At 73.3% G+C, this 56673-nt stretch carries 49 protein-coding genes and 1 pseudogene (2 of these 50 cut by a window edge); 23 read left to right on the forward strand and 27 right to left on the reverse strand.

The genetic code is table 11. From position 1 onward, the window contains the following. The 3 genes from dapF to miaA form a co-directional block, all read right to left on the reverse strand. Window positions 1–95 carry the 5' end (the start) of a diaminopimelate epimerase gene (gene dapF, locus ACZ518_RS22325; protein ID WP_469114742.1) on the reverse strand. Its footprint begins 781 nt before the window's first position, so the window shows 95 of its 876 coding nt (coding positions 1–95); its start codon is at window positions 93–95; the stop codon falls past the left edge of the window. A 93-nt stretch (window positions 96–188) separates the two neighbouring features. Further along, a complete protein-coding gene (locus tag ACZ518_RS22330; protein ID WP_469114743.1) occupies window positions 189–713 on the reverse strand; it encodes a hypothetical protein in 525 nt (174 codons plus the stop codon). 168 nt (window positions 714–881) lie between these two features. Further along, window positions 882–1820: a tRNA (adenosine(37)-N6)-dimethylallyltransferase MiaA gene (gene miaA, locus ACZ518_RS22335; protein WP_469114744.1), complete on the reverse strand. Its 939-nt coding sequence runs from the start codon at window positions 1818–1820 to the stop codon at window positions 882–884. A gap of 175 nt (window positions 1821–1995) precedes the next feature. On the opposite strand from miaA, the gene ACZ518_RS22340 reads away from it, so the two are divergent. Then, window positions 1996–2247, forward strand: a complete 252-nt coding sequence (locus tag ACZ518_RS22340; RefSeq protein WP_469114745.1) for a hypothetical protein — start codon at window positions 1996–1998, stop codon at window positions 2245–2247. 22 nt (window positions 2248–2269) lie between these two features. Next, on the forward strand, window positions 2270–2515 hold the full coding sequence (locus ACZ518_RS22345; RefSeq protein ID WP_007266972.1) for an antitoxin: 246 nt from the start codon (window positions 2270–2272) through the stop codon (window positions 2513–2515). A gap of 85 nt (window positions 2516–2600) precedes the next feature. On the opposite strand, the gene ACZ518_RS22350 is transcribed toward ACZ518_RS22345, so the two are convergent. Continuing rightward, window positions 2601–3314 carry a class III extradiol dioxygenase subunit B-like domain-containing protein gene (locus ACZ518_RS22350; protein ID WP_469114746.1) on the reverse strand — a complete coding sequence of 238 codons (714 nt, stop codon included), beginning with the start codon at window positions 3312–3314 and terminating at the stop codon, window positions 2601–2603. A 34-nt stretch (window positions 3315–3348) separates the two neighbouring features. Beyond that, window positions 3349–4869, reverse strand: a complete 1521-nt coding sequence (gene miaB, locus ACZ518_RS22355; protein WP_469114747.1) for a tRNA (N6-isopentenyl adenosine(37)-C2)-methylthiotransferase MiaB — start codon at window positions 4867–4869, stop codon at window positions 3349–3351. A 172-nt stretch (window positions 4870–5041) separates the two neighbouring features. Here miaB and ACZ518_RS22360 point away from each other — a divergent pair, with 172 nt between their 5' ends. Continuing rightward, window positions 5042–6037 (forward strand): TAXI family TRAP transporter solute-binding subunit, encoded by a 996-nt coding sequence (locus ACZ518_RS22360; protein ID WP_469114748.1) that lies wholly within the window; start codon window positions 5042–5044, stop codon window positions 6035–6037. Here ACZ518_RS22360 and ACZ518_RS22365 read toward each other — a convergent pair. Both ACZ518_RS22365 and ACZ518_RS22370 read right to left on the reverse strand, forming a co-directional pair. Then, window positions 6027–6950: an ROK family protein gene (locus tag ACZ518_RS22365; RefSeq protein WP_469114795.1), complete on the reverse strand. Its 924-nt coding sequence runs from the start codon at window positions 6948–6950 to the stop codon at window positions 6027–6029. The genes ACZ518_RS22360 and ACZ518_RS22365 overlap by 11 nt on opposite strands. 97 nt (window positions 6951–7047) lie before the next feature. Continuing rightward, complete coding sequence (locus ACZ518_RS22370; RefSeq protein ID WP_469114749.1) at window positions 7048–8097, reverse strand: LacI family DNA-binding transcriptional regulator; 1050 nt, start codon at window positions 8095–8097, stop codon at window positions 7048–7050. 242 nt (window positions 8098–8339) lie between these two features. Between ACZ518_RS22370 and ACZ518_RS22375 the strand changes: the two genes are divergently transcribed. Beyond that, window positions 8340–9575, forward strand: a complete 1236-nt coding sequence (locus ACZ518_RS22375; RefSeq protein WP_469114750.1) for a glycoside hydrolase 5 family protein — start codon at window positions 8340–8342, stop codon at window positions 9573–9575. 105 nt (window positions 9576–9680) lie between these two features. Beyond that, entirely contained in the window at window positions 9681–11777 is a 2097-nt protein-coding gene (locus tag ACZ518_RS22380; RefSeq protein WP_469114751.1) for an endo-beta-N-acetylglucosaminidase, read from the forward strand. 46 nt (window positions 11778–11823) lie between these two features. Here ACZ518_RS22380 and ACZ518_RS22385 read toward each other — a convergent pair whose 3' ends face one another. Continuing rightward, on the reverse strand, window positions 11824–13236 hold the full coding sequence (locus ACZ518_RS22385) for a sensor histidine kinase (protein ID WP_469114752.1): 1413 nt from the start codon (window positions 13234–13236) through the stop codon (window positions 11824–11826). A 12-nt stretch (window positions 13237–13248) separates the two neighbouring features. Next, window positions 13249–13947 carry a response regulator transcription factor gene (locus ACZ518_RS22390; protein WP_469114753.1) on the reverse strand — a complete coding sequence of 233 codons (699 nt, stop codon included), beginning with the start codon at window positions 13945–13947 and terminating at the stop codon, window positions 13249–13251. Window positions 13948–14224: 277 nt separating this feature from the next. Between ACZ518_RS22390 and ACZ518_RS22395 the strand changes: the two genes are divergently transcribed. The 8 genes from ACZ518_RS22395 to ACZ518_RS22430 all read left to right on the forward strand — a co-directional run bounded on the left by ACZ518_RS22395 (window position 14225) and on the right by ACZ518_RS22430 (window position 20494). Next, entirely contained in the window at window positions 14225–15010 is a 786-nt protein-coding gene (locus tag ACZ518_RS22395) for an amino acid ABC transporter ATP-binding protein (RefSeq protein WP_469114754.1), read from the forward strand. Window positions 15011–15108: 98 nt separating this feature from the next. Continuing rightward, window positions 15109–15963, forward strand: coding sequence for a glutamate ABC transporter substrate-binding protein (locus ACZ518_RS22400; protein WP_469114755.1), 855 nt, complete (start codon window positions 15109–15111; stop codon window positions 15961–15963). An 84-nt stretch (window positions 15964–16047) separates the two neighbouring features. Further along, on the forward strand, window positions 16048–16722 hold the full coding sequence (locus ACZ518_RS22405; protein WP_469114756.1) for an amino acid ABC transporter permease: 675 nt from the start codon (window positions 16048–16050) through the stop codon (window positions 16720–16722). Beyond that, a complete protein-coding gene (locus ACZ518_RS22410; protein ID WP_469114757.1) occupies window positions 16719–17606 on the forward strand; it encodes an amino acid ABC transporter permease in 888 nt (295 codons plus the stop codon). The genes ACZ518_RS22405 and ACZ518_RS22410 overlap by 4 nt, the downstream gene beginning before the upstream one ends. Before the next feature lie 198 nt (window positions 17607–17804). Then, window positions 17805–19376, forward strand: a complete 1572-nt coding sequence (locus ACZ518_RS22415) for an FAD-dependent oxidoreductase (RefSeq protein ID WP_469114758.1) — start codon at window positions 17805–17807, stop codon at window positions 19374–19376. Window positions 19377–19409: 33 nt separating this feature from the next. Beyond that, on the forward strand, window positions 19410–19496 hold the full coding sequence (locus tag ACZ518_RS22420; RefSeq protein ID WP_311318651.1) for a putative leader peptide: 87 nt from the start codon (window positions 19410–19412) through the stop codon (window positions 19494–19496). Window positions 19497–19574: 78 nt separating this feature from the next. Then, window positions 19575–20108, forward strand: a complete 534-nt coding sequence (locus tag ACZ518_RS22425) for a cupin domain-containing protein (RefSeq protein WP_469114759.1) — start codon at window positions 19575–19577, stop codon at window positions 20106–20108. Continuing rightward, on the forward strand, window positions 20105–20494 hold the full coding sequence (locus tag ACZ518_RS22430; RefSeq protein ID WP_469114760.1) for a rhodanese-like domain-containing protein: 390 nt from the start codon (window positions 20105–20107) through the stop codon (window positions 20492–20494). The genes ACZ518_RS22425 and ACZ518_RS22430 overlap by 4 nt, the downstream gene beginning before the upstream one ends. A 91-nt stretch (window positions 20495–20585) precedes the next feature. On the opposite strand, the gene ACZ518_RS22435 is transcribed toward ACZ518_RS22430, so the two are convergent. From ACZ518_RS22435 to recA, 3 genes and pseudogenes are all read right to left on the reverse strand, one after another. Continuing rightward, window positions 20586–23129, reverse strand: a complete 2544-nt coding sequence (locus tag ACZ518_RS22435; RefSeq protein ID WP_469114761.1) for an FtsX-like permease family protein — start codon at window positions 23127–23129, stop codon at window positions 20586–20588. 262 nt (window positions 23130–23391) lie between these two features. Continuing rightward, window positions 23392–24057, reverse strand: a pseudogene (gene recX / locus ACZ518_RS22440) (recombination regulator RecX); the annotation flags it as partial. After that, window positions 23970–25076, reverse strand: a complete 1107-nt coding sequence (gene recA / locus ACZ518_RS22445) for a recombinase RecA (protein WP_469114762.1) — start codon at window positions 25074–25076, stop codon at window positions 23970–23972. The gene recA and the pseudogene recX, both read right to left, overlap by 88 nt. Window positions 25077–25275: 199 nt before the next feature. On the opposite strand from recA, the gene ACZ518_RS22450 reads away from it, so the two are divergent. Together ACZ518_RS22450 and ACZ518_RS22455 are read left to right on the forward strand one after the other, a co-directional pair. Next, on the forward strand, window positions 25276–25452 hold the full coding sequence (locus ACZ518_RS22450) for a hypothetical protein (RefSeq protein WP_469114763.1): 177 nt from the start codon (window positions 25276–25278) through the stop codon (window positions 25450–25452). Window positions 25453–25506: 54 nt separating this feature from the next. Beyond that, window positions 25507–25827, forward strand: a complete 321-nt coding sequence (locus tag ACZ518_RS22455; protein WP_469114764.1) for a hypothetical protein — start codon at window positions 25507–25509, stop codon at window positions 25825–25827. A gap of 247 nt (window positions 25828–26074) precedes the next feature. Here ACZ518_RS22455 and ACZ518_RS22460 read toward each other — a convergent pair whose 3' ends face one another. Further along, window positions 26075–26905 (reverse strand): S1 family peptidase, encoded by an 831-nt coding sequence (locus ACZ518_RS22460; protein ID WP_469114765.1) that lies wholly within the window; start codon window positions 26903–26905, stop codon window positions 26075–26077. A gap of 297 nt (window positions 26906–27202) precedes the next feature. Between ACZ518_RS22460 and ACZ518_RS22465 the strand changes: the two genes are divergently transcribed. Continuing rightward, window positions 27203–27628, forward strand: a complete 426-nt coding sequence (locus ACZ518_RS22465) for a hypothetical protein (protein ID WP_469114766.1) — start codon at window positions 27203–27205, stop codon at window positions 27626–27628. A 58-nt stretch (window positions 27629–27686) separates the two neighbouring features. On the opposite strand, the gene ACZ518_RS22470 is transcribed toward ACZ518_RS22465, so the two are convergent. Continuing rightward, window positions 27687–28250 (reverse strand): HPP family protein, encoded by a 564-nt coding sequence (locus ACZ518_RS22470; RefSeq protein ID WP_469114767.1) that lies wholly within the window; start codon window positions 28248–28250, stop codon window positions 27687–27689. A gap of 131 nt (window positions 28251–28381) precedes the next feature. Here ACZ518_RS22470 and ACZ518_RS22475 point away from each other — a divergent pair, with 131 nt between their 5' ends. Further along, window positions 28382–29137: a Clp protease N-terminal domain-containing protein gene (locus ACZ518_RS22475; protein ID WP_469114768.1), complete on the forward strand. Its 756-nt coding sequence runs from the start codon at window positions 28382–28384 to the stop codon at window positions 29135–29137. Here ACZ518_RS22475 and ACZ518_RS22480 read toward each other — a convergent pair. Next, window positions 29091–30182 carry an AI-2E family transporter gene (locus ACZ518_RS22480; protein WP_469114796.1) on the reverse strand — a complete coding sequence of 364 codons (1092 nt, stop codon included), beginning with the start codon at window positions 30180–30182 and terminating at the stop codon, window positions 29091–29093. The genes ACZ518_RS22475 and ACZ518_RS22480 overlap by 47 nt on opposite strands. Window positions 30183–30470: 288 nt before the next feature. Further along, entirely contained in the window at window positions 30471–30665 is a 195-nt protein-coding gene (locus tag ACZ518_RS22485) for a DUF3046 domain-containing protein (RefSeq protein ID WP_469114769.1), read from the reverse strand. Window positions 30666–30746: 81 nt separating this feature from the next. Here ACZ518_RS22485 and ACZ518_RS22490 point away from each other — a divergent pair, with 81 nt between their 5' ends. After that, window positions 30747–31778 (forward strand): hypothetical protein, encoded by a 1032-nt coding sequence (locus ACZ518_RS22490; RefSeq protein ID WP_469114770.1) that lies wholly within the window; start codon window positions 30747–30749, stop codon window positions 31776–31778. Here the strand turns inward: ACZ518_RS22490 and ACZ518_RS22495 are convergent. The 3 genes from ACZ518_RS22495 to ACZ518_RS22505 all read right to left on the reverse strand — a co-directional run bounded on the left by ACZ518_RS22495 (window position 31747) and on the right by ACZ518_RS22505 (window position 33858). Next, window positions 31747–32055, reverse strand: a complete 309-nt coding sequence (locus ACZ518_RS22495; RefSeq protein WP_469114771.1) for an AzlD domain-containing protein — start codon at window positions 32053–32055, stop codon at window positions 31747–31749. The genes ACZ518_RS22490 and ACZ518_RS22495 overlap by 32 nt on opposite strands. Then, entirely contained in the window at window positions 32052–32792 is a 741-nt protein-coding gene (locus ACZ518_RS22500; RefSeq protein ID WP_469114772.1) for an AzlC family ABC transporter permease, read from the reverse strand. The genes ACZ518_RS22495 and ACZ518_RS22500 overlap by 4 nt, the downstream gene beginning before the upstream one ends. Window positions 32793–33018: 226 nt before the next feature. Beyond that, the gene (locus ACZ518_RS22505) at window positions 33019–33858 is read right to left on the reverse strand and encodes an AraC family transcriptional regulator (protein WP_469114773.1); all 840 of its coding nucleotides are present in this window, start codon (window positions 33856–33858) and stop codon (window positions 33019–33021) included. An 81-nt stretch (window positions 33859–33939) separates the two neighbouring features. Between ACZ518_RS22505 and ACZ518_RS22510 the strand changes: the two genes are divergently transcribed. The 4 genes from ACZ518_RS22510 to ACZ518_RS22525 all read left to right on the forward strand — a co-directional run bounded on the left by ACZ518_RS22510 (window position 33940) and on the right by ACZ518_RS22525 (window position 41218). Next, a complete protein-coding gene (locus ACZ518_RS22510) occupies window positions 33940–38532 on the forward strand; it encodes an ATP-dependent helicase (RefSeq protein WP_469114774.1) in 4593 nt (1530 codons plus the stop codon). 181 nt (window positions 38533–38713) lie between these two features. Then, window positions 38714–39433 carry a hypothetical protein gene (locus tag ACZ518_RS22515; protein WP_469114775.1) on the forward strand — a complete coding sequence of 240 codons (720 nt, stop codon included), beginning with the start codon at window positions 38714–38716 and terminating at the stop codon, window positions 39431–39433. A 169-nt stretch (window positions 39434–39602) separates the two neighbouring features. Further along, window positions 39603–40415, forward strand: coding sequence for an Fpg/Nei family DNA glycosylase (locus ACZ518_RS22520; RefSeq protein WP_469114776.1), 813 nt, complete (start codon window positions 39603–39605; stop codon window positions 40413–40415). A gap of 32 nt (window positions 40416–40447) precedes the next feature. Then, window positions 40448–41218 (forward strand): SDR family NAD(P)-dependent oxidoreductase, encoded by a 771-nt coding sequence (locus ACZ518_RS22525; RefSeq protein ID WP_469114777.1) that lies wholly within the window; start codon window positions 40448–40450, stop codon window positions 41216–41218. A gap of 423 nt (window positions 41219–41641) precedes the next feature. On the opposite strand, the gene ACZ518_RS22530 is transcribed toward ACZ518_RS22525, so the two are convergent. From ACZ518_RS22530 to ACZ518_RS22565, 8 genes are all read right to left on the reverse strand, one after another. Continuing rightward, the gene (locus tag ACZ518_RS22530) at window positions 41642–42022 is read right to left on the reverse strand and encodes a helix-turn-helix domain-containing protein (RefSeq protein WP_007266936.1); all 381 of its coding nucleotides are present in this window, start codon (window positions 42020–42022) and stop codon (window positions 41642–41644) included. A gap of 109 nt (window positions 42023–42131) precedes the next feature. Next, window positions 42132–42680: a CinA family protein gene (locus ACZ518_RS22535; protein WP_469114797.1), complete on the reverse strand. Its 549-nt coding sequence runs from the start codon at window positions 42678–42680 to the stop codon at window positions 42132–42134. A 17-nt stretch (window positions 42681–42697) separates the two neighbouring features. Continuing rightward, a complete protein-coding gene (gene pgsA, locus ACZ518_RS22540) occupies window positions 42698–43354 on the reverse strand; it encodes a CDP-diacylglycerol--glycerol-3-phosphate 3-phosphatidyltransferase (RefSeq protein ID WP_469114778.1) in 657 nt (218 codons plus the stop codon). Further along, window positions 43351–44853 (reverse strand): 30S ribosomal protein S12 methylthiotransferase RimO, encoded by a 1503-nt coding sequence (gene rimO, locus ACZ518_RS22545; RefSeq protein ID WP_469114779.1) that lies wholly within the window; start codon window positions 44851–44853, stop codon window positions 43351–43353. The genes pgsA and rimO overlap by 4 nt, the downstream gene beginning before the upstream one ends. Window positions 44854–44978: 125 nt before the next feature. After that, a complete protein-coding gene (locus tag ACZ518_RS22550) occupies window positions 44979–45881 on the reverse strand; it encodes a helix-turn-helix domain-containing protein (RefSeq protein ID WP_469114780.1) in 903 nt (300 codons plus the stop codon). Window positions 45882–46184: 303 nt separating this feature from the next. Beyond that, window positions 46185–48983: an FtsK/SpoIIIE family DNA translocase gene (locus ACZ518_RS22555; RefSeq protein ID WP_469114781.1), complete on the reverse strand. Its 2799-nt coding sequence runs from the start codon at window positions 48981–48983 to the stop codon at window positions 46185–46187. 168 nt (window positions 48984–49151) lie between these two features. Then, window positions 49152–49832: a response regulator gene (locus ACZ518_RS22560; RefSeq protein ID WP_469114782.1), complete on the reverse strand. Its 681-nt coding sequence runs from the start codon at window positions 49830–49832 to the stop codon at window positions 49152–49154. Between the two features lie 235 nt (window positions 49833–50067). After that, entirely contained in the window at window positions 50068–55569 is a 5502-nt protein-coding gene (locus ACZ518_RS22565; protein WP_469114783.1) for a HAMP domain-containing protein, read from the reverse strand. Between the two features lie 167 nt (window positions 55570–55736). Between ACZ518_RS22565 and ACZ518_RS22570 the strand changes: the two genes are divergently transcribed. Then, window positions 55737–56673, forward strand: partial view of a SpoIIE family protein phosphatase gene (locus tag ACZ518_RS22570; RefSeq protein ID WP_469114784.1) — the start only. Its footprint extends 1646 nt past the window's final position; 937 of the gene's 2583 nt are visible here — the first part of the coding sequence; it begins with the start codon at window positions 55737–55739; its stop codon lies off the right edge, out of view.

Consider the following 56673-nt stretch of genomic DNA (forward strand, 5'->3'; position numbering starts at 1 on the left):
GGGGGCAGCTCGATGGCGTTGTCCGGGTCCGGGACGATCACGAAGTCGTTCTCGGTCCCGTGGCCCTTGAGGAAGGAGAGGGTGGTGTGCGTCACCCGCCCATGGTACCGAGCGGGTCGGGGCCGTGGCCTGCGGGATCAGCATGCGGTCAGGCCGCTGCCGTCGGGGGGCGAGGCCGGGCGGCGCGGTCAGCGCAGCCGGGCCACCCGGTACACGGCGAGTGCTACGACGGCCAGCGCGACCAGCGCGTACAGCGCGGCCATCCGCCAGTCGGGGCGGCGGCCGCTGCCGCGCGGCGGCAGCCCTGGCCAGGTGTAGCCGACGCGGCGCGCGGCCATCATGCCCCAGCCGCCCGCGCAGGAGCTGATGAGGAAGCCGAGCATGGCGACGACGGCTCCGCCGTCCCCGAACTCGAAGGCGAGGGGGAAGGCGAACATCAGGGAGCCGGCGGCGGCCAGCATCACGATGGGGGCGATCTGCCAGATGCGCAGGCGGCGCTGCGGGCGCAGCTCGACCTCGAACTCGGGGCCGGCTGCCTCGGTTCCGGGCTCCGGGGCGTCGGGGCCGTCGGGGCTCAGCCGGGCGGGTTCGGCGGGCAGGCCGAGGCCGTCGGCGCCCGCGTCGGCACCCGCGGGGGTGCCGGTGCCGCCGGGGCCCGCCGGGGCGTCCGGCGTGCCGGGGCCGGCGGGCGTGCCGGGCTCGCTTCGGAGCATCGGGTCCGCTCCTCGCCCGGTGTCGTCCCGCCCCGTGTCACGAGGGCCGGCCTCCATAGCCACGCGCCCTCCCCACTCGGACTTCGTACGCCGCTGTTCAGAAGTTTGATGATGGCACGGACCCGGGCCCGCGACGGGCACACGGGGCTTCCCGATGCAATCACGTGATCAGGCTGTGACCGCTCGTTCGACCAACGACTGCGCGAGTCCGGGGAGTTCCCCCCGGTCGGCGGCGGCTCCGCTGAGCCAGTGCACGCGGGGGTCGCGGCGGAACCAGGAGTCCTGGCGGCGGGCGAAGCGCTTGGTGGCCCGTACGGTCTCGGCCTTGGCCTCGTCCTCGGTGCACTCCCCGGCGAGGGCGGACAGTACCTGCTGGTAGCCCAGTGCGCGGGAGGCGGTGATGCCCTCGCGCAGGCCCTGGGCCTCCAGGGCGCGGACCTCGTCGACCAGGCCGTCGTCCCACATGCGGTCCACGCGCAGCGCGATCCGCTCGTCGAGCTCGGGGCGGGCCACGTCGACGCCGATCTGGACGGTGTCGTAGACGGACTCGTGGCCGGGCAGGTTGGCGGTGAAGGGCTTGCCGGTGATCTCGATGACCTCCAGGGCCCGGACGATGCGGCGGGCGTTGCTGGGCAGGATCGCGGCGGCGGCGGCCGGGTCGGCGGCGGCGAGGCGGGCGTGCAGGGCGCCGGGGCCGCGCAGGGTGGCCTCCTCCTCCAGCCGGGCCCGCACCTCGGGGTCGGTGCCGGGGAACTCCATGGCGTCGAGGGCGCCGCGCACGTAGAGGCCGGATCCGCCGACGAGGACGGGGGTGCGGCCCTGGGCGAGCAGCTTGTCGATCTCGGCGCGGGCCAGGCGCTGGTACTCGGCGACGCTGGCGGTCTCGGTGACGTCCCAGATGTCGAGGAGGTGGTGCGGGACCCCGCCGCGCTCCTCCAGCGTCAGCTTGGCGGTCCCGATGTCCATCCCCCGGTACAGCTGCATGGAGTCGGCGTTGACGACCTCGCCGCCGAAGTGGCGGGCCAGGGCGACGCCCAGGTCGGACTTTCCGGCCGCGGTGGGACCGACGACGGCGATGACCCGCGGGGCGGGGGCTGCATTCCTCACCGACACAGTCTCGCAAACGCGGCGGCATGTACCCGATCGGGTGAGGTGACGGGGTGCGGGCGGGGTCGTTGCCCTGAAGAGGTTCCGGCCCGGCGTGCGCCTGGCGCGCATCTGGTGGAGGCCGGTCCGGCCAGGGCGGAACTTCACCCGCACGAGTAACGTTATGGGAGTAGACATGGGCGTTTTTGACCGGATTTTTCGTCGCAAGGAAGAGGTAGGGGCCGAACCGGCCGCCGCCGAGGCCGGGACGGCGGAGACGCTGGAGGCGCAGACCGAGCCGGCCGTAGGGGCCGGGGAGGTCGTGGAGGCCGGGGAAGCCGGGTCTGCGGCGGCCGGGACCCCCGCGGCGGAGGCCGTGGAGATCCCGAAGCAGCAGTCGGTGGAGGCGGCAGCGGACAGCGAGGCCGGCGAGGGCGCCCGTACGTAGTCACGCCACTGGAAGGTGCCCCATGGGGTTCATGGACAATCTGAAGGCCAAGCTCGCTCCGGCGAAGGACAAGGTCGGCGACCTCGCGCAGCAGCACGAGGGCAGGATCGGCGAGGGCCTGGACAAGGTCGCCAAGGTCGTGGACTCCAAGACCCATGGCAAGTACAGCGCCCGGATCACGACCGGCGCGGACAAGGCGAAGGACGCCCTGGGCAAGATCGCGCACAAGGACACCCCCGGCGGGCCGACGCCGCCGGCCGCCTCCTGACGCGGTACCGCGAGGGGCGCGGGATCGGCTGATCCCGCGCCCCTCCGTCATGCGTGCGTACGGGCGGGCCCGGCGCCCGCGTCCGCTACGACCAGGCGGCCACGAAGTAGCCGACCCCGTACGGGGCGTCCTCGTACAGCAGCCGGCCGTCCAGGCCCGCGCCCTCGGCGGCCCCCGCGAGCACCTGCCAGGGCGCCCGGCCGGCGGCCAGCAGCTCGGCGGCGAGCACGGGGTCCAGCGCGGCGAGCGCCCCGGTGTCGGCGGCGCCCAGGGCGCGTGCGGCGGCGGCGTCGAAGGCCGCGGCCCGTTCGTCCAGGTAGCCGGGGGCCTTCAGGGTCCGGCAGGCGCTCCCGTCGCCCAGCGCGAGCAGCGCGACCCGCCCGGCCCGCGCGGCGATCTCCCGCCCGGCCAGCAGGCAGCCCTCGGTCTCCAGCGGCTCGCCCACCGCGAGGCCCTCGACGGGTGCGGCACCCCACCGCGCGCGGCCCAGCAGCCAGGCGCCGACGGCCAGGGAGTCGGGCAGCGCCCGCTCCGCGCCGTCGCCGGGGCCGTCCCCGAGGCGGACCTCGGCGTCGACCCCGAAGCCGTGGAACCCGCCCCGGGATCCCGGCGGGTAGGCCCCGGCGCGGCCGGCTCCGGCGGCGCCGACCACGACCAGCAGGTCGGGCCGGGCGGCGGCGAGCACGGCCAGCGCGTCGGAGCAGGCGGTACGGGCGTCGTCGAGTTCGGCGGCGGCGCCCGCGGCGACCTCCGGCACGAGGAGCGGCGGGGCGGGGCAGACGGCGGCGGCTACGAGCATGATCCGCAGCCTAGCCGCCCCGGCCCCTGCGCGGTCAGTCGATCGCGCAGCCCGAGGTGGCCGCCGGCAGCGGGGCCGGGACGCCGATGGACGGGATGCCGAGCATGACGCCCGCCGGCTGCGCCGGGGCGGCGTTGCGCTTCTCCCAGGCGTCGCCGGCGCGGGTGCGGCGCACGGCCTGCGTCGGGCCCTCGGCGAGGAGGTGGTGCGGGGCCGCGTAGGTGATCTCCACGGTGACCACGTCGCCGGGGCGGACGTCCTCGTCGGGCTTGGTGAAGTGCACGAGGCGGTTGTCGGGGGCACGGCCCGACAGGCGGGCGGTGGCGCCGTCCTTGCGGCCCTCGCCCTCGGCGACCATGACCTCCAGGGTGCGGCCGACCTGCTTCTTGTTCTCCTCCCAGGAGATCTCCTCCTGGAGGGCGACCAGGCGCATGTAGCGGTCCTGGACGACCTCCTTGGGGATCTGCCCCTCCATCTCGGCGGCGGGGGTGCCGGGGCGCTTGGAGTACTGGAAGGTGAAGGCGCTGGCGAAGCGGGCCTCGCGCACGACGTGCATCGTCTGCTGGAAGTCCTCCTCCGTCTCGCCGGGGAAGCCCACGATGATGTCGGTGGAGATCGCGGCGTGCGGGATCGCGGCGCGGACCTTCTCGATGATGCCGAGGAAACGCTCCTGCCGGTACGACCGGCGCATCGCCCTGAGGATCGGGTCCGAACCCGACTGCAGCGGCATGTGCAGCTGCGGCATCACGTTCGGGGTCTCGGCCATGGCGGCGATGACGTCGTCGGTGAAGTCCTTGGGGTGCGGGGAGGTGAAGCGGACCCGCTCCAGGCCCTCGACCTGGCCGCAGGCGCGCAGCAGCTTGGAGAAGGCCTCGCGGTCCCCGAGGTCGGAGCCGTAGGCGTTGACGTTCTGGCCGAGCAGGGTGATCTCGGAGACGCCCTCGGCGACCAGGGCCTCCACCTCGGCGAGGATGTCGCCGGGACGGCGGTCCTCCTCCTTGCCGCGCAGCGCCGGGACGATGCAGAAGGTGCAGGTGTTGTTGCAGCCGACGGAGATCGAGACCCAGGCGGCGTACGCGGACTCGCGGCGGGTCGGGAGCGTGGAGGGGAACGCCTCCAGCGACTCGGCGATCTCGATCTGGGCCTCTTCCTGGACGCGGGCGCGCTCCAGGAGGACCGGCAGCTTGCCGATGTTGTGCGTGCCGAAGACCACGTCGACCCAGGGGGCCTTCTTGACGATGGTGTCGCGGTCCTTCTGGGCGAGGCAGCCGCCGACGGCGATCTGCATGCCGGGGCGCTTCGTCTTCATCGGGGCGAGCCGGCCGAGGTTGCCGTACAGCTTGTTGTCGGCGTTCTCGCGGACGGCACAGGTGTTGAAGACGACCACGTCGGCGTCGCCGTCGGACCCCTCGGGCGCGCGGACGTAGCCCGCGTCCTCCAGCAGACCGGAGAGCCGCTCGGAGTCGTGCACGTTCATCTGGCACCCGTAGGTGCGCACCTCGTAAGTTCCCTTGGGGTCCACCACTGCCGTGCTCCGGTCGCTGCTGCTGGTCATGCAACAAGGGTAGGCGGTGCCGGAGGGCCCTCCGGCCGCCGGTGCCGCCCGCCCGCCGAAAGGCGCCACGGGGCCGAATACGGGAGGGAAGAGGGACGGAACACCGGACGGGCGGGCCCAGGGGCGGGGACCGGCCGTGACAGGACGGCGGGGCGGGTGGGAGGATCCCGGCATGCCCCTCGTACCTCCCCGCATCAGCCGGCGCCGCCTCCTCCTGGGCCTGGTCGCCGTGCTGGTCGTGCTCGGGGGGCTGCTGTGGTGGCCGAGGCCCTTCTGGGAGCCCGAGCTCAAGGGCGGGCTGACCCTCAGCACGGGTGTGCGTACCGGTGTCTACCACCGCTACGGGCAGCTGCTGGAGGGAGCGCTCGCGCAGGACATGCCCGGGGTGACGGTCCGGCTGGAGCCCAGCGAGGGTTCGCAGCAGAACCTCCAGCGGGTCGCCGCCGGGCAGGCCGACTTCACGATCGCCACGGCGGACGCGGTCGCCAAGTACCGGGCCGACGGGAAGCCGGGCGCCGACCGGCTGCGGGGCTGCGCGCGGCTCTACGACGACTACGTACAGCTGGTGGTGCCGGCGGGCTCGCCGGTGCAGTCGGTCCGCGACCTGCGGGGCAAGCGGGTCGCGGTGGGCCAGGACGGTTCCGGGGTCAGGCTGGTGTCGGACCGGCTGCTGACGGCGGCCAAGCTGAACCCGCACAAGGACATCACCGCCGTCGGTATCGGCATCGACACGATGCCCGCCGAGCTGGAGGCGGGGCGGATCGACGCCTTCTTCTGGTCGGGCGGGCTCCCGACGAACGCCGTGCGCGAGCTGTCGGAGCGCTTCGACATCCGGCTCGTACAGCTGGGCGACCTGGTCGAGCAGCTCCAGGGCGGCGGCAGCCCGGCCCGGTACTACCGCCCCGCGGTGATGCCGCAGGACGCGTACGCGCGGGCCCGCAACACCTCGGCGGTGGCCACGCTCGCCGTGCCGAACCTGCTGGTGACCCGGGAGGACACCGGCGCGGAGCTGACCGAGCAGTTCACCCGGACGGTGATCCTCAGCCGGGACCGGATCGGGCACGAGGTGCACGCCGCCCAGCTGGTGGACCTGCGGACGGCGATCTACACGGACCCGCTGGACCTGCACGAGGGGGCCGGGCGGTACTACCGCTCGGTCAAGCCGTAGGCAGCAGCATCATCGCGGCGGCGGCCGCGCCGATCAGTCCGGCGTGGGTGCCGAGGGCGGCCGGGACGACCTGGAGGTCCTTGGCGAAGGACAGGGTCGCGTACGAGGCCAGGTGCCGCCGGATCGGCGCGAAGAGGGTGTCCCCGCTGGCGGCGACCCCGCCCCCGATCACCGCGATGTCGGTTTCGACGAGGGTGGCGGTGGCCGCGATGGCCGCTGCCAGGGCCCGCCCGGCCCGGTCGAAGGCGGCCAGCGCCACCGGGTCGCCGGCCGCGGCGGAGGCGGCGACGCCCGCCGCGGTGGGGTCGGGGCCGGCCCAGCCCTGGGCGAGGGCCCAGCGGGCGATGGCGGTCCCGGAGGCGACGGACTCGACGCAGCCGTGGCCCCCGCAGGCGCACCGCTCGCCGTCGAACGCGACGCTGATGTGGCCGATGTGACCGGCGTTGCCGGTGGGGCCGGGGTGGAGCTGGTTGTTCAGGATCAGGCCGCCCCCGACCCCGGTGGAGACCACCATGCACAGGGCGTTGGCGTGCCCCCGGGCGGCGCCGAGCCAGTGCTCGGCGGCCGTCATGGCCACGCCGTCGCCGGCCAGGGCGACCGGGATCCGGGCCCCGCGCGCGGCCAGCTCGGCGGCGGTCCGCTGCTGCACGGGGAACTCCCGCCAGGCCCCGATGTTGACCGGGCTCACGGTGCCGCGCGAGGTGTCCACGGGGCCGGCGCTGCCGATGCCGCACCGGACGGCCCGCGCCCACAGGGGATCCTGCGCCAGTTCGGCGATCACCTCCGCGACCGCCGCCATGATCCCGTCGGCGTCCGTCCCGCGCGGGGTGGGACGCCGGGTGACCGCGGTCATCGCGCCGTCGGGGTGGACCAGCGCCCCGGCGATCTTCGTGCCGCCGATGTCGATCGCCACGGTCGGGCCGGCGACGGCGGCCGCGGCGGTGCTGCGCGGCACGGGGAAGGCTGAGGTGGGGGTGGTCACGGAGGCGCTCCTGCGAAGAGGTCGGATTTCAGTATGCCGCCGGCGGCGGGGCCGTACTCCCGCGGGGTTCCAGCCGGGGCAGCTCGCTCTCCCTGGCCCGGGGCGGGCCTCCGGCGAGGAGCGCGAGGAGCTCCTCGGCCGCCAGCCGCCCGAAGCCGGCGGTGTCGCGGACCAGCGCGGTCAGCCGGGGGTGGGTGACCCGGCACAGGGCGGAGTCGTCCCAGGCGACGATGGAGAGCCGGTCGGGCACGGGGATGCCCAGCCCGGCGGCGACCGCGCTGCCGGCCACCGCCATCACGTCGTTGTCGTAGACGAGGGCGGTGGGCGGCTCGGGCTCGGCGAGGATCCGGCGGGTGGCGGCGGCGCCCTCGGCGTCGGAGTAGTCGGTGGGCACCGACCGGACGTGCCCCGCGGGAAGCCCGAGCCGACGGGCCTCGGCACGCAGCGAGGCGATGCGGCGGGCCGTGTGGGCGAGGCCGGGCAGGCCGGCGATGTGCGTGATCCGGCGGTGGCCGAGCCCGTGGAGGTGCTCCAGTACCCCGGCCATGGCACGGGCGTCGTCGGCCCAGACGGATGACAGCGGCGGCGGGGAGCCGGGCACCGCCGGCTCCCCCGTCCCCCCGATGAAGACGGCCGGGAGCCCGAGCCGGGCCAGGAGCTCCGGGCGCGGATCCTGCGTACGGGGGTCGACGACGAGGACGCCGTCCACGCGCCGTTCGGCCCACCAGCGGCGGTGGACGGCGCATTCGGCGTCGATGTCCTCCACCACCTGGAAGAGCAGCGCCGTCCGGCCGGCGGAGAGCACCTCCTGTACGCCGGAGACGAGCTGGAGGAAGAAGGACTCGACCCCGAGGGTGTGCGCGGGCCGGGCCAGCACCAGCCCGACGGCCCCGCAGCGTTCGCCGGACAGGACCCGGGCGGCGTGGTTGGGCTGCCAGCCCAGTTCCTCGGCGACCCGGCGGACCCGGGCGCGGGTGTCCTCGGAGACTCCCGGCCTGCCGTTGAGGGCGAAGGAGACGGCACTCTCGGACACTCCTGCCCGGCGGGCGATGTCCTTGATGGTGGGTCTGCGGGCCATGTCTGCCTCATCCCTCGGTGACGTGGACTGCGATGGGGCGGACCGTACGCGATCCGGCACCGCGGCGGGCCGGCCCGGCCCGGCCTGATCCGAAAGGGACGGCCCGGGGCAACAGCCTTCCAGACAGCAGGAGTCGGCTTCCCGGATCCGGCCGCCCGACGACAAAGGCGCTGTTGACTCCGCCCCGTACGGCCCGGCACTTTGTGGGCGTCCGGCGCGTTCCCCAAAACCCCGGGATCACCATGCACCGCACCCTGCGCTTCGGCGTCAACTACACCCCGGCACGCGGCTGGTTCCACCACTGGCTGGACTTCGACCCCGGCGAGGTCGGGGCCGACCTCGACTCGATCGCCGCCCTCGGCCTGGACCACGTACGGGTGTTCCCGCTGTGGCCGCTCTTCCAGCCCAACCGCGCGCTGGTCCGGCCGCGCGCCGTCGAGCAGCTCGTCGCCCTCGCCGACGCGGCCGCCGCGCGCGGGCTCGACGTCGCCGTGGACGGCCTCCAGGGGCACCTGTCGAGCTTCGACTTCCTGCCCGCCTGGACGCGGACCTGGCACCGGCGGAACCTCTTCACCGACCCGGAGGTCCTCGCCGGCCAGGAGGAGTACCTGCGCACCCTCGCCGCCGCCCTCTCCGGCCGGCCGAACTTCCTCGGGATGACGGTGGGCAACGAGATCAACCAGTTCTCGGGCCCCCCGCACCCCGACCCCGACCCCATCACCCCCGAGCAGGCCGGCAGCTGGCTGGAGCGGATGCTCGCCGCCTGCGAACGGGGCGCCCCGGGGCGGCTGCACGTGCACGCGGAGTACGACGCCGCCTGGTACCAGGACGGGCACCCCTTCACCCCGGCCCACGCGGCCCGGCTGGGCGCGGCCACCGCCGTGCACTCGTGGGTGTTCAACGGCACCGCGCAGCGCCACGGCCGCACCGGGACGGCGACCGAGCACCACGCCGCGTACCTGATCGAGCTGTCGAAGGCCTGGGCCGAGGACCCCGCGCGCCCGGTGTGGCTCCAGGAGGTCGGGGCACCGGCCCCGCTGATCCCCCCGGAGCACGCCGCACGGTTCACGGCCGCCACGCTCGCGGCCGCCCTGGACTGCCCCGGGCTGTGGGGGGTGACGTGGTGGTGCTCGCACGACGTGTCCCGGGAGCTCGCGGACTTCCCGGAGCTGGAGTACGGCCTCGGGCTGCTCACCAACGACGGCCGGACCAAGCCCGCCGGGACCGTCCTGGCCCGCGTCGCGGCGGAGTGGCGGGACCGCGGACACCGCCCACCCGTACGCTCCACCGCCCTCGCCCTGGACGGGTCCCGGGGCCGCTCGGTGTGCGCCCCGGGCGGCACCTTCTTCGAGGCCTGGGCCTCCCTGACGGCCCGGGGCGCCCGCCCGGCGGTGGTCCTCGCGGACCGTGCCGAGGACGCGGCCCATCTCAAGACGCGGGGCATCACAGAGGTCGTCCATGTCGAAGACGTCGGATGACGGCCCGCACCCGGCCCCACCTCACACCACCCCGCCTCTCCCCACCTCACCTCACCTCACCCCACCTCACCTCACCCCGCCCGAGCCGCACCACGAGGAGCCCCGATGCCCGATTCCTCCCCCGCCCCCTTACCTCCGGCCAGACGCACCGTCCTGGCCGCCGGAGCCGCCGGTGCCGCCGGAGCCGCTCTCCCCGCCCTCCCCACCCCCGCGGCAGCCGCACCCGCCCCCACACCCCCGCCCGGCGGCCTCGCCCCCTACGCCTCCTACTGGTTCCCCGGCTCCCTCCCCCACGGCACCCCCGCCCCCGGCGTCGTCTGGCGCTCGCTCGGCGACTGGACCCCGGAGTCGGACCCGGACCTCGCCCACAACACCTCGACCGTGCCCCTCGCCCCGCGCTTCACCCCCGTTCCCGCGCACCGCGGCGCCCGCGCCGACCAGGCGCGGATCTCGGCGCTCGTCTCGTTCGGGCCGACCTCCCGCAACCCCTCCCAGGGCTCGGCGACCGCCGACCACTACGCCCTGACGCACTGGGCGTACCTCGACGAGCTGGTCTTCTGGGGCGGCTCCGCCGGCGAGGGCATCGTGCTCGCCCCCAACGCGCCGGTCGTCGACGCCGCCCACCGCAACGGGGTCCGGGTGCTGGGCAACGTCTTCCTGCCGCCCGTCCCCTACGGCGGCGACCTCCAGTGGACGCGCGACCTGGTGCGGCGGGAGCCCGACGGCCGGTTCCCGGTCGCGGAGCAGCTGGTCCGGGTGGCGGTGGCGCACGGCTTCGACGGCTGGTTCGTCAACGCCGAGACGGACGGCGGGGACAGCGCCCTCGCCACCCGCATGCGGGAGTTCCTGCGGGCGCTGCGGGCGGCGGGCGCGCCCCACGGGCTGCGCATCACCTGGTACGACGCGATGAACAGCACCGGCAGGGTCGGCTGGCAGGGCGCCCTCAACGCGCTCAACCAGGAGTTCTTCGAGGACCGTTCGGGGCGGGTCGCGGACACGGTGTTCGTGGACTTCCGCTGGACGGCGCGCACCCTCGCCGACTCCGGCGCCCTCGCCGGCCGGCTCGGCCGCAGCCGCCACGAACTGTGGGCGGCGGTGGACGTGGAGTCCAACGGCTGGGACTCCGCAGTCCAGTGGGACGCGATCGTGCCGCGCGACCGCGACCACGTGGTCAGCCTCGGCCTCTACCGGCCGGAGTGGACCCGCAACCACCTCACGGACCGCTCCCCCGGCGCCTTCCACCGCGCCGACGACCGGTTCTGGACGGGCGAGTCCCTGGATCCGTCCCGGCCCGCGCCGCAGGCCTCCTGGCGGGCCCCGGCCACCTTCGTCGCCGACCGCTCCACCGTCAGCGGGCTGCCGTTCGGCTGCTCCTTCAACACCGGACACGGCCTGCGCTGGTACGAGGACGGCGCGGTCACCTCCGAGGAGCCGTGGAACCACCTGGCACTCCAGGACCGGCTCCCGGGCCGGCGCTGGGTGGTGGACACCGCCGGGGCGCGCCCCTCGGTGACCCTGGACTTCGCGGACGCCTGGCGCGGGGGCTCCAGCCTGCTGGTGGCCGGCGCGCTCACCGCCCCCACGACCGTCGCCCTGCACTGCACGCGCCTCCCCCTGACCGGCCACGCCGTCGCGGAGCTGGTCCACACGAGCGGCGCGGGGCCGGTGGCCGTGGAGCTCGGCGTCGCCGTCCGCGAGCCGTCCGCCCCGGGCGCGCCCGTGCCGTACACCTGGCTGCCGGCCGGGACCGCGGGCGCCGGCCAGGGCTGGCGGACCTCCCGCGTCCCCCTCGCGCGCCTGGCCGGGAGGACCGCGTACGCCCTTGCCGTACGGATCACCGCGCCCGGGAAGACGGCGGTGTCCTGGCGGCTCGGTGCCCTGTCGGTACGCGACACCACCGCGCGGCGGCCCCCGGCCCCGCCCTCCCACCTGAGGGTGGAGGCCGTCTCCCGGCAGGGCGACGGCCGCGCCGAGCTCCGCCTGCGCTGGAACCGGGCAGCCGGGCCGGTCCGGCACTACGAGCTCCACCGCCGCCTGCCCGACGGCACCCGCCGCTTCCTGGCCGGCACCTGCGCGGCCGCCCTCCACCTGCCCTCCGTCGTCCGCGCGGCCGGGGAGCGGGCGGCCGTCCTCGAGCTCCGGACGGTGGACGAGACGTACGCCGTCTCCGCGCCGGCCCGCACCGAGCTGCCCTGGAGCTAGTGCCGTGCCGGGAAAGGTCCACCGGGTCGCGGCGCCCGGCACGGCACTAGAACTCCTTTGGGTCGGTGCGGGGCACGGCCACCGTCACGCGCAGTCCGTGCGGCGGGTTCGTCTCGTAGGAGATGGACCCGCCGCCCGAGGCGAGCAGGGCGCGTGAGATCGACAGGCCGAGACCGGAGCCCTTCACGTTCTGGTGGCGGCCGCTGCGCCAGAAGCGGTCGCCGACGCGCAGCAGCTCCTCCTCGGTCAGGCCGGGGCCCCGGTCGGCGACGACGACGAGCGCGCTGCGTCCCTCGGCGGAGACCGTCACCTCGACCTCCTCCCCGGCGGGGGTGAACTTCAGGGCGTTGTCGATGACGGCGTCGAGGGCGCTGGACAGGGCGATGGGGTCGGCCCAGCCGGTGACGGCGGTACGGCCCGCCTCGGTGAGCCGTACGCCCTTCTCCTCGGCGTAGGGCCGCCAGGCGGCCACCCGTTCGGCGGCGAGCTCCCCGATGTCGGTGAGGCTGATCTCGGCGGAGGCGTGTTCGGCGAGCGCCAGGTCCAGCAGGTCGTCCAGGACCTGGGCGAGGCGTTTGCCCTCGGTGCGCACGGAGGCGATCTCCTCGTTGCCCTCGGGGAGTTCGAGGGCGAGGAGCTCGATGCGCAGGAGCAGCGCGGCGAGCGGGTTGCGCAGCTGGTGGGAGGCGTCCGCCACGAACGCCCGCTGCTGCTCCAGTACCTCTTCGACGTTGTCGGCCATCTCGTTGAACGAGCGGGCCAGGCGTCTGAGTTCCGGCGGGCCGCTCGCGGCGGCGACGCGGGAGTTCATCCGGCCGGTGGCGATGCCGTGCGCGGCGGCGTCCAGGGTCCGTACGGGCTTGAGCACCCAGCTGGTCAGGCGCAGGGCGGCGCCGAAGGCGACCAGCATGGCGGCGGTGAGGCCGGCGGCGATGATCAGCCAGCCGCGCAGGATCCGGGCGCGCATCTGGTCGGTGGGTGATTCGGTGGCGACGACGGCGACGACGTCGCCGTCGAGGACGACCGGGGAGACGACGAGGAGTTTGCCGCTGGTCTGCCAGGGCCAGACCTGGCCGGGGTCGTGGCTGCGCCGGCCGGCGAGGGCGTCTTCGAAGGCGCGCTTGCCTTCCTTGGACTCGGGGACCTGCCACCAGCCGGGCGCGCGGACCATGGCGTTGTCGTCGCGGTAGAAGATGCCGACGCGGATGCCGTACAGCTCCTGGTAGCGGGCGAGTTCGAGCTGGAGGGTGTCGCGGCGCTCGTCGGCGCCGGTGGCTCCGGAGCCCTCGGCGTCGACGACGAACTGCGCGAGGGCGGCGAAGCGGGCGCTGTCGTCGATGCGGTCGACCACCACCCGCTGCTGCTGGGCGGCGGCGAGGCTGACGGCGAGCGGGAGGCCGAGCGCGATCAGGACGCCCGCCATCAGGATGACCAGGAGCGGGAGCAGCCGGGTGCGCACGGCGGGGACCCGCTAGGGGGCGGCCGGGGTGACGAGCCGGTAGCCCACCCCGCGGACGGTCTCGATGAGCGCGGGCATGCCGAGCTTGGAGCGCAGCGAGGCGACGTGGACCTCGAGGGTGCGGCCGGTGCCCTCCCAGCTGGTGCGCCACACCTCGCTGATGATCTGCTCGCGGCGGAAGACCACGCCGGGCCGCTGCGCGAGCAGGGCCAGCAGGTCGAACTCCTTGCGGGTGAGCGGTACGTCGCTGCCGTTGACGGTGACGCGGCGGGTGGGCAGCTCGACGGCGACGGAGCCGAGCCGGACGGTGCCGGGGGCGCTCTCGGTGGTGGCCTCGTCGGAGGCGCCGGTGCGCCGGGCGACGGCGTGGATGCGGGCGAGGAGTTCCCCGGTGTCGTACGGCTTGACCACGTAGTCGTCGGCGCCCATGTTCAGGCCGTGGATGCGCGAGCGGACGTCGCCGCGGGCGGTGACCATGATGACGGGCGTGGACGTGCGCTTGCGGATCTTGCCGCAGACCTCGTAGCCGTCCTGGTCGGGCAGGCCCAGGTCCAGCAGCACCACGCCGAAGGGCTTGGCCCCGGCCGGCAGCAGCGCCTGGAGGGCCTCCTCGCCGTTGCGGGCATGGGTCACCTGGAAGCCGTGCCGGGCGAGGATCGCCGACAGGGCGGCGGCGACGTGGTCGTCGTCCTCGACGAGCAGCAGCCTCATGGCGTCCCCCTTCCCGATTCTTCCGCTTCAGCTTCCGTACACATGGTCACCATGCATCCACACCCATGGGAGAGCCCCACGTCAAGAGGGTTCCGGTCCGGCGAGTCTTCCGTTATGCACCCGGTACGAGTACATCGCGCCCTTCATGGGTACCGGGTACGGAGCGTATCGGTGCGAGGCCGTTTCGTTATGCTCAATTCTCCCTCAGATGTAATGACGGTGTGCTCATCTCGTCACTACATTCCTCCCAACCGACGGAGGACGGAGCAAGAAGCCGATGAGCGGAGTATCAGTGACCAAGGACGTGGAGGATGCGGCCGGTGCCGCCGACGACCTGGTCGTACTGAGCAACGTCAACAAGCACTTCGGCGCGCTGCACGTGCTTCAGGACATCGATCTGAGCATTGCCCGCGGTGAGGTCGTCGTGGTGATCGGGCCCTCGGGCTCGGGCAAGTCGACGCTGTGCCGGACCATCAACCGGCTGGAGACCATCGACTCGGGCAGCATCACGCTGGACGGGAAGCCCCTTCCGGCCGAGGGCAGGGAACTGGCCCGGCTGCGCGCGGACGTGGGCATGGTCTTCCAGTCGTTCAACCTGTTCGCACACAAGACGGTGCTGCAGAACGTGATGCTGGGTCAGCTCAAGGTCCGCAAGACGGACCAGGCGACGGCCCTGGAGAAGGCGAAGGCCCTGCTGGACCGGGTGGGCGTCGGCGCACAGGCCGACAAGTACCCGGCACAGCTGTCCGGTGGCCAGCAGCAGCGCGTGGCGATCGCCCGGGCGCTGGCCATGGACCCGAAGGTGATGCTCTTCGACGAGCCCACCTCGGCTCTGGACCCGGAGATGATCAACGAGGTGCTGGAGGTCATGCAGCAGCTCGCCCGCGAGGGCATGACGATGGTCGTCGTGACGCACGAGATGGGCTTCGCCCGATCGGCGGCCGACCGCGTCGTTTTCATGGCGGACGGAAAGATCGTCGAACAGGCCACTCCGGAGCAGTTCTTCAGCGCCCCGAAGAGCGACCGCGCCAAGGACTTCCTCTCGAAGATCCTGCACCACTGACGCTCTCGTCTGGTAGTGATCCGATCGACGGCTCGTGCCGTCGCCCACGACGTGTCCTGCTCGTCGTTCAACAACGTCTCACCCGAGGGAAGTTCACCATGAAGGTTCTCAAGACCGGCGCTGCCGTTGCCACGGCCGTCGTTCTCGCCCTGACGGCGACCGCCTGTGGCGGCGGCAGCAAGGACGCGGCGAGCGACGGTGGCGCGTCCGGCGGCACCAAGTCGGACAAGATCGTCATCGGCATCAAGTTCGACCAGCCGGGTCTGGGCCTCAAGACCCCGGACGGCAAGTTCGAGGGCTTCGACGTCGACGTGGCGACCTACGTCGCCAAGGAGCTCGGCTACCAGCCGGACCAGATCGAGTGGAAGCAGGCCATCAGCGCCGAGCGCGAGAACCTGATCTCCAACGGCGACGTCAAGTTCATCGCCGCCACCTACTCGATCAACGACAAGCGCAAGGCGAAGGTCGACTTCGCCGGCCCGTACTTCCTGGCCCACCAGGACCTGCTGGTCCGCGCCGACGACAACTCGATCACCAAGGTCGAGGACCTCAACAAGCGCAAGCTCTGCTCGGTCACGGGCTCCACCTCGGCACAGAACATCAAGAAGGACCTGGCCAAGGACGCCGACCTGCTGGAGCAGGGCGGCTACTCCGAGTGCCTCACCGCGCTGGAGAACAAGTCCGTGGACGCACTGACCACGGACAACTCGATCCTCGCCGGCTACGCCGCGCAGGAGAAGAACAAGGGCAAGTTCAAGCTCGTCGGCCTGAGCATGAGCAACGAGAACTACGGCATCGGTCTGAAGAAGGGCGACAAGGACCTCCAGACCAAGATCAACGCCGCGCTCAGGAAGATGGTCGCGGACGGTTCGTGGGAAGCGGCCATCAAGAAGAACCTCGGCCCGGCCGACTACAAGAACGAGCCTGCCCCGCAGATCACCGAAGGCAGCTGATTTCCCGGTGGGGTGCACCGCCGCCCGCCCGTCCGCGGGCGGCGGCGTACCCCACCGGCCATCCTGGGGAGAGCGCAGGGCAACGTGTTCGACTTTCTTGATTCCGGGCAGTACGACCTGCTCGGAGCCTTCTGGGTGACGGTTCAGCTCACCCTCTACTCGGCGGTGGGCTCCCTCATATGGGGCACCGTCCTGGCCGGGATGCGGGTCAGCCCGGTCCCGCTGATGCGGGCCTTCGGCACCGCGTACGTCAATCTGGTACGCAACACGCCGCTGACCCTGCTGGTCATCGGCAGCTCGCTGGGCCTCAGCCAGACCCTGGGCTTCGACATGGGCGGCAGCACCTTCAAGGAGACCGGCTTCCGGCTCGCCGTCCTCGCGCTGACGGCCTACACGGGCACCTTCGTCTGCGAGGCGCTGCGTTCGGGCATCAACACCGTGCCCGTCGGCCAGGCCGAGGCGGCCCGCGCGCTGGGGCTGGGCTTCTTCCAGGTGCTCACCCTGATCGTGCTCCCCCAGGCCTTCCGGGCGGTCATCGCGCCGCTCGCCAACGTACTGATCGCGCTCACCAAGAACACCACGGTGGCCGCGGCCATCGGCGTGGCCGAGGCGGCCCTGCTGATGAAGGAAATGATCGAGAACGAGGCGGACGCGCTCTTCGCCGTGTTCGGGATCTTCGCCCTCGGCTTCTGCCTGCTGACCCTTCCCACCGGTCTGCTGCTGGGCTGGGTGGCCAAGCGAGTGGCGGTGAAGCGATGAGCTCCGTGCTGTACGACGTTCCCGGCCCCAAGGCCAAGGTCCGCAACTGGATCTTCACGGCCGTCTTCGTGGCGGTCTTCGCGCTCGCCGCGTGGTGGATCCTGTCCGTGATGGCGGAGAAGAACCAGCTCGACGCCGACAAGTGGACCCCCTTCGTCACCGACGGTCGGATCTGGACCACCTACCTGATCCCCGGCCTGCTGGAGACCCTGAAGGCCGGCGCGATCGCCATGGTGATCGCCCTGCCGCTGGGCGCCCTGCTGGGGATGGGCCGGCTGTCCGACCACGCCTGGGTGCGCGTGCCGGTCGGTGCGGTCGTGGAGTTCTTCCGCGCCATCCCGGTCCTGATGCTGATGGTCTTCGGCTCGGCCTTCTTCGTGCAGTTCGTGCCTGCCGTGTCCTCCGAGTTCCGGCCGCTGTACGCGGTGATCACCGGTCTGGTCCTGTACAACGCGGCGGTCATCGCGGAGATCGTCCGCGCGGGCGTGCTCTCCCTGCCGCGCGGCCAGACGGACGCCGCCAAGGCGATCGGCATGCGCAAGGGCCAGACCATGGTCTACGTCCTCATCCCGCAGGCGGTCACGGCGATGCTGCCCGCCCTGGTCAGCCAGCTCGTGGTGATCCTCAAGGACACCGCGCTCGGCGGCTCGCTGCTCGGCCTGACCGAGTTGCTTGCGACGAACCGGCAGATCTCGGCGAACTACAGCAACACCATCGCCACCCTCGTGGTGATCGCCCTGATCTACATCGCGGTGAACTTCGCCCTCACCTCCTTCGCCTCCTGGATGGAGGGCCGGCTGCGGAAGTCGAAGAAGAGCACCGGCGCGGTGGTCGGCGTGGCCGAAGTGGACGACATGGCCACCGGCGCCTCGGCCGCGGGGTGACCGGAGGACCGGTCGAGCCCGGCCGGAAGGCCGCCGGAGGGCTGACGTAGGGTCAGCCGTAGTGCGTAGCCCGTGTGGTGCGGCGGAATCCTCCGCCGCACCACACGGCGCTGTCCCGGCCCGGGGTCACTTGACGCAGGAACCTCCAGTGGGTTGCATACGTTCTGTGATCACATACCGGACATCGGGAGCCGCATCATGGACCCGGTGATCGTCGTCGGCGCGGGACCCGTCGGGCTGTCCCTGTCCCTCGCCCTGGCCGGACACGGCGTGCCCAGCGTGCTGCTCGACGAGGGGCCCGGCAAGGACGAGCCCCGGCCCGCCCGCAGTGTCGTGCTGCACTCCGACACCGCCGCCATGGTCCACCGGCTGGGCTGTACGACGCTGCGCGACGAGGGCGCGCAGTACGCGGCCTGGCGCACCATGAAGCGCCGCCAGGAGTCCCGGCGGATCACCTTCGAGGACCACCCGGCCCCCCTGCACCTGCCGCAGCACGCCCTCGTGCGCGGGCTGCGCGGCGCCGCCACGGCGCACCCCCTGGTCCAGCTGGTCACCGGCGCCAAGCTGGACTCCTTCGAGCAGGACGACCACGGGGTCACCGTCCGCACCCGGGGCACCGAGAGCACCTGGTGGCGCGGCAGCCACCTCGTCGGCTGCGACGGGGCCCGCTCCACCGTCCGCAAGCTGCTCGGCATCCGCTTCCCCGGCCGGACCGCCGTCGAGCGGCACGCCGTGGCCGCCCTGCGCGCCGAACTTCCCTGGCCCGGCGAAGCCTTGCTGCACCGCAACCCGCCGTCCGGGCCCGAGGAGGTCACCGCCCGGCCGCTGCCCGACGGGGTGTGGCGGCTCGACTGGCTGCTGCCCGCGCGCGGGGACCTCGTCACGCCCGACGCGCTGGTCACCCTCGTCCGGGACACCCTGGCCCTGTGGTGCGGCGGCACGACTCCCCCGTACGACCTCATCGACACCGGCGTGCACACCCTCCACCACCGGCTCGCCCTGCGCTGGCGCGACGGCCGGGCCTTCCTCGTCGGGGACGCCGCGCACCTGCTGGGCGCGGTCGGCACCCAGGGCGTCGAGGAGGGGCTGCGCGACGCCGAGAACCTCGCCTGGAAGCTGGCCCTGGCCTGGCACCAGGGCGCCTCCGAGGCGCTGCTCGACAGCTACGAGGGCGAACGGCGCACCGCCGTCGCCGCCCGGCTGCGCGCCGCCGACCAGGCCGTGCCCGTACTGCGCGGCGGGGGCGGCCTGCGCACCCTGCTGCCGGGGACGGGGCGTTCCGCCGAAACCCTGCTGACCGACGGGCACCTGGGGCGCGGCCCGCTGGGCGCGCCGCCCGTGTACGCCCCGCCCGTGGCCGTACGCGAGGTCCCGACGGCGACCGAGCCGGGCGGGCCCGTGGCGGACGTGCCCGTGACCGCGCCCGACGGGGCCACCGTCCCGCTGCGCGACCTGCTGGGGCGGGGCCGGCTGCTGGTGCTGCTGGTCGCGCCGGGCACGGGGGTGTGGGACCGGCGGCACTGGCAGAGCGCCGGGGTGATGCCCCGCCTCGCGGCGGCCGTGAGCGCGCTGCCGGTCCCGGCCGACCTGCTGGTCGCCGACGCCTACCCGGGGGCTCCGGCGCACACCGTGCTGCTGCTGCGGCCGGACGGGCACCTGGCGGCCACCTTCGCGGGGGTCCGGCCGGCCGAGCTGTACGCGGCGGCGGACGCCGTCCGGGCGGGCGCCCCGGCGGGCTCTCCCGCCACACCCGCCCCCGTGATCGATTGACCGCTCTCGGGGGCGCGTGGTTCACTCGCGGACATGACCGGCAACGACGTACGCCTGTGGCGGAGGGTTCATATGGACCTGCTCCGCTACGCGGGCTGCGTGTGTCGCCCCTCCTGCTGATTCGCCTTCCCTCCGCGCGCCCCTGAGCCCTGCCGGCCCGGCGCGCGCACCTTCGCGAACCCCAGGACGGTCACATCCATGCCCCCCGTGTACACGCACGCCCCCGCCCGCCCGTCGTCCGCCCCGACGGCCGCGGAACTCCTCGCCTTCGCCCTGCGCACCGCCTCCGACCCGGCGATCGTCGACTCGCTCCCCCTCGACCCGGAGGGCCGCACCTGGATCCGGCTCGACGGACCGGGCGGCAGCGAGGCCTGGCTGATCGGCTGGCCCCCGGGCACCGGAACCGGCTGGCACGACCACGCCGAGTCCCGGGGCGCGTTCGCCACCGCGCGGGGCCGGCTGACGGAGCACTCCCTGACGGTCCGGCTGCCCTCGGAGGGCTGGCAGAGCCTGGAACTGGCCCCCGACGTGGACCGCACCCGCAGCCTCGGCGCGGGCACCGGGCGGGCCTTCGGCGAGCACCACGTCCACGAGGTGCTCAACGAGTCCGTCTCGGAGCACGCCGTCTCCGTCCACGCGTACTACCCGCCGCTGCCGCTGATCCGCCGGTACAGCCGCAGCGGTCCGGTGCTGCGGCTGGAGCACGTCGAGCGTCCGGCGGACTGGCAGTGAGCGCCGTGGGCATCGATGCCCTGCTGGAGCGGGTCCGTGCGACGTACGACCGGATCGGGGCGCGGGAGGCGTACGAGGCTTCCCTGGACGGGGCCCTGCTGGTGGACATCCGCTACCAGGCGCTGCGCGAGCGGGACGGGCTGATCCCGGGGGCGGTGGTCGTGGAGCGCAACGAACTGGAGTGGCGGCTGGACCCCTTGGGCTCCCACCGCCTCCCGGAGGCCGTCTCGCACGACCTGCGGGTGGTGGTGATCTGCAACGAGGGCTACGCCTCCTCGCTAGCCGCCGCTTCCCTGCACGCGCTGGGGCTGCACCGGGCGACGGACCTCACGGGCGGCTTCCAGGCCTGGAAGTCCGCGGGCCTGCCCACCACCGCCCCTTCCTGAAGCGCCCCCGCCCCTTCCTGAAGCGCCGCCGCCCCTCCCCCGTCCGGTCCGGTCCGGAAGGGGGAGGGGCGGCCGGCCGGCGGACCCGGGGTCACGCCTTGGAGGTGGCCACCTCCACCGGGCGGAGCCGGAGCGCGGCCCGGCCCGGCAGGGCGGTGGCGGCCAGCGCCAGCAGCCCGGCCGCGCCGATCACCACGCCGTACACCAGCGGCAGCACCGCCGGCGCCGCCACCCCCGTCATGCCCACGCTGAACGCGGTCAGCACGGCCAGCGAGATCCCGGCCCCGAGCACCGCCCCGATCAGCAGCACGGCCAGGGTCTCCGTGCGCAGCATCCGCAGCACCTGCCGGCGCTTCGCCCCGGCCAGCCGCAGCATCGCGAACTCCCGGAACCGCTCGGCGGTGGACATCGCGAGGGTGTTGACCACCGCGATGGCGGTGAAGGCCAGCACCAGGCCCATGGCCAGCAGGTTGATCTCGGCGCCGGCCGCCTGCCGTTCGGCCCGGGCCGTGTCGGCCTCCGCCGCGGACAGGACCGCGATCCCCGGGGCGGCCAGCCGCTCCCGGCCGACCGAGGGCTCCGCCGCGACGAGCACGGCGGCGGCGAGGGGGTTGTCCACGTGCGCGGCCACCAGGCCGTGCGGCAGTGTCAGGTCGCCGAAGCCCAGGCCCCGCCCGTACACGGCGGACACCGTCAGCGTCACCGGGGTCCCGTCGCCCAGCGTCAGCTTGAGCGGGCTGCCGGGCTTCAGCCCCAGCTGGTCGGCGGCGAGTTCGCTGACGGCGGCGCTGTTCTCGCCGAAGCCGTCCAGGCTGCCGCGGGTGACCTCCGGGTCCCAGGTGCGGGTCAGGCCCGCCGGGGTCACGCCCTGGGCCGCGTACTTGGTCAGGCCGACCCGTACCGACGTGTGCACGATCTCGGTGGCCGCGGTGACGCCCGGGGTGCGGCGGATCCGTTCGGCGGTACCGGCGCTCACGCCGGGGCCCTGCGCGGTGACGACCCACTGGGCGCGGACCCCTTCGCGGGCCTGTGCCCGGGCCGCGTCGCCGAGGGTCGGGGTGACGAAGAGCACGGTGCAGGTCATGCCGATGAGGAGGGTGAGCGGGGTGACGGCGGAGGCCATGCGGGTGGCGTTGCCGCGCAGGTTCGCGGTGGCCAGCCGGCCGCCGGGGCCGGCCAGCCGCAGCGGTCCGGCGATCAGCGCGGCCGCGAGCCGGACCAGCAGCGGGCCGAGCAGCGACACCGCGCCGGCCAGCACCACCACGGCCAGGAAGGTCACCGGGGTGGAGGCGGGCTCGGTGCGCAGCGAGCCGAGTACGACGACCAGCACCGCTCCGCCGGCCAGCAGGAGCAGTCCGGCCAGGGTCCGGATCCAGGAAGGGCGGGCCCGCTCGACGGCGGCTTCGGCCAGGGCCTCGGCGGGGCGGATCCGGGCGATCCGGCGACCGGTGATCCGTGCGGCGGCCCAGGCTCCGAGCAGGCTGGCTCCGACGGCGGCGAACATCGGGAAGATCCCGGCGGTGCGCTCCAGGGTGGCCGGGATCACTCCGCTGCTGACGAAGCGGCCGTGCAGCCAGGCGGCGAGGGGCAGTCCGGCGAGGGAGCCCGCGATGCCGGCGGCCAGGCCGACGAGCAGCGCCTCGCGGCCGATCATGCGGCGCAGCTGCTTGGGGGTGGCGGCGATGGCGCGCAGCAGGGCGAGTTCGCGGTAGCGCTGCTGGACGGAGAGGGCGAAGGTGCCGACGACCACGAGGATCGCGACGAGCAGGGACGTGCCGCCCATGGCTCCGCCCATGGAGACGAGCTTGATCCGTGCTCCGGCGGCGTCGAGGAACTCGACGGGACCGCGGTCGTCCCCGGCGGCGACCTGTGCGGTGGCGCCCTGCGGGGTGGCGGCCAGCGCCTGCCGGACCTGTCCGGCGAGCCGGCCGGCGTCGGCTCCGGGCCGGGGCAGCACTCCGACGGCGGTGACCTGTCCGGCGCGGGCGGCGAGCCGCTCGGCCTCGGTGTCGCTGAAGAACAGGGAGGTCTGCCGGCCGAGGTCGCCGTGGCCGGTCCGCGCGATGCCGCTGACGGTGTAGGTCTTCGGCTCGCCGGTGGCCTGTACGGTCAGCCGCGCCCCGGCGGCGATTCCCGCCCGGGCGGCGAGGGCGCGGTCGATGACGACCTCGTCGCCGCCCTGGGGGGCGCGGCCCTCGGCGAGGGTGAAGGGGGTGAGGACGGCGGAGGTCCAGGCGTGCCCGTACGAGGGCCTGGCCGGGTCGGCCGGGGCCTTGAGGACCGGGACGGCCTGGAAGGTCAGCTCGGGCACGGCCCGCTCGACGCCGGGGACGGAGCGTACGGTCTCCACGGTGGAGGCCGGAAGCCAGGCCCGCTCGGCGACCGGCTTGGCCTTGTGCTTCGTCTTGGTCTTGCCCTTCTTCTCCTTGACCGTCGTCTGGTGGACGTTCTGGTCGGCGGCGACGACCACCGGAGTGCCGGCGTAGCGCTCGGTGGCGATCCGGCCGCGGAGTCCGGTCTCCAGGAGGGTGCCGCAGGCGGTGATCAGGGCCGCCGCGCACAGGAGCGCGACGAAGGCTCCGAGGAAGCCGGCTTTGCGGTCCCGGATGGTCTGAAGGGCGTAACGCAGCATCATGCGGTCAACTCTGGCCGCGCGCCCGTTTTCCGGCACTGGAGCGCCCCGGCGTCCCCGTGCGGGGGCTACCCCCACCCCCTAGGGCTGTGGCCGGGAAGGTTTGCCGGGTCGCGGTGTCCGGTGCGGTGCATCGCAAGGCGGAGGGCCGCGGCTCGTACTGGACGTACTTGCGCGGTCCGACAACGCGGCGAGGTGCCGTGCCGGGCGCCGCGACCCGGTGGACCTTTCCGGGCACGGCACTAGCCCCCGATCGGACCCGGAGTCAGTACCCGGGGTACCCCGGCTCGTCGGCGTCCTCGGCCTCGCCCTCGGTCTCCAGCGCGCGCCGGACCACCCGCAGGGCCATGCCCTCCGGGTATCCCTTGCGGGCGAGCATCCCGGCGAGGCGCCGGATCCGCTTGTCCCGCTCCATGCCGCGGGTGCTGCGGAGCTTGCGCTCCACGAGTTCCCGGGCGGTCTGCTCCTCCTGCTCGAAGTCCAGCTGTTCCAGCGCTTCCTGGACGAGGGTGGTGTGCACCCCCTTGGTCCGCAGCTCCTGCGCGAGCGCCCGGCGGGCCAGGCCCCGGCCGCGGTGCCGGGACTCCACCCAGGCCCCGGCGAAGGCGGCGTCGTCGATCAGGCCCACCTCCTCGTACCGGGAGAGGACCTCCTGCGACACCTCCTCGGGGATGCCCCGCTTCGCCAGGGCCTCCTCCAGCTGCCGCCGGGTGCGCGGCATCCCGGTGAGCAGGCGCAGGCAGATCGCCCGCGCCTGCTCCTCGGGACTCTGGGGCGGCAGCTCCTGGCGGCCCTCACGGCCGCCCCTCGCTCTGCCGCCCCTCTCCTGCTCTTCCCGCACGGTCAGCTCTTGGCCACGGCGGCCTTGGCCGCGGGCTTGGCCTTCGACGCCGGGGCCGGCACGGAGGCGTCGGCCGACGCGGCCGCGGCGGGCTCGGCACCCTCGCTGTCCTTGCGGACGCCCACGCCGAGCTTCTCCTTGATCTTCCGCTCGATCTCGTTGGCGAGGTCGGGGTTGTCCTTGAGGAAGTTGCGGGCGTTCTCCTTGCCCTGGCCCAGCTGGTCGCCCTCGTACGTGTACCAGGCGCCGGCCTTGCGGATGAAGCCGTGCTCCACGCCCATGTCGATCAGGCCGCCCTCGCGGCTGATGCCCTGGCCGTAGAGGATGTCGAACTCGGCCTGCTTGAAGGGGGGCGCGACCTTGTTCTTGACGACCTTGCAGCGGGTGCGGTTGCCGACCGCCTCCGTGCCGTCCTTCAGGGTCTCGATGCGGCGGATGTCGATGCGCACGGAGGCGTAGAACTTCAGCGCGCGGCCACCGGTCGTGGTCTCCGGCGAGCCGAACATCACACCGATCTTCTCGCGGAGCTGGTTGATGAAGATCGCGGTGGTCTTGGACTGGTTCAGCGCACCGGTGATCTTGCGGAGGGCCTGGCTCATCAGGCGGGCCTGGAGACCCACGTGGGAGTCGCCCATCTCGCCCTCGATCTCCGCGCGCGGCACGAGCGCCGCGACGGAGTCGATGACGATCAGGTCGAGCGCGCCGGAGCGGACCAGCATGTCGACGATCTCGAGGGCCTGCTCGCCGGTGTCCGGCTGGGACAGGATGAGGTTGTCGGTGTCCACGCCGAGGGCCCGGGCGTACTCGGGGTCGAGCGCGTGCTCGGCGTCCACGAAGGCGACGGTGCCGCCGGCCTTCTGCGCGTTGGCCACGGCGTGCAGGGTCAGGGTCGTCTTACCGGAGGACTCCGGGCCGTAGATCTCGACCACACGGCCGCGCGGCAGACCGCCGACGCCGAGGGCGATGTCCAGCGCGGTCGACCCGGTGGGGATGACCTCGATGGGGTCGTTCGGCTTGTCGCCGAGGCGCATGACCGCACCCTTGCCGAATTGCCGTTCAATCTGCGCGAGCGCGGCGTCGAGAGCCTTCTCGCGGTCGGTGCCTGCCATGGGTTCCACCCGGTTTGCTTGAGTCGATCGCTTCACGCCATTGACGCTAACGCCTGCCACTGACAATGCGCTCCCACGCCCGTTTCGGCTGTGGATAACCCATCAGAATGGATGTTCGATTTCCCTGTCAAGCGAGCCACGCCCGCCCCGGCGGCCCCGTCCCGCGCCGGGGTGCGGGCGCCGTTGCTACGGTCACCGGATGACCGGCTGGGACGCGCAGGGCGTACGCGCACGGATACGGGAGATGGCGGCGGGGGACCCGGGGCGGGAGCGTTTCGGGGCGGGCACGCACCGGTACGAGCTGGCGCCCCGGGTGCCGGAGGCGGAGATCCGGGCCTTCGAGGAATCCCACGGCATCGGCCTGCCGCGGGAGTAACGGTCCTTCGTCGCGGAGGTGGGCGACGGCCCCGCCGGACCCTGTCACGGGTTGATGCCGTTGGCCGTCCCCCGCCCGGAGGCCGGCGAGGACTGGGCCGTGGACGACGAGTGGCGGGAAGACCGGCTCCCGGGCCGCCTCGCCCGGCCGTTCCCCCTCACCGATCCACTTCCCGGCCGGATCCGCGGGCCGGAGGAGGCGCTGACCCGGGGCACGCTCATGCTTGCCGAACGGGGGTGCGGCATCTTCGTCAGACTGGTCCTGAACGGCCCACGGAGGGGCGAGGTCTGGCAGATCGATCCGGACTGGGGCGGCTTCGTGCCCGTGAGCACGGGCTTCCGCTCCTGGTACGCGGCGTGGCTGGGGAGCCCGTAGGGCGCCTCACACCGTGCGCGCGAGCGACCGGCACCCACTGTCGGTGCGGGGGCCCGGCCTGGCCCGATGGCGTACGCGAGAGAGACGGGCTTCCGGGCCGGGGTCGTGTTGCCGGTCGCGCGCCCCTTCCCTCCCGCCGTGGTCGGGCAGGGCGCGCGGCACGGTCACGTCGAGGTCTCACCCACCCCCTGACCGGGGCCCGCCCCGCGCGCGGGCCCCGGCTACGGGCAGGGGTCGGGGGCAGAGGTTACGGCTTCGGCAGGGTGCAGCCGGGGCGGTTCAGGTCGATCTGGTTGCCGGGGCCGATGCACGGGACGAGGGTGTAGGTCTGCTGGGCGTAGTTGATGCCCTGGCGGACCGTCACGTTGCCGCTCGCGTCGACCTCGCACGGGTTGTTGTCGGTGCAGCTCTGGCCGTCCTCGTTGCCCGTGTTGTTGACGGCGACGACCTTGCCCGTCGTGGTGTCGATCACCGGCGAGCCGGACGTGCCGCCGATGGTGTTGCAGGACGAGGTGTAGCGGACCGAGTCCTTCCAGGTCCAGGCGCCCTCCTTGAGGCGGTACGCGAACCCGTCGACGTTGCAGCTGTAGGTGCGCTTCCAGTACCCGGAGACGACCTTGATGGACGAACCCTCCACCGGGTGGGCGTCGTTGAGGGTGAGCGCGGCTATCCCGTACTGGCTCTGGATCTGCGCGTACGTCTTGGTCAGCTGGTAGAGCGAGACGTCCGTGTCCGTCATCGTCCCGTACGCGATCTTGCTGGCGCGCAGCGTCGCGACCTTCGAGCCGGAGGCGTTGAGCAGGGAGAACGTGCGGCTGGACGCCCTGTTGACGAGGACTTCGCCGGGCGCCGGGAAGCCGGTCTCCAGGCAGTGCCCGTTGGAGAGGACGAGCGCGGGGTCGCCGGGCTGGGAGTTCGGGGTGCGGACGACGGAGCCGGAGCAGTTGCTGAGCGCGACCGTGCCCGCGTACGTGACCGCGAGGGCGGGCGCGGTGTCGGAGGCCGAGGCCATGGCCGGGGCGGCCGCCACTCCGGTCAGGAGTAAGGAGAGTGCGGCGGCGGCGAGAGGCTTGTTCATGTGGGGGGTCCCCTCTGGTGACGGATGCGACGACCGAAGATCTCCGGTTGTCATGCGCATTCTCAAACCCGGGGACACAACCCACAAGAGGGCCTTCCCGGTTGGGCGCCACCCCCACCGGAACGACCGGAAGCACATCCGGAATGAACCATTCCAACCCCGCACGAGGCGGGCGCCGCCTGCCATACCGGGGCGCATGGGCCACCGCCCCGGGCTGGAGCGAAACCGCCCCCGAACGGCCGGTACTCTGCGGTGCCCCCGACGACGGGGGCCGTGAAATTCCGCTCAGGAGGACCCATGGCCATCAAGAAGGCCACGATCCAGCAGCAGGTGGCAGAAGCCCTCGCCCAGGCCAACCCCACCGACAAGCCCATCGTCACGATCCAGGCCATCGCCGGCCCCAGCGTGTGGCTGATGAGCATGCTCGGCCTCATCGGCCAGGCGTTCCTCACCTACTACTTCGTCACCGTCACCGAGCAGGCCGTGGTGCTCCACAAGGCGAGCCGGATGAGCAACCGCCCCCAGGAGATCGTCTTCGCGATATCCCCCGCCGAGGCCGTCGGCAGCATCACCGAGGTCAAGCGCAACGCCATCTGGAGCTCCTTCCGCATGCAGCTCCCCGGCCAGGCCGCGCCGACGCGGATGAACGTGCACCGCATCTGGCGGGGCGAGATGGACCAGCTGCTCGGCCTGCTGACGGGTCAGAACCAGCCGACCGCCTGACGTCTGACGGCCCGGCCGGCGGAGGGGGTCCCGTCCCCAGCCCCCTCCGCCCCCGGGCTCACCACCAGTACACGGGGTAGCGCACCGCGCCCCGCCGGGCCCACGAGGCGGCCGTCCCGGCCAGCACCAGCAGCAGCGCCGCCCCCGTCAGCAGCGGTACGAACACCACCGGATCCGGCGCCTGGAGCACCACCACCACGGTGGTCGCCGCCGCCGGCGAATGCGGGGTCCGGGCCAGCGTCATCACCCCCACCGCCACCCCCGCCCCCAGCGCCGCCACCCACGGCGCGTCCCCCAGCAGGGCCAGCCCCAGATAGCCCACCGCCGCGCACAGCAGGTGCCCGGCGACGACGCTGCGCGGCTGGGCCAGCGGCAGCGCGGGCACCCCGTAGACGATCGCCGCGATCGGCGGGATCAGCACCGGCTCGTGCAGGAGCGCACCGATGCCGGCGAGCGCCAGCAGCGCGGCCGCCGCGACCCCGCCGCTGTGCAGGGCGGTGGCCCGGGCGGGCGACGCGGGCGCGGGGGCCCGTCCCGCCAGCGCGTTCGGGAGGGCCGGGCGGGCGCGACCGGGCGCCTTCGCGGCCCGGCCCGTACGCGTGTCACTCGTGTCCACACTCATGCGGGCCAGGTCTACGCACCCTCCGCATCACGGCCCTATACGGGAGCCACGCGCGGCATGCGGGAGCCACGCGCGGCCGAGTGACAACCAACGGTTGACACCCCTCAGGGTGTCAACCTAGGGTTGCACTCATGACGAACCCTTCGGTGGAACCCGTTCGCATGACCAATCCGGTACGCCTCGACGACCTGATCGAGGCCATCAAGAAGGTCCACTCCGACACCCTCGACCAGCTCAGCGACGCCGTCGTCGCCGCCGAACACCTCGGCGACGTGGCCGACCACCTCATCGGCCACTTCGTCGACCAGGCCCGCCGCTCCGGCGCCTCCTGGACCGACATCGGCCGCAGCATGGGCGTCACCCGCCAGGCCGCCCAGAAGCGCTTCGTCCCCAAGGCGGACAAGGACGGCGACCCCGGCCTCGACCCGAACGCGGGCTTCGGCCGCTTCACCCCCCGCGCCCGCAACGTGGTCATGTCCGCGCAGAACGAAGCCCGTGCCGCCGGCAACACCGAGATCCGCACCGAGCACCTGCTGCTCGGCCTGCTCGGCGAGACCGAGGGCCTGGCCGCCCACGTCTTCGCCTCCCGCGGCGTCGCCCCGGAAGACCTGCGCACCGCCGCGACCGCCTCCCTCCCCCCGGCCGAGTCGGAGGTCCCCGAGCTCGTCCCCTTCGACGCGAACGCCAAGAAGGTCCTGGAGCTCACCTTCCGCGAGGCCCTGCGCCTGGGCCACGGCTACGTCGGCACCGAGCACATCCTGCTCGCGCTCCTGGAGCAGGAGAACGGCGAGGGCCCGCTCAGCGCCGCCGGCCTCGACAAGGCGGCCACCGAGGCGACCGTCACCGAAGTCCTCGCAGCCGTACTCGGCGGGGACGAAGGGAAGTAGGCTCGCCGGCCGCCGCACCCGTCAGCTCGTACCGCTTCACGTACGCGCCGAGGAAGGCCTGCAGGGTGGCGACGGCCGGGATCGCGATGAGCGCCCCGACCGCGCCCAGCAGGGCGGTGCCCGCGATGACCGAGCCGAAGGCCACAGCGGGGTGGATGTCCACGGTCCTGGAGGTCAGCTTCGGCTGCAGGACGTAGTTCTCGAACTGCTGGTAGACCACCACGAATCCGAGGACGTACAGCGCGTACCAGGGATCGGCGGTGAAGGCGATCAGCATCGGCAGCGCGCCCGCCAGGTAGGTGCCGATGGTGGGGATGAACTGGGAGACCAGTCCCACCCACACCGCGAGGGCGGGCGCGTACGACACGTCGAGCACCACGAACAGGACGTAGTGCGCGATGCCGGAGATCAGCGCCATCAGCCCGCGCGAGTACAGGTAGCCGCCCGTCTTCGCCACGGCGATCTCCCAGGCCCGGAGCACCTCGCCCTGCTTGGCGGGCGGCAGTACGGAGCACAGCGCGCGCCGCAGCCTGGGCCCGTCGGCGGCGAAGTAGAAGGAGAACAGGAAGATCGTCAGGAGCTTGAAGAGCCCGCCGAGCACGGTGGCGGACACGTCGAGCACACCGGTGGCGCTGTTCTGCACGTACTTCTGGAGCCACTGGGAGTGCAGCAGGCTGTCCTGGATCTCCAGCCGGGACAGATCGGTGTGGAAGGTCCGGTTGATCGAGTCGATCACCGAGTCGAGGTAGCCCGGGAAGCCTTCGACCATGTCGATGATCTGCCCGGCGAGCATCGAGCCGAGCAGCGCGAGGAATCCCGCGGCCGCCACGAACACGCCCAGGAAGACCAGGAAGGTCGCGAGCCCGCGGCGCATGCCGCGGGCCGCCATCCTGGCCACGGCCGGTTCGATGGCGAGCGCGAGGAAGAACGCGATCAGGATGTTGACCAGCAGCCCGATCAGCTGGTGGAAGGCCCAGCTGCCGAGCTGGAAGCAGGCGACGAGGGCCAGTACGAGGATCACCGCGCGCGGCAGCCAGCGGGGCATCCGCGCCTCTCCCGCGGCCGGGGCGGTCCCGGGCGGGACGGCGCCCGCGCCCGCGGGGGCCGTCGGGGCGCCGGCTCCGGGGCCGGGGCCGGCCGCCGGGCCCGTCGGCTCACCGGCCGCCGCGCCCGTCGTCGTGCCCGTCGTCTGGTCGGTCGTCTCTTCTGCTGCTGCCACGCCGTCCAGTCTGTCCCAACGGCCGCCCGGACCACGAAGCCGCAGGGACCCGGCCGGCCCGCGGGCCCGCCGCCGCACGCGGCCCGGGACCCCCGTCGGCGCGGCGGGGCCGCGTCAGCGGAGCGAGGCCGGCACGTCCATCGCCGAACACACCGCGCGCCACACGTCCTTGGCCTCCCAGCCCTCGTCCAGCGCCTGGTGGACGGTGCGTCCGCCCAGTTCGGCCATCACGTGGTCCCGGGCGAAGGAGTCCGCGTAGCCCGCGCCGAGGTGCTCGGCCATCCGCTCCCAGAAAATCGTCAACCGCATGCCTCCAGTATCCCGCCCCGGAGAGTGCACCGGCCCCGTTGCTCCCCTGCGCCCCCGTGCGCGCGCCCTACGGTGTCACGCATGCCTGGAGACGAAGCTCCCGCCCCGGCCCCACCGAGCCCGGCGGCCCCGACGGCCACCTGCGCCCCTGGTTCCCCCGCGTCCACCCCGCTGGCCCGCGCCGAGCGGTTCACCTGGCTCACGGCCCGGGTGCTGGAGCAGCGGCGGTTCGCGTTCCACTTCCTCGGCGGGGATCCCGACCCGGTCGACGCCGCCCTCGGCTCCTACCTCGGCGACGACGGGGGCTACGGGCACGCGCTCGACCCCGACCTGCGCGGCCCGCTGAGCCAGCCCCTGCACACCGCGCACGCCCTGCGGATCCTCGACGCCCTCGGCCGGTGCTCCGGGCAGCGCATCGAGCGGCTCTGCCGCCACCTGACCCGGGTCTCCACCCCGGAGGGCGCGCTCCCGCTGGTCCTGGCCGGCCCCCGGGACTATCCCGCCGCCCCGTACCACCCGGTGTGCGACGACCCGCCGGGGACGCTGCTGACCACGGGCCCCGTCGTCGGGGTGCTGCACCGCAACCGGATCTGGCACGCCTGGCTGTTCCGGGCCACGGACTTCTGCTGGGAGCGGGTCGAGACGCTGCGCCGGACCCACCCGTACGAGGTCCAGGGCGCGGTGGCCTTCCTCGACGGCGCGCCCGACCGGGCCCGCGCCGCGGCGGCCGCGGACCGGCTGGGCCGGCTGGTGCGCGAGCGGCGGCTGGCGGTGCTCGAACCGGACCGGCGCGCGGAGTACCCGACCGCCCCCGGCTACGCCCCGGGCGAGCAGCTGTTCCCGTACGACTACGCGCGGCGGCCGGAATCGCTGGCCCGGGGCTGGTTCACCGACGAGGAGATGCGGCGCTCGCTGGACTTCCTCGCGGCGGAGCAGCAGCCCGACGGCGGCTGGCCGGTGCACCGTCGGGCCTGGGCGCCGGGCAGCTCGCTGGAGCGGCGGCCGATCGCCACCCTGGAGGCCCTGCTGACCCTGCGGGCGTACGGGCGGCCCATCGGGGCCCCGCCCGGGGCCGGCGGGGTCAGCCTCCCAGGGCCCGGACGCCCGCGGTGACCACCACGGCCGCGCCGACGACCAGCAGGAACGGGGCGCGCAGCAGCAACGCGACCCCGGCGGCGGCCAGCCCCGCGGCGCGCGCGTCGAGGACCAGCTCGTTGCCGGTGCTGAAGGTCTGCTGGGCGGTGAGCGCGGCGAGCAGCGCGACGGGCAGCAGGGCGGAGAGCCGGCGGACCACGGGGCGTTCCAGGGCCCCGGCGGGCACGAGCAGTCCGGCGAGCTTGACGGCGTAGCATCCGGCGACGGTGAGCCCGATGGCGATCCAGACGTTCACGAGCGCCCTCCCTTCAGCGATCGGCGCCCCTTCATCCACAGCACGGCGGGCGCGGCCAGCGCGGCGATCAGTACGGGCACCCCGGCCGGCAGCACCGGCAGGAAGCCCAGCCCCAGCACCAGGGCGAGGACGGCGACGGCCCGCTCGGTGGCGCTCTTGAGCATCGGCGCGAGCAGGGCGAGGAACACGGCCGGTCCGGCGGCGTCCAGCCCCCAGGCGGCGGTGTCGCCGATGGCCTCGGCGCCGAGCGCGCCCAGCAGGGTGGTGAGGTTCCACAGCACGTAGAGGGCGAGCCCGGTCACGGTGAAGCCGAGCCGGGCCGACCTGCGGTCGGGCTGGGCCAGGGCCACGGCGGTGGTCTCGTCGATCACCCAGTGCGCGGCGAGGGGCCGTACGGCCTTCGGGAGGGCCAGCAGCTGGGACAGCCGCAGTCCGTAGAAGGCGTTGCGGGTGCCGAGGAAGAAGGCCCCGGCGGCGGCGGTGAACGGGTTCCCGCCCGCCGCGAGTGCTCCGACCAGCGCGAACTGCGAGGCGCCGGTGAAGACGAGCAGGCTCAGCACACAGGCCTGGAGCACGCTGATCCCGGCCCCGGCCGCGGTCACCCCGAACGCGAACCCGGACAGCCCGACGGCCACGCCGACCCCGAGCGAGTCCCGCACGACGGCGGCCCGCGGCCGGCCGGGGGCCTCGCGAAGGGCCGCACCGGGGGCCGCGCCGGGGGCCTCTTGTATCACCATCTGATGTTCTCCCACGCCCTGAACGTAGGCGGGGAGGACCGGCCGGGTCTTGTACGTTCTTGCGCGCCCGGCTCAGCCCTGCCGGCGCACCGGATCCCCGAGCAGCCGGGTCGGCTCCGGCCCGGCGGCCGCGAGCAGCGCGGCCCCGACCGGCGGGCTCGGGCACCAGGCCCCGCACCCGCGTGTCGTACAGCTCCACCAGTCCCCCGGTGTCCATGGCCGCAGGCTAACCCGCGCGCTCCCGCCGGTAGGCGCCCGGCGGGACGCCGACGATGCGGGTGAAGTGCCGGTTCAGGTGCGGCTGGTCGGTGAAGCCCACGGTGACGGCGGCCTCGGCGGGCGGGGTCCCCGCGTCGAGCAGCCGGCGCGCCCTGCGGACGCGGGCGTCGGTCAGCCAGGTGTGCGGGGGCATCCCGTACCGCTCCCGGAAGGCGCGCAGCAGCGCGAAGGGGCTGGTGCCGAGCCCGGCCGCGAGCTGCTCCAGCGAGGGCGGCTCGGCCATCCGCTCCTCCAGCACGGCCCGCGCCCGTTCGGCGTCGGCGGCGCCCGCGCCGCGCACCGGGCGGGCGGGCAGCGGGCCCGCGTGCCGGCTGAGCATCCGGGCCACCACGCCCCGCAGCAGGGTGTCGGCGGCCAGCGCGTTCCCGGCCTCGGCGGCCCGGTGCACCTCGGTGATGGCCCGCGCGCCCTGCGCGTCGGCGACCATGTCGGCGTTGAAGCCGGGGGTGCCGCGCGGGGTGGCGATCTCGGCGGCGACCTCGGCGATCAGGTCCCGGGAGGCGTAGAGGGTGGCGTAGGCCCAGCCTTCGGGGACCCCGGCGCGGGCGGTGTGAGCGACCTCGGGGTTGATCAGCACCACGCTGCCCGGCCCGGCCCGTACGGTGCCGCCGGGCAGGCCGATCTCCTCGATGCCGCCGTTGACGGCCGCGATGACGTACCCGTCGTGGGCGTGGCGGGGGAAGGTGTGGCGTACGTAGTGGGCGCGCAGCAGGTCCAGGCCGGGCAGTCGCTCGTACTGCCAGTGCCGTGCCCATTCGCCGCGCCCGCGCCCGCCGTCCGTCCCCATGTCCTCATTCTGCGCCCCGCCCCGGCGGGGCGTTTGCCCAGGTCGGGCCCGGTTGTCAGAGGCGGGGTGCACGATGGGGGCATGGCAGGCGCTGCGCTCGACTCGTTCTCCCCCGCGACCCGCTCGTGGTTCACGGGGGCCTTCCGTACGCCCACCTCCGCGCAGGAGGGTGCCTGGCGGGCCATCGGGGCCGGCTCGGACGTGCTGGTGGTGGCGCCGACGGGTTCCGGCAAGACCCTGGCCGCCTTCCTCGCCGCCCTGGACCGGCTCGCCTCTCAGCCGCCGCCGGCGGAGGCGCGCAAGCGGTGCCGGGTGCTGTACGTGTCGCCGCTGAAGGCCCTCGCGGTGGACGTGGAGCGCAACCTGCGCAGTCCGCTGACGGGGATCCGGCAGGAGTCGGCCCGTCTGGGGCTGCCCGAGCCGGACATCCGGGTGGGGATCCGCTCGGGGGACACCCCGGCCGCCGAGCGCCGGGCGCTGGCGACGCGGCCGCCGGACATCCTGATCACCACGCCGGAGTCGCTGTTCCTGATGCTGACCTCGGCGGCCCGGGAGGCGCTGTCCGGGGTGGAGACGGTGATCCTGGACGAGGTGCACGCGGTCGCCGGGACCAAGCGCGGCGCCCATCTGGCGCTGTCCCTGGAGCGTTTGGACGAGCTGCTGCCGCGACCGGCCCGCCGGATCGGGCTGTCGGCGACGGTCCGGCCGGTGGAGGAGGTGGCCCGCTACCTGGCGCCGCGCGGCCGGGTGGAGATCGTGCAGCCGCCCTCGGCCAAGGAGTTCGACCTGTCGGTGGTCGTCCCGGTCGAGGACATGGGCGAGTTGGGGGGCTCCCCGGCGACCGAGGGCCGGGAGGGCGGCGACAAGCCGTCGATCTGGCCCCATGTGGAGGAGCGGATCGCGGACCTGGTGCAGGCCCACCGCTCCACGATCGTGTTCGCCAACTCCCGCCGCCTCGCCGAGCGGCTGTGCAACCGGCTCAACGAGATCGCCCACGAGCGGGCCACGGGCGAGACGCTCGCCGAGGGCGCCCCGCCCCCGGCGGAGATCATGGCCCAGTCGGGTGCCGCCCTGGGCGCCCCGCCGCTGCTGGCGCGCGCGCACCACGGTTCGGTGTCCAAGGAGCAGCGGGCGCTGGTCGAGGAGGACCTGAAGGCGGGCCGGCTGCCCGCCGTGGTCGCCACCTCCAGCCTGGAGCTGGGCATCGACATGGGCGCGGTGGACCTGGTGGTGCAGGTGGAGTCACCGCCGTCGGTGGCCTCGGGGCTCCAGCGGGTGGGCCGCGCCGGGCACCAGGTGGGCGCGGTCTCCACCGGTGTGGTCTTCCCCAAGTACCGGGGGGACCTGGTGCAGGCGGCCGTGGTCACCGAGCGGATGCGGACCGGGGCGATCGAGTCGCTGCGGATCCCCTCCAACCCCCTGGACGTGCTCGCCCAGCAGCTGGTGGCGATGACGGCCATGGACACCTGGCAGCTGGACGAGCTGCTGGCGCTGGTGCGGCGGGCCGCGCCCTTCGCGGCGCTGCCCGAGTCGGCGTTCACCTCGGTGCTGGACATGCTGGCGGGCCGCTACCCGTCGGACGCGTTCGCGGAGCTCAGACCGCGCGTGGTGTGGGACCGGGTCGCCGGGACGATCACGGGGCGGCCCGGTGCGCAGCGCCTCGCGGTCACCTCCGGCGGCACCATCCCGGACCGGGGCCTGTTCGGGGTGTTCCTGGCGGGTGCCGACCCGAAGAAGGGCGGGGGCCGGGTCGGCGAGCTGGACGAGGAGATGGTCTACGAGTCCCGCGTGGGCGACGTGTTCACCCTGGGCACCACCTCCTGGCGGATCGAGGACATCACCCGTGACCGGGTCCTGGTCACCCCCGCCCCCGGGGTGCCGGGCCGGCTGCCGTTCTGGAAGGGCGACCAGCTGGGCCGCCCCCTGGAACTGGGCCGCGCGGTCGGCGCGTTTCTGCGGGAGCTGGGCGCGCTCTCCGACGAGGACGCCCGGCTGCGGCTGCTGGCGGCGGGCCTGGACGGCTGGGCCGCCGACAACGTGCTCGCGTACCTGGCGGAGCAGCGGGAGGCCTGCGGGCACGTGCCGGACGACCGGACCATCCTGGTCGAGCGGTTCCGGGACGAGCTCGGAGACTGGCGGGTCGTCGTCCACTCCCCCTTCGGCGCCCAGGTGCACGCCCCGTGGGCGCTGGCGCTGGGCGCCCGCCTCGCCGAGAAGTACGGCATGGACGCCCAGGTGATGCACGCCGACGACGGGATCGTGCTGCGCCTGCCCGATGCCGACCTGCTCTCCATGGACCTCCTCGACCACGACCCGGCGCGGCCTGCGCCGTTCGAGTTCGATGACGAACAGGCCCCGCTGGGCGCGGCCGACGTGGCCTTCGACCAGGGCGAGGTGTCGGGGATCGTCACCGACCAGGTCGGCGGCTCGGCCCTGTTCGCCTCCCGGTTCCGCGAGTGCGCGGCGCGCGCCCTGCTGCTGCCCCGCCGCAGTCCGGGCAAGCGCACCCCGCTGTGGCAGCAGCGCCAGCGCGCCTCGCAACTGCTCCAGGTGGCTTCGGAGTTCGGCTCCTTCCCGATCGTGCTGGAAGCCGTACGCGAATGCCTCCAGGACGTGTTCGACGTACCGGGCCTGACCGAGCTGATGGGGGACATCGAGGCGCGCCGGGTCCGGCTGGTCGAGGTCACCACCCCGGAGCCCTCGCCGTTCGCCCGTTCCCTCCTGTTCGGGTACGTCGCCCAGTTCCTGTACGAGGGGGACTCGCCGCTCGCCGAGCGGCGGGCGGCGGCGCTGTCGCTGGACTCCCGGCTGCTGGCCGAGCTGCTGGGCCAGGCGGAGCTGCGGGAGCTGCTCGACGCGGAGGTGCTGGAGGAGCTGGAGCGGGAGCTCCAGTGGCTGACGGAGGACCGGCGCGCCAAGGACGCCGAGTCGGTGGCGGACCTGCTGCGGCTGCTGGGCCCGCTGACGGACGCCGAGCTGGAAGCGCGCGGGGCCGGGCCCGCCTGGGCGGGGGCACTGGAGGCGGCCCGGCGGGCGATCCGGGTGCGGATCGGCGGCGCGGACCACTGGGCGGCGATCGAGGACGCGGGCCGGCTGCGGGACGCGCTGGGCACGGCCCTGCCGGTCGGGGTGCCGGAGGCGTTCACCGAGCCGGTCAAGGACCCGCTCGGCGATCTCCTGGCCCGGTACGCGCGCACCCACGGGCCGTTCACCACGGCGGTGGTGGCCGCCCGCCTGGGCCTGGGCGCGGCGGTGACCGAGGGTGCCCTGCACCGGCTCGCGGCGGCGGGCCGGGTGGTCCAGGGAGAGTTCCATCCGGCGGGCATCGGCCAGGAGTGGTGCGACGCGACGGTGCTGCGCAGGCTGCGGCGGCGTTCGCTGGCGGCGCTGCGCCAGGAGCTGGAGCCGGTCCCGCCGGCCTCGCTGGCCACCTTCCTGCCCCAGTGGCAGCACCTGGGCGGGGCCCTGCGCGGGATCGACGGCCTGGCCCGCGCCGTGGAGCAGCTCCAGGGGGCACCGGTGCCGGCCTCGGCGCTGGAGCGGCTGATCCTGCCCTCGCGGGTGGCGGGTTACTCGCCGACGCTGCTGGACGAGCTGACGAGCACCGGCGAGGTGGTGTGGGCGGGTGCGGGGGCCCTGCCGGGCAAGGACGGCTGGATCTCCCTCTACCTGGCGGACGCCGCTCCGCTGCTGCTGCCCGAGCCGCATCCGCTGGAGCCGGGCCCGCTGCACCAGGCGGTCCTGGAGAGCCTGTCCGGCGGGTACGGCCTGTTCTTCCGGCAGATCACCCAGTCCGTCCGCGCCCGCTACCCGGAGGCCTCCGACCTGGAGCTGTCCGAGGTGCTGTGGGACCTGGCCTGGTCCGGCCGGCTGACGAACGACACCCTGGCCCCGCTGCGCTCCCTGCTGGGCTCGGGCCGTACGGCGGGCGCCACCGCGCACCGCGCCCGGCGCACCGTGCCACGGGGCCGGTACGGCAGCCTGAGCGCCACGGTGTCGCGTAACGGACCGCCCACGGTCGCGGGCCGCTGGTCGCTGCTGCCCGAGCGGGCCCCCGACCCGACGCACCGGGCGCACGCCCTGGCCCGCACCCTGCTGGACCGGCACGGGGTCGTCACCCGGGGGGCGGTCGCGGCGGAGGGCGTCGAGGGCGGCTTCAGCGCGGTCTACCGGGTGCTGTCGGCGTTCGAGGACGGCGGCCAGGCCCGCCGGGGGTACGTGGTGGAGGGTCTGGGCGCGGCCCAGTTCGCGATGGACGGCGCCGTGGACCGGCTCCGGGCCGCCGAGAAGAACCCCCCGCCGCTGGCCGCGGTGGTCCTGGCCGCCGCCGATCCGGCGAACGCGTACGGGGCGGCCCTGCCCTGGCCGGAGCCCCCGGCGGGCGCTTCGCACAAGCCGGGCCGCAAGGCGGGCTCCCTGGTGGTGCTGGTCGACGGGGAGCTGACGCTGTACCTGGAGCGCGGCGGCAAGACCCTGCTGGCGTGGCCGGAGCCGGGGGATCCGCGGCTGGAGGCGGCCGTGGCGGCGCTGGCCGCGGGCTCCCGTGCGGGCACCCTGCCGGCGCTGACGGTGGAGCGGATCAACGCGGCGGCGGCCCTGACCTCCCCGCTGGGTCCGGCCCTGGAGGCGGCGGGCTTCCACGCGACCCCGAGGGGGCTGCGGCTGCGCAGCTGACGCCCCGGGTGCCGGGACCCGGTCCGGTCTCGGCCCGGACACGTATGTCTTGGGCATGTCACGAAACTGCTGCCAGCCGCTCCGCGGGGGCTCCTGGGCTGGCCCAGCCACTTATCCGTGGCTTATCAAGGTGATCACAGGCACCGCGATCGGCGGTGCCCCGTCATGGGGGACAAGAACAGTGAGCACCAACAGCATGCGCAGGACCACCCTCGCCACGGCCGGCCTCGCCGTCGCCGGCACCCTCGTCCTGACCGGCTGCAAGGACGGCATCGAGGAGACCCCGGCGGCTCCGGCCGCGCCGTCCGCCGGCGCCTCGGCCGGCGCCTCGGCCCAGCCGGTCGCCCCGGCCGCGCCCAGTTCCTCCGCGAGCGGCTACGACGGCTCGGCGGGCGCCTCCGCGGCCCCGGGCGGTGCCGCCGGCGGCGCCGTGGCCAAGTCCGGCCAGTCGTTCAAGATCGGCGAGGCGGCCACGGTCCCGTTCAGCTACGGCAGCAACAAGGGCGGACAGCTCGCCATCACGGTCACCGGCATCGACGCGGGCAACCCGGCCGACCTGGCCTCGGTGAACATCGCCGCCGACAAGGTGAAGGGCAAGACCCCCTTCTACATCCGCTACACGGTCAAGAACACCGGCAACACGGACCTGTCCTTCTCCTCCGTCGGCCACATGAAGGGCCTGCTCGACGGCGGCAGCGAGTCCGACGTCCTCCTGATCGCCGGCAAGTTCGACAAGTGCCCGAACGAGTCGCTGCCGAAGGGCTTCACCAACGGCCAGTCGCAGAACTCCTGCGCCGTGGCCCTGGCCCCGACCGGGACCAAGGTCTCCGGCGCCCTGTACTGGGGCGACCCGTACAACAACCTGGCCTCCCCGCCGCAGAAGGGCCTCACCTGGAAGTGACGGGCGGCCCACCCGGCCCTCGCCCCTCCTGATCCGCGAACCCCCTGCGGCGGCCACCCCGCCCAGGGGGTTCCGTGCGTCCCGGGGGCGTACGCGGAGCCCGGCCCGCCCCGCCGACCGGGCGGACGGCGCCGCTCCGCGGACGCCTCCCAGGCCCGACAATGGCCCCATGCCCGAAGGAGACAGCGTCCACCGCGCGGCGGCCCGGCTGCACGCCGCCCTCGCGGGCAGCCCCCTCACCCACGCCGACCTGCGCGTGCCCCGCTTCGCCACCGCCGACCTCAGCGGCCGCACCGTCCTCGACGTCACCCCGCGCGGCAAGCACCTCCTCGCCCGCCTCGAAGGCGGCCTCACCCTCCACAGCCACCTCGGCATGGACGGCGCCTGGAGGCTCTTCGGCCCCGGCGAGAAGTGGCGCGGCGGACCCTCCCACGAGATCCGGGCCGTCCTGTCCACCGCCGGCGCCACCGCCGTCGGCTACCGGCTCCCCGTACTGGAACTGCTGCGCACCGCGGACGAGTCCCGGGCCGTGGGCCACCTGGGCCCCGACCTCCTCGGCCCCGACTGGGACGAGGCCCGGGCCGCCGCCAACCTCCTGGCCGACCCCGGCCGCCCCCTGGGCGAGGCCCTGCTCGACCAGCGCAACCTGGCGGGCATCGGCAACATCTACAAGTGCGAGCTCTGCTTCCTCGCCCAGGTCACGCCCTGGACCCCGGTCGGTGCCCTCCCCGACCCCGCCACCACCCTCCCCCGCGTCGCTGCCGCCGCCCAGCGCCTGCTGGCGGCGAACGCCGGCCACGGCGGCGCCCGCAACACCACGGGCAGCCGCCGCCCGGGCCGGGAGCTCTTCGTCTACGGCCGCGCCCACCGCCCCTGCCTGCGCTGCGGCACCCCCGTCCGCGAGGCCCCGCAGGACGGCCGGCCCACGTACTGGTGCCCCCGCTGCCAGTCCGGCCCGATCCCGGAGCACCCCAGCAGTTGACGGCCCGTCAGATCCGCTCGTACGGTCCTGGCATGCCCACACCGATCGCCTCGTACGACCTCACCGGCCGCACCGCGCTCGTCACCGGAGCCGCCGCCGGCATAGGCCGCGCCACCGCCCTCCTCCTCGCCCGGGCCGGAGCCGCCGTCCACTGCGCGGACCGCGACGAACGGGGCCTCACCGAGACCGCCGCCCTGATCTCCAAGGACGGCGGCTCCGCCACCGCCCACCCCCTCGACGTCACCGACCGGACCGCCCTGCGGGCCGCCGTCACCGCCGCGGGACCGCTCGACATCGCGGCCGCCATCGCGGGGGTCATGCACACCAGCAGCGTCCTGGACACCACCGACGAGGACCTCGACCGGGTACTCGACATCAACTTCAAGGGCGTGCTGCGCACCTGCCAGGAGGCCGTCCGCGCGATGATCTCCGCCGGCCGCCCCGGCTCGGTCGTCACCATGGCCTCCGGCGCCGTGGACGCCGCCCAGCCCGGCCTGCTCTGCTACAGCGCCTCCAAGGCCGCCGTGGTCCAGCTGACCAGGACCCTGGCCACCGAGAGCGGCCCGCACGGGATCCGCGTCAACGCCGTCGCCCCCGGATGGATCCGCACCCCCATGACCGGCCGCCACGGCCCCGAGGTCCAGCAGCAGGCGGAGGCCGCCATGGTCCGCATGTCCCCGCTGGGCCGGGTCGGCGAACCCGAGGACATCGCCCAGGCCGTCCTTTACCTGGCCTCGGACGCCTCGTCCTTCATGACGGGCCAGATCCTGCGCCCGAACGGCGGAGTGTCGATGCCCTGGTAGCCCCTGCCGCGGACCGCCCGCCGGCCCCGCGCACGGGCCCCGGCACGCAGTGCACGGGCAGCAGCCCCAGACCCCAGCCGCCGACCGCCATCGCGCCCTCCACCGGGCCCGCCTCGGCCGGCGCCAGCGCCAGCCGGAGCACGGCCCACCACCACAGCACGCCCACGGCCAGTGCGAAGGGCACCGTCACAGGTATGCGCAGTAACCGCCGCACGGCGACCTCCCTGGGGGTCCCCCCGGACGGAGTCGGGGGAGGGCCGGTTCCCGGACGGGCCCATCCTCCCGCACCCTCCGCACCCCCGCACCCCCGCACCCAGAACGCCGGGCAGCGGCCGCGCGGGGCCCCCGGAACGGCGAGGAGCCCCGGCCGGTGCTCACGCACCACCCGGGGCTCCCGCCACGCTCACATACCCAACGGCACGCTCAAGCGGCTACGACGTTCACCGCTTCCACGGGTGCCTTGATGGTCACCCGCTCGGGTCCGCCCGTGACCGAGGCCACGGAGACCGAATTGAGCATCGGGCGCACCGGTGCCGGCACCGGTTCGCTTGCGGCGGCCGACTGCGCAAGCTCTGCCAGCGACAGCTCGTCACTGACTTCGCGCATCAGCTCGGACATCCGTACGTCCAGCGCGTCGCAGATCGCGGAGAGCAGCTCGGAGGATGCCTCCTTCTGCCCCCGCTCCACCTCGGAGAGATAGCCGAGCGAAACTCGGGCGGACGAGGAGACTTCGCGCAGAGTACGGCCCTGGCGCTGGCGCTGCCGACGCAGCACGTCACCCAGCAGGCGACGGAGCAGAATCATCGGTGGCTCCCTCCTCTGACCGTGTAGCCGTAACCTTCACGCCCCACCGTACCGCCTCGCGCCGCGGCCGTGCGGGGAGCGATGTCGTGTTCACTCAGGGCTGCAAACATCAAATCCCCCCGTTCTGTTCCGTATCCTGCCCCCGCAGATTCTCGCGGAGTTCGCTCGAGAGGAGTTCGAGCACTGTCCGTACACTCTCCCTACGGATTTCCGCGCGGGAGCCGTTCAACCGCAGCCGGGCCGTTTTCCTGCCCCCCGGACCCGCCACGGCGATGAAAACCGTGCCCACCGGCTGCCCGTCCTGGGGGTCGGGCCCGGCCACCCCGGTCGTCGCGATCCCCCACGTGGCGCCCAGCACCTGCCGCACGCCGGCGGCCATCTCCTCCGCGACCTGCGCGTTCACCGCGCCTTCGGCCGCGAGCAGCTCCGCGTCCACTCCGAGGACGCGGTGCTTGAGTTCAGTGGCGTACGCGGTGACCGAGCCGCGGAAGGCGCGCGAGGCCCCCGGTACGGCCGTCAGCTCGGAGGCCACCATTCCGCCGGTCAGCGACTCCGCGACCGCAAGCGTCTGGTCACTCTCCGCGAGCAGCCGCAACACGTCTTCGGCCACCACTGCCGCCCCCGCGGCACCTTCCGCCGCTTCCGCGGCCTCCGGCACATCCCCCGCCCCGTATGTCACTTCGCGGCCCGCTCCTCCGCCAGACCGGCCCGGCGCAGCACCACGGCCTGCCGGATGTAGTCCAAACCGGTGACGACGGTCAGCACGACGGCGACGGCCATCACCCAGAACCGCATGGTCGCCAGCGGCCCGGTCAGCGCGAGCACGTACATGCCCACCGCCGTGCCCTGGGCCAGGGTCTTCAGCTTGCCGCCCCGGCTGGCCGGGATCACCCCGTACCGGATCACCCAGAACCGCATCAGCGTGATGCCGAGCTCGCGCCCCAGGATCACCCCGGTCACCCACCAGGGCAGGTCTCCGAGCCAGGAGAGACACACGAGCGCCGACCCCATGATCGCCTTGTCGGCGATGGGGTCGGCGATCTTCCCGAAGTCGGTGACCAGGTTGTACGTCCTGGCCAGGTGCCCGTCGAACACGTCCGTGATCATGGCAACGGCGAAGGCCGCCCAGGCCAGTGCCCGCCAGACGGGGTCGTAGCCCCCGTCGGCGAGCAGCAGCAGGACGAATCCCGGCACGAGGACGAGCCGGATCATCGTCAGGATGTTGGCGATGTTCCAGAGGCTGGCCTGGTTGACGGCCGCAGTCCCGAGCTTCGCGCCGGGCGTGGGCCGGCGGCCTGTCCCGCCCGCCGCCGATGCCGGGACTCCGGTCATCCGGCCGCCTCCTCGAGTTCCACGCCCAGGGGCTCGGCGACGAGGTCGACGCCCAGGGTTCCGACCACCTTGGCGGTGACGATGCGCCCGGGCACCAGGCCCGCGCCGTCGGTGAAGACGACCTGGCCGTCGGTCTCGGGGGCCTGGTGGGCGGCACGCCCGTAGGCGCCCTCGCCCTCCTCCGCCTCGTCGAGCGGGACGACCGTCTCGACGAGCACCTCCAGGGTCTCGCCGATCCGCTCCTCCGCGCGCTGCGAGGTCAGCTCCTCGGCGAGCCGCTGCATGTGCGCGAGCCGCTCGGCGATGGTGTCCTCGTCCAGCTTGCCCTCGTAGCCGGCGGCCTCGGTGCCGTCCTCGTCGGAGTAGCCGAAGACGCCGATGGCGTCGAGGCGGGCGTGCGTGAGGAAACGCTCCAGCTCGGCGAAGTCCGACTCCTTCTCACCGGGGAAGCCGACGATGAAGTTGGACCGGACGCCGGCCTGCGGGGCCTTGGAGCGGATGGTGTCCAGCAGCTCCAGGAAGCGGTCGGTGTCGCCGAAGCGGCGCATGGCGCGCAGCACGTCGGGGGCCGAGTGCTGGAAGGACAGGTCGAAGTACGGCACGACCTTGGGGGTCGAGGTGAGTACGTCGATCAGGCCGGGCCGCATCTCGGCGGGCTGCAGGTAGCTGACGCGGACGCGCTCGATGCCGTCGACGGCGGCCAGCTCGGGCAGCAGGGTCTCCAGCAGGCGGATGTCGCCCAGGTCCTTGCCGTACGAGGTGTTGTTCTCGGAGACCAGCATGACCTCCTTGACGCCCTGCTCGGCGAGCCAGCGCGTCTCACCCAGCACGTCGCTGGGGCGGCGGGAGATGAAGGAGCCGCGGAAGGACGGGATGGCGCAGAAGGAGCAGCGCCGGTCACAGCCGGAGGCGAGCTTCACGGAGGCGACCGGGCTCTTGTCCAGGCGGCGGCGCAGCGGCGCGCGCGGCCCGGAGGCGGGCGCGAGCCCGTCCGGCAGGTCGGCGGGGGCCGGGGCGGGCTCCTCGGCGGCCTGGGCGTGGCCGGGCAGTGCCACGTCGGCGCCCTGCCGCTCGGCCGGGCTGATCGGCAGCAGCTTGCGCCGGTCGCGCGGGGTGTGCGCCTCGACGCTGCCACCGCTGAGGATGGTCTGGAGGCGGTTGGAGATGTCGGCGTAGTCGTCGAAACCGAGGACTCCGTCGGCCTCGGGGAGCGCTTCGGCGAGTTCCTTGCCGTAGCGCTCGGCCATACAGCCGACGGCGACGACGGCCTGGGTCTTGCCGTGATCCTTGAGATCGTTGGCTTCCAGCAGGGCGTCTACGGAGTCCTTCTTGGCGGCTTCGACGAAGCCACAGGTGTTGACGACGGCTACGTCCGCGTCGGCGGCGTCCTCGACGAGCTCCCAGCCATCCGCCGCCAAGCGGCCTGCGAGCTCCTCCGAGTCCACCTCGTTACGGGCGCAGCCAAGAGTGACAAGGGCGACGGTACGGCGTTCGGGCATGGACTCAAGACTACTTCGTCCCGGCGCCCACCCCCGCCCCAAGTCCCCCCATGACAAGATCCCCGGGGCCGGCGGCGGCCGCCGCGCGGGATCCCGGGGATCTGGAATTTCTTATTCCGTGCTGGTCAGCCCGCCTGGGCCTGGCCCTGGCGCGGGTCGTCCTTGGTGTAGGTGAGACGTTCGACCTGTCCCGACTCGAACCTCTCCTTGATCTCCTTGCCGTTCACGAACAGCTTGACGGCCCCGGCGTCGCCGAGGACGAGGTCCACGGACTCCTTGTCCGTGAAGGTCTTCGACTCGCCCTGCGCGAGGGTGCCGTCGAAGAGGAGCCGGCCGCTGTGGTCCTTCGCGGAGATCCAGCTCTCCCCGGCGTCGGCCGTCAGGACGACGGTGACGAGGTCCTTGGGGGCGGCGGCGATGGCGCTGTCCGAGGGCTCGGGCTTGGGAGCCGGCGGGGTCGGGGTGGCGGGCTGCTTGCCCGCGGCCTGCTTGGGCGCGGGCTTCGGGGAGACGGAACCTTGAGCCACCGGCCGCTTGGACTGCTCGTCGCCGCCGCCGAAGGCGGTGAAGCCGACGAAACCGATCACCGCGACGATGGCGGCGACCATGGCGGCGGTCCAGTTGGGCCGCTGCCGCTCGGGGCGGATCCGCTCGGCCTCGAACATCGGGGCGGCGGGGGTGGGCGCCGGCCGGCCGCCGTGGGCCGCGTCGTAGCGCTCGACCAGGGGTGCCGGGTCGAGGTGGACGGCGCGGGCGAGCGTACGGATGTGGCCGCGGGCGTACACGTCGCCGCCGCACCGCGTGAAGTCGTCCTCTTCGATCGCGTGCACGATCGGGATGCGCACGCGGGTGGTGGAACTGACCTCGTCGACGGTGAGCCCGGCGGCGATCCGGGCCTTCTTCAGGGCCGTCCCGATGGACGGCTCTTCGACGGAGCGCTCGACGATGCGGTCCTCGGACCGGTCCTCGGACCGGACGTCGGTCGAAGGCCGCTCTTCTTCGGGGGAGTTGGAGTTGCCGATGGACACAAGGGCGCCTTTCGAGCGTGTAGCCACCTGCTGGATGTCCAGTCTAGGGGGGTGACGAAAGGGTGGGGCAACCGGAGGGTCCGCTTCCTACGCCATCCGAATGGCGACGGGAACGGCCGCCGGTGCCTCCCTCAACTTGACGCACGCCCGGGGGAAACGGTTGCCGCCGGAACCGGTGACGATCCGGCCACGATCCCATTCGGTCGGGTGAGGTGGCCGGACCCCCGTTCTAGCGGGCCGCCCGGGGCTCCGGGGGATTCCGCTTCCGCCGGGATCCGGGTGTCCCCGGGGGCTCCTGGAGACCTACGGGACCTCCTCGCCGCGGATCACGGCGAGCACCCCGTCGAGCTCGTCGGGCTTGACCAGCACGTCGCGCGCCTTGGAGCCCTCGCTCGGCCCGACGACCCCGCGGGACTCCATCAGGTCCATGAGCCGCCCCGCCTTGGCGAAGCCGACCCGCAGCTTGCGCTGGAGCATCGAGGTGGAGCCGAACTGGGTGGAGACCACCAGCTCCGCCGCCTGGCACAGCAGGTCCAGGTCGTCGCCGATCTCCTCGTCGATCTCCTTCTTCTGCTTCTGCCCGACCGTGACGTCGTCCCGGAAGACGGGCGCCATCTGGTCCTTGCAGTGCTGGACGATCCCGGCGATCTCGTCCTCGGTGACGAAGGCGCCCTGGAGGCGGACCGGCTTGTTCGCACCCATCGGCAGGAACAGTCCGTCACCCTTGCCGATCAGCTTCTCCGCGCCCGGCTGGTCCAGGATGACCCGGCTGTCGGCCAGGGAGGAGGTCGCGAACGCCAGCCGCGAGGGCACGTTCGCCTTGATCAGGCCGGTCACCACGTCCACCGAGGGCCGCTGGGTGGCGAGCACCAGGTGGATGCCGGCCGCGCGGGCCAGCTGGGTGATGCGGACGATCGAGTCCTCGACGTCGCGCGGGGCCACCATCATCAGGTCCGCGAGCTCGTCGACGATCACCAGCAGGTACGGGTACGGGCTGAGCTCGCGTTCGCTGCCCGGCGGCAGCTTGATCTTGCCGTCCCGGATCGCCTGGTTGAAGTCGTCGATGTGCCGGTAGCCGAAGGCGGCCAGGTCGTCGTAGCGCAGGTCCATCTCGCGCACGACCCACTGGAGGGCCTCGGCGGCCCGCTTGGGGTTGGTGATGATCGGGGTGATCAGGTGCGGGATGCCCTCGTAGGCGGTCAGCTCGACCCGCTTGGGGTCGACCAGGACCATCCGGACGTCCTCCGGGGTGGCCCGCACCATGATCGAGGTGATCAGGCAGTTGATGCAGGAGGACTTGCCGGAGCCGGTGGCGCCCGCGACGAGCACGTGCGGCATCTTGGCGAGGTTGGCCATGACGTAGCCGCCCTCGACGTCCTTGCCGAGCGCGACCAGCATCGGGTGGTCGTCCTCGGCGGCGTCCGCGAGGCGCAGCACGTCGCCCAGGTTGACCATCTCGCGGTCGGTGTTCGGGATCTCGATGCCGACGGCCGACTTGCCCGGGATCGGGCTGATGATCCGCACGTCCGGCGAGGCCACGGCGTAGGCGATGTTCTTCGCCAGCGCGGTGATCCGCTCGACCTTCACCGCGGCGCCGAGCGTCACCTCGTACCGGGTGACCGTGGGGCCGCGGGTGAAGCCGGTGACCTGCGCGTCCACCTTGAACTCGGTGAACACGTTCGTCAGCGCCGCCACCACCGTGTCGTTCGCGGCGCTGCGGGTCTTGCCGGGCCCGCCCTTCTCCAGCAGCTCCAGCGAGGGCAGTGCGTACGTGATGTCCCCGCGCAGCTGGAGCTGTTCGGCCCGCGGCGGCAGCGGCTGGGCCTCCGGCGGGGTCTTCGTCAGGTCCGGCACCGACAGCGTCCCGGAGACCGCCGCGGTCCGCTCGTGCGGCGCGCCGGAGCCGTCGGCCGCAGCCGGGGCCGGGGCCTGGGCCGGAGCCGGAGCCGGAGCCTGGGCGGGGACGGGCCGCCCCTCCCGGGCGGGCGGCACCGGAGCGGTGACCTCCGCACCCTCCCCCCGCACGGAGATCCCCTGGGTGAGATCGGCGACCAGCGGGTTCGGCGGCAGCCCCCCGTGGACCACCCCGTCCAGCGCGGCCGCTGCCGCCGCCGCGACGTCGACGGCGTCCGGCTCGCGCCCGCCGGGCCGCACGGCGCTCCGCCGGGGCCGGCGCCGCCGTGCCAGGGCCGCTTCCTCGGCCTCGTCCACCTCACCGCCCGCGCCGCCGGTGTGGGCCTGCCACTGCTCCGCGTCGTGCCGGCCGGGCCGCCCGGAGCCCTCGTGCGGCTCCCCGTACCCCTCGTCGTACTCGTTGGGCTGGATCACCCCGAGCCGGATCCCGGCGCGGCGCAGCCGCTGCGGGATCGCCGCGACCGGGGTGGCGGTGACCACCAGCAGCCCGAAGACCGTCAGCAGCACCAGCATGGGCACGGCCAGCGGCGCCCCCATGGTGAAGATCAGCGGCTTGGAGGCCCCCCAGCCGATCAGCCCGCCCGCGTTCTGCATGGCGGTGGTGCCCTCGTCCCGGCCGGGCGCCCCGCAGGCGATGTGCACCAGCCCGAGGACGCCGATGACGAGGGCGGACAGGCCGATCCCGATGCGCCCGTTGGCGTCGGTCTGCTCGGGGTGGCGGATGAAACGTACCGCCATGACGCCCAGCAGGATCGGCACGAGCAGGTCCAGGCGCCCGAAGGCCCCGGTGACCAGCATCGTGACCAGGTCCCCTACGGGCCCGCTCAGGTTCGACCAGGTGCCGGCGGCGACGATCAGCGCGAGGGCGAGCAGCAGCAGCGCCACGCCGTCCTTGCGGTGGGCCGGGTCCAGGTTCCTGGCGCCCCTGCCGATCCCGCGGAACAGCCCGCCGACGGCGTGCGCGAGACCGAGCCAGCACCAGCGGACCAGCCGCACCACTCCCCCGCTCGGCGACGGCGCCGGCTTCGCGGCGGCCTTCTTCGCCGGGGGGCGCTTGGCCGCGGCGGCCTTCTTCGCGGGGGGCTTACGCGGGGCCGCCTTCTTGGTCGGCGCCGTCGTACGGCCGGTGCGGCCCTTCGCGGTGCCCGCCGTGCTCTGGGAACCCTTGCCGGACGTACTTGAGGCCATGGGCCCGAGGTTACCTGTGTGCACGCCGGTGGACACGCGTGCCCACCGCTTCACCCGTTCGTGTCGCCCCGCCCCTAAGTGCTTTGACGCCGTGACAGAACTGACGGGTGCCCAGCGGGTTTGCCCGGCGGGCCGCTCCGCCGTCGCGCGGCGGGCGGCCCGGCGGTCTCAGCCCTGCGCGGGCAGGATGGCGGCTCCCCCGCTGGCGCCCGGTTCCAGCGCGTCGAGCGCCCGCCGCAGCCCGGTCAGCTTCCGCTCCAGGTGGGCGGCCGTGGCGACCACCCCGGCGTCCGCCGAGTCCTCGCCGAGCTGCTTGGTCAGCGCCTCGGCCTGTTCCTCGACCGCCGCCAGCCGCGCGGAGAGCTCGGCCAGCAGCCCGGCCGTCTCCCGGCCGCCGTCGCCGTTGGTACCGCCGCCCTCCAGCTGGAGGCGCAGCAGGGCCGCCTGCTCCCGCAGCTGGCAGTTCTTGGTGTAGAGCTCGACGAACACCGAGACCTTGGCGCGCAGCACCCACGGGTCGAACGGCTTCGAGATGTAGTCCACCGCGCCGGCCGCGTAACCGCGGAAGGTGTGGTGCGGACCGTGGTTGATCGCGGTGAGGAAGATGATCGGGATGTCCCGGGTCCGTTCGCGCCGCTTGATGTGCGCGGCCGTTTCGAATCCGTCCATGCCCGGCATCTGGACATCCAGCAGGATGACCGCGAAATCGTCCGTAAGCAGCGCTTTGAGCGCTTCCTCCCCCGACGACGCCCGGACCAGTGTCTGATCGAGCGCGGAGAGGATGGCCTCCAGCGCCAGCAGATTCTCCGGCCGGTCGTCGACCAGGAGGATCTTGGCCTTCTGCACCATGCCCTGTCCTCCTCGCCCCGGCATGGGGCCTCCCCGGCTCCTGGCTCCGGCATGCGCGCCGGGCCCCGCCCCAGAGGACGGCATCCTTGAGCCGTCCGTCCTTGTGCCGGTCATCGTAGCCCCAGTCCCGAGATCGCCACACCCTGTCACCAAGATGTCACTGTGCCCGAAGCGGAAACGTGAGGGGAGACCCAAAGGTTCCCCTCACGGTCTCCGCCCGCGGCCCGTCCTCCGATCAGTTTCCGCGCATGTGCTGTTCCATGACCGCCAGCAGGTAATCGGGCTCGACCGGCTTGGTGACGTAGTCGGAAGCCCCCGAGTCGATGGCCTTCTCCCGGTCCCCCTTCATCGCCTTCGCCGTCAGCGCGATGATCGGCAGCCCCGCGAACTGCGGCATCCGCCGGATCGCCGAGGTCGTCGCGTACCCGTCCATCTCCGGCATCATGATGTCCATCAGCACGACCGCCACGTCGTCGTTCTGCTCCAGGACCTCGATGCCCTCCCGGCCGTTCTCCGCGTACAGCACCGCCAGTCCGTGCTGCTCCAGCACGCTCGTCAGGGCGAACACGTTGCGCACGTCGTCGTCCACGATCAGCACCCGCTCGCCGTGGAAGTCGTACGAGCGCGGCGGCGCCGGCAGCGGCTCCTCCACGTCCCAGGCGTCCCCCTCCGGCTGCCCCGGCACCTCGGCGCGCGGCAGCGGACCGGCCGCCGTCCTGCGCCGGTGCCGGAACAGCGCCGAGGAGCCCTGCCCCGGCGCCTCCGCCGCCGGCGGCGCCTGCCGCGGCGGTGCCGCTCCCAGCGGCGCCGGCAGCGCTGCCGGGAGCGGCTGGACCGCCGCCGGCTCCTCCTCGGCCGCCCTGCGGTACTCCCCGCGCGCCCCGCCGGGCGTCGGCGGCGCGTACCCCTGCGGCGGGAGCTCGCTCGGGTGCAGCGGCAGGTACAGCGTGAAGGTCGACCCCCGGCCGGGCTCACTGGCCGCGTGGATCTCCCCGCCCAGCAGCCGGGCGATCTCCCGGCTGATGGACAGCCCGAGGCCCGTGCCGCCGTACTTGCGGCTGGTGGTGCCGTCGGCCTGCTTGAACGCCTCGAAGATCACCAGCATCTTGCTCGCCGCGATCCCGATCCCGGTGTCGGTCACGGAGAAGGCGATCAGGTCGGCGTCCGCGTCCCGCAGCGACCCCGCCTCCAGCAGCTGTTCCCGGATGGCCGTCGGCACATCGGCCCCGGCGGGCCGGATCACCAGCTCCACGGCCCCGTTGTCGGTGAACTTCACCGCGTTGGACAGCAGGTTGCGCAGCACCTGCAGCAGCCGCTGCTCGTCGGTGTGCAGGGTCGCGGGCAGCTCCGGGGAGACCCGTACCGAGAAGTCCAGCCCCTTCTCCGCGGTCAGCGGCCGGAAGGTGGCCTCCACGTAGTCCACGAGCTGGACCAGTGCGATACGTGTCGGCGAGACGTCCATCTTGCCCGCCTCGACCTTCGACAGGTCGAGGATGTCGTTGATCAGCTGGAGCAGGTCCGAGCCCGCCCCGTGGATGGTCTCGGCGAACTCCACCTGCTTCGGCGACAGGTTCTCGTCCGCGTTGTCGGCGAGCAGCTTGGCCAGGATCAGCAACGAGTTCAACGGGGTGCGCAGCTCGTGCGACATGTTCGCGAGGAACTCGCTCTTGTACCGCATCGAGACCGCGAGCTGCTCGGCACGCTCCTCCAGGACCTGCCGGGCCTCCTCGATCTCGGTGTTCTTCACCTCGATGTCCCGGTTCTGCTGGGCCAGCAGCTCGGCCTTCTCCTCCAGCTCCGCGTTCGCCGCCTGGAGGGCCTTCTGCCGGTTCTCCAGCTCGTCGGAACGCTCGCGCAGCTGCTCGGTCATCTCCTGCGACTGCTTGAGCAGCATCTCCGTCTTGGAGTTCACGGAGATGGTGTTGACGCTCGTACCGATCATCTCGGCGATCTGGCTCAGGAAGTCCTTCTGGATCTGCGTGAACCCCGTGAACGACGCCAGCTCGATGACGCCGAGCACCTTCCCCTCGAACAGCACCGGCAGCACGATCACGTGCGCCGGCGGCGCCTCGCCCAGCCCCGAGGAGATCCTCAGGTAGCCGGGCGGGGTGTTCTCGACGAGGATCGTCCGCTTCTCCTCGGCCACCGTGCCGATCAGCCCCTCGCCGGGCCTGAAGGAAATCGGCATCTGACCGCCCGCGTACGCGTAGCTCCCGCGCATCCGCAGTTCGAACGAGCCCTCCGCGCCGCCGTCCGCCCCGATCTCGGAGGCCCCGCCGGCCGGGACGGCGAGGAAGAAGGCCCCGTGCTGCGCGGAGACCACCGGGGTCAGCTCGCTCATGATCAGGGAGGCCACGTCGTCCAGGTCCCGGCGGCCCTGCATCAGCGCCGAGATCCGGGCGAGGTTGCCCTTGAGCCAGTCCTGCTCCTTGTTGGCCAGGGTGGTGTCCCGCAGGTTGACGATCATCGTGTTGATGTTGTCCTGGAGCACCTGGATCTCGCCCGCCGCGTCCACGTCGACCTTCAGGCTCAGGTCGCCGCGGGTCACCGCGGTGGCCACGGCCGCGATGGCACGGACCTGCCGGGTGAGGTTGCCGGCCATCTCGTTCACGGACTCGGTCAGGTCCCGCCAGGTGCCGTCCACGTCCCGCACCCGGGCCTGGCCGCCGAGGATGCCCTCGGTACCCACCTCGCGGGCCACCCGCGTCACCTGGTCCGCGAAGGACGACAGCTGGTCGACCATCGTGTTGATGGTCGTCTTGAGCTCCAGGATCTCCCCGCGGGCGTCGATGTCGATCTTCTTGGTCATGTCGCCCTTGGCGATGGCGGTCGTGACCATGGCGATCTGCCGCACCTGGCCGGTGAGGTTGGACGCCATGAAGTTCACCGAGTCGGTGAGGTCCTTCCACGTCCCCGAGACCCCCGGGACGTGCGCCTGACCGCCCAGGCGGCCCTCCGTGCCCACCTCGCGGGCCACGCGCGTGACCTCGTCCGCGAACGACGACAGGGTCTTCACCATCGTGTTGACGGTGTCGGCGAGCTGCGCGACCTCGCCGCGCGCCTCGACCGTGACCTTCTTCGTCAGGTCGCCGTTGGCGACGGCCGCCGACACCTGCGAGATGTTGCGCACCTGCGAGGTCAGGTTGTTGGCCATCAGGTTGACGTTGTCGGTGAGGTCCTTCCAGATGCCGGTCACCCCGCGCACCCGGGCCTGCCCGCCGAGGATGCCCTCGGAACCCACCTCGCGCGCCACCCGCGTCACCTGCTCCGCGAAGGACGACAGCTGGTCGACCATCGTGTTCACGGTGGTGACCAGTTCGAGGATCTCGCCCTTGGCGTCCACCGTGATCTTCTTGGAGAGGTCGCCCATGGCCACGGCCGTGGTCACCTCGGCGATGTTGCGCACCTGCGACGTCAGGTTGTTCGCCATGAAGTTGACGGACTGGGTCAGGTCCTTCCAGGTGCCGGAGACGCCCTTGACCTCCGCCTGCCCGCCGAGGATGCCCTCGGTGCCCACCTCGCGGGCCACCCGCGTCACCTGTTCCGCGAAGTTCGACAGCTGGTCGACCATCGTGTTGAGGGTGTTCTTCAGCTCCAGGATCTCGCCCCGGGCGTCCACGTCGATCTTCTGCGACAGGTCACCGCGCGCCACCGCCGTCGCGACCTGCGCGATGTTGCGCACCTGCGAAGTCAGGTTCCCGGCCATGCCGTTCACCGAATCCGTCAGGTCCCGCCACACCCCGGCCACGCCGGGCACCTGCGCCTGACCGCCGAGCCGGCCCTCGGTACCCACGTCCCGGGCCACCCGGGTCACCTGCTCCGCGAAGGCCGAGAGCTGGTCGACCATCGTGTTGATGGTGTTCTTCAGCTCCAGGATCTCGCCCCGGGCGTCCACGTCGATCTTCTGCGACAGGTCACCGCGCGCCACCGCCGTCGTCACCTGGGCGATCTGGCGCACCTGCGAAGTCAGGTTCCCCGCCATGAAGTTGACGGAGTCGGTGAGCTCCTTCCAGGTGCCGGAGACCCCCTCCACCCGGGCCTGGCCGCCCAGCCGGCCCTCGGTACCCACGTCCCGCGCCATCCGCGTGACCTGGTCGGCGAACGAGGACAGCTGGTCCACCATCGTGTTCACGGTGTTCTTCAGCTGGAGCATCTCGCCGGAGACGTCCACCGTGACCTTCTGCGACAGATCGCCGTTGGCCACCGCCGTGGTCACCTGGGCGATGTTGCGGACCTGCCCGGTGAGGTTCCGGAAGGCGGTGTTCACCGAGTCGGTGAGGTCCTTCCACGTACCGGCCGCCCCCGGCACCTGCGCCTGGCCGCCGAGCTCACCCTCGACGCCGACCTCACGGGCCACACGCGTCACTTCCGCACCGAAGGACTGGAGCTGGTCCACCATCGTGTTGACGGTGTTCTTCAGCTCCAGCATCTCGCCGGCCACGTTCACCGTGACCTTCTGCGACAGATCGCCGTTGGCCACGGCGGTCGTCACCTGGGCGATGTCCCGCACCTGCGTGGTGAGGTTGCGGAAGACCGTGTTCACCGAGTCGGTGAGGTCCTTCCACGTACCGGCCGCCCCCGGCACCTGCGCCTGGCCGCCGAGGAGGCCCTTCGCACCGACCTCGCTGGCCACGCGCGTGACCTCGTCCGCGAAGGTCCGCAGGGTCTCCGTCATCTGATTGATCGTTTCGGCCAGCTGCGCGACCTCGCCCCGCGCGCTGACCCGCACCTTCTGCGACAGGTCACCGTTCGCGACGGCCGTCGTCACCTGCGCGATCCCGCGCACCTGCGCCGTCAGGTTCCCCGCCATCGTGTTGACGGAGTCGGTCAGGTCCTTCCACACGCCCGCGACCCCGGGCACCTTCGCCTGGCCGCCCAGCTCGCCCTCCGTACCCACCTCGCGGGCGACGCGCGTCACCTCGGAGGAGAAGGAGGACAGCTGGTCCACCATCGTGTTCACGGTGTTCTTCAGCTGGAGCATCTCGCCGGCCACGTGCACCGTGACCTTGCGCGAGAGATCGCCCTTGGCCACCGCCGTCGTGACGAGGGCGATGTCACGCACCTGAGCGGTGAGCCGGTAGGCCATCGTGTTGACGGAGTCGGTCAGGTCCTTCCAAGAACCGGACATTCCACGCACCTGGGCCTGACCGCCCAGTTTGCCCTCGGTACCGACCTCCAACGCCACCCGCGTCACCTCGTCGGTGAACGCCGACAACTGGTCGACCAGGTTGTTGACCGTGCGCCCGACCTTCAGGAACTCCCCGCGCAGCGGATGGCCCACCCCGTCCGGGGCCTGCGTCCGCAGGTCCATCCGCTGGTCCAGGTCGCCCTCGGCCACCGCCGACAGCACCCGGCCCACCTCGGACACCGGCCGGGCGAGATCGTCCACCAGCTGGTTCGACGCGTCGATCGCGGCCGCCCAGGAGCCCTCGCAGGCCCCCGTCTCCAGCCGCTCGCTCAGCTTGCCCTCACGGCCCACCATCCGCCGGACCCGCGACAGCTCACCGGTCAGGTGCAGATTGCGGTCGGCGACCTCGTTGTAGACGGCGGCGATCTCCGCCATCACGCCCTCGCCGGACACCGTCAGCCGCTTGCGGAAGTTCCCGTCCCGCATCGACACCAGGGCCGTGAGCAGACGGTTCAGAGCGGCGGTGTCGACCTCCGTGGTCCCGTTCCGCCGGGACCGTCCGCCCTTGGGGCGCGTTCCCGTACGTCGCACCGCTGCGCTGGACTCCACCGTGTCCCTCCCGAAAGGGTCGACCTCTGTTCCACCGGACACCGGCTGTCCAAGAGCCGGCTCTCCAAGCCTGCCCAGTGTTTCACCCTGGCCGAACCCGGCGATAACACTTCGGCACCATCGCACACCGGCCGCACCCCGCGGGTGGAATCCCGTACGACGGCCTCATGGCGACCGCGAAGGTAAGTAACCTGGCATCCGATGTCCCACCGCGTCGAAGGAGACTCGTGATCACGGCACGGGCGGCTGCCAGTTTCGACCCTCAAGGGCGGTCGGTCGCCGCCGCCCGCGCGTTCGTGCGCGACACGCTCCAGGGCTGGGGCTTCTCGGACATCGTCGACGACGCGGTCGTGCTGACCAGCGAGCTCGTCACCAATGCCGTGGTGCACGCCGGGACCCGGGCCGAGGTCCTGTGCCTGCGCGCCGAGGACGGCGTACGCGTCGAGGTCGCCGACCGCTACCCCGAGCGCGAGCTGCCCCTGCGGCACCCCGGCGAGCGCCCGTACGCCGATCCCGACCGCGAGAGCGGCCGCGGGCTGATGCTCTGCGCCGCCCTCGCCACCCGCTGGGGCGTCGAGTACACCGCCACCCACAAACACGTGTGGTTCCGCCTCGACCTCCCGGACCGGCCGGTCGGTACCCGCTCCGCGGGCCCCGTCGTACCGGACCAGTTCCTGCCCCTGGCCGAGAGCCGCGTCCGCGTCGCCGTCCTCCAGATCGACGCCACCGACGCCATCTCCGCCTGGAACGACGACGCCGAGCACATCTTCGGCCACCCCGCGGAGAAGGCCCTGGGCCGCCCCCTCGCGGAGCTCGCCGCCTGGCCCCAGACCCCGGGCACCGGCACCGGCGTCGCCGAGGCACTGCGCCTGTCCCGCTGGGAGGGCAGTTACGGCATCCGCGGCGCCGACGGCCGCGTCATCCCCGTCTATGCCTCCCACCTGCGGGTCCGCGACGCCCACGGCGAGCCCTCCATCGTCTGCCTCCTCGTCCACGACGACGAGCGGGCCCTGCTCCAGACCCCCGCACGCGTCCCCTCCTCCGACGGCCAGCACAGCGATCCCCGCCCCACCGACCCCTTCGAGGTCTTCATCGGCTCGCCCG

This window comes from Streptomyces sp. NPDC033966 (assembly GCF_055575955.1).

Excerpts from the sequence above, each read along its gene's own strand:
- ACZ518_RS22330 (WP_469114743.1), bottom strand. The coding sequence starts at position 713 with ATGCTCCGAAGCGAGCCCGGCACGCCCGCCGGCCCCGGCACGCCGGAC.
- ACZ518_RS22340 (WP_469114745.1), top strand. The coding sequence starts at position 1,996 with ATGGGCGTTTTTGACCGGATTTTTCGTCGCAAGGAAGAGGTAGGGGCC.
- ACZ518_RS22345 (WP_007266972.1), top strand. The coding sequence starts at position 2,270 with ATGGGGTTCATGGACAATCTGAAGGCCAAGCTCGCTCCGGCGAAGGAC.
- ACZ518_RS22350 (WP_469114746.1), bottom strand. The coding sequence starts at position 3,314 with ATGCTCGTAGCCGCCGCCGTCTGCCCCGCCCCGCCGCTCCTCGTGCCG.
- miaB (WP_469114747.1), bottom strand. The coding sequence starts at position 4,869 with ATGACCAGCAGCAGCGACCGGAGCACGGCAGTGGTGGACCCCAAGGGA.
- ACZ518_RS22360 (WP_469114748.1), top strand. The coding sequence starts at position 5,042 with ATGCCCCTCGTACCTCCCCGCATCAGCCGGCGCCGCCTCCTCCTGGGC.
- ACZ518_RS22370 (WP_469114749.1), bottom strand. The coding sequence starts at position 8,097 with ATGGCCCGCAGACCCACCATCAAGGACATCGCCCGCCGGGCAGGAGTG.
- ACZ518_RS22375 (WP_469114750.1), top strand. The coding sequence starts at position 8,340 with ATGCACCGCACCCTGCGCTTCGGCGTCAACTACACCCCGGCACGCGGC.
- ACZ518_RS22380 (WP_469114751.1), top strand. The coding sequence starts at position 9,681 with ATGCCCGATTCCTCCCCCGCCCCCTTACCTCCGGCCAGACGCACCGTC.
- ACZ518_RS22390 (WP_469114753.1), bottom strand. The coding sequence starts at position 13,947 with ATGAGGCTGCTGCTCGTCGAGGACGACGACCACGTCGCCGCCGCCCTG.
- ACZ518_RS22395 (WP_469114754.1), top strand. The coding sequence starts at position 14,225 with ATGAGCGGAGTATCAGTGACCAAGGACGTGGAGGATGCGGCCGGTGCC.
- ACZ518_RS22400 (WP_469114755.1), top strand. The coding sequence starts at position 15,109 with ATGAAGGTTCTCAAGACCGGCGCTGCCGTTGCCACGGCCGTCGTTCTC.
- ACZ518_RS22410 (WP_469114757.1), top strand. The coding sequence starts at position 16,719 with ATGAGCTCCGTGCTGTACGACGTTCCCGGCCCCAAGGCCAAGGTCCGC.
- ACZ518_RS22415 (WP_469114758.1), top strand. The coding sequence starts at position 17,805 with ATGGACCCGGTGATCGTCGTCGGCGCGGGACCCGTCGGGCTGTCCCTG.
- ACZ518_RS22420 (WP_311318651.1), top strand. The coding sequence starts at position 19,410 with ATGACCGGCAACGACGTACGCCTGTGGCGGAGGGTTCATATGGACCTG.
- ACZ518_RS22425 (WP_469114759.1), top strand. The coding sequence starts at position 19,575 with ATGCCCCCCGTGTACACGCACGCCCCCGCCCGCCCGTCGTCCGCCCCG.
- ACZ518_RS22435 (WP_469114761.1), bottom strand. The coding sequence starts at position 23,129 with ATGATGCTGCGTTACGCCCTTCAGACCATCCGGGACCGCAAAGCCGGC.
- recA (WP_469114762.1), bottom strand. The coding sequence starts at position 25,076 with ATGGCAGGCACCGACCGCGAGAAGGCTCTCGACGCCGCGCTCGCGCAG.
- ACZ518_RS22450 (WP_469114763.1), top strand. The coding sequence starts at position 25,276 with ATGACCGGCTGGGACGCGCAGGGCGTACGCGCACGGATACGGGAGATG.
- ACZ518_RS22455 (WP_469114764.1), top strand. The coding sequence starts at position 25,507 with ATGCCGTTGGCCGTCCCCCGCCCGGAGGCCGGCGAGGACTGGGCCGTG.
- ACZ518_RS22460 (WP_469114765.1), bottom strand. The coding sequence starts at position 26,905 with ATGAACAAGCCTCTCGCCGCCGCCGCACTCTCCTTACTCCTGACCGGA.
- ACZ518_RS22465 (WP_469114766.1), top strand. The coding sequence starts at position 27,203 with ATGGCCATCAAGAAGGCCACGATCCAGCAGCAGGTGGCAGAAGCCCTC.
- ACZ518_RS22470 (WP_469114767.1), bottom strand. The coding sequence starts at position 28,250 with ATGAGTGTGGACACGAGTGACACGCGTACGGGCCGGGCCGCGAAGGCG.
- ACZ518_RS22475 (WP_469114768.1), top strand. The coding sequence starts at position 28,382 with ATGACGAACCCTTCGGTGGAACCCGTTCGCATGACCAATCCGGTACGC.
- ACZ518_RS22480 (WP_469114796.1), bottom strand. The coding sequence starts at position 30,182 with ATGCCCCGCTGGCTGCCGCGCGCGGTGATCCTCGTACTGGCCCTCGTC.
- ACZ518_RS22485 (WP_469114769.1), bottom strand. The coding sequence starts at position 30,665 with ATGCGGTTGACGATTTTCTGGGAGCGGATGGCCGAGCACCTCGGCGCG.
- ACZ518_RS22490 (WP_469114770.1), top strand. The coding sequence starts at position 30,747 with ATGCCTGGAGACGAAGCTCCCGCCCCGGCCCCACCGAGCCCGGCGGCC.
- ACZ518_RS22500 (WP_469114772.1), bottom strand. The coding sequence starts at position 32,792 with ATGGTGATACAAGAGGCCCCCGGCGCGGCCCCCGGTGCGGCCCTTCGC.
- ACZ518_RS22505 (WP_469114773.1), bottom strand. The coding sequence starts at position 33,858 with ATGGGGACGGACGGCGGGCGCGGGCGCGGCGAATGGGCACGGCACTGG.
- ACZ518_RS22510 (WP_469114774.1), top strand. The coding sequence starts at position 33,940 with ATGGCAGGCGCTGCGCTCGACTCGTTCTCCCCCGCGACCCGCTCGTGG.
- ACZ518_RS22520 (WP_469114776.1), top strand. The coding sequence starts at position 39,603 with ATGCCCGAAGGAGACAGCGTCCACCGCGCGGCGGCCCGGCTGCACGCC.
- ACZ518_RS22525 (WP_469114777.1), top strand. The coding sequence starts at position 40,448 with ATGCCCACACCGATCGCCTCGTACGACCTCACCGGCCGCACCGCGCTC.
- ACZ518_RS22530 (WP_007266936.1), bottom strand. The coding sequence starts at position 42,022 with ATGATTCTGCTCCGTCGCCTGCTGGGTGACGTGCTGCGTCGGCAGCGC.
- pgsA (WP_469114778.1), bottom strand. The coding sequence starts at position 43,354 with ATGACCGGAGTCCCGGCATCGGCGGCGGGCGGGACAGGCCGCCGGCCC.
- rimO (WP_469114779.1), bottom strand. The coding sequence starts at position 44,853 with ATGCCCGAACGCCGTACCGTCGCCCTTGTCACTCTTGGCTGCGCCCGT.
- ACZ518_RS22555 (WP_469114781.1), bottom strand. The coding sequence starts at position 48,983 with ATGGCCTCAAGTACGTCCGGCAAGGGTTCCCAGAGCACGGCGGGCACC.
- ACZ518_RS22560 (WP_469114782.1), bottom strand. The coding sequence starts at position 49,832 with ATGGTGCAGAAGGCCAAGATCCTCCTGGTCGACGACCGGCCGGAGAAT.